This is a genomic window from Thermus brockianus, from assembly GCF_001880325.1.
Classification (GTDB): Bacteria; Deinococcota; Deinococci; order Deinococcales; family Thermaceae; genus Thermus; species Thermus brockianus.
Genome location: NZ_CP016312.1, coordinates 815,168 through 868,470, shown reverse-complemented (window position 1 = coordinate 868,470; position 53,303 = coordinate 815,168). Strand labels below are relative to the sequence as shown.

The window sequence follows — 53,303 nt, the reverse complement described above, 5'->3', positions numbered from 1 at the left end:
GCCACGGTGAAGGCCTTTTTGCCCTCCTTGCGCCAAAGCCGGGGGCGGGTGGTCCTCATGGGCTCGGTCTCGGGCCTGGTGGCCCTGCCCCTCATGGGGCCCTACGCCGCCAGCAAGTTCGCCCTCGAGGCCCTGGCGGACGCCCTCAGGGTGGAGCTTTCCCCTTTTGGCGTCCGGGTTTCCCTCATTGAGCCCGGCTCCGTGGCCACCCCCATCTGGGAGCGCTCCCTAAAGCGGGCCGAGGCCTACCTGGAACCCCCTCCCCCGGGCACCGAAGGGGTTTATGGCCGCTATCTGGAGGTAGCCCGGCGGCTAGCGGAAAGGAACGCCCAAAGGGGCCTTCCCCCCGAGCGGGTAGCGGAGGCTGTGCTTAAGGCCCTGGAAAGCGAAAACCCCAAGGCCCGCTACCTGGTGGCCCACCCGGCCCGCATCCGGGAAACCCTTCTTTTGAGGCTCCTTCCTGCCCCCTGGCGGGACCGCCTCATCGCCCGCTTCCTCTCGTAGTGTGCCCTGGGCCTTGGGCCCTTGGGGGCTTCGGGGGTATCCTTAGGGACGTGGAGTTCCGGGTGGAAGACCTCGGCCTGGTGCCTTACGGGGAGGCCTGGGCCTACCAGAAGGCGGTGCACCGGGAGGTGGTGGAGGGCAAGCGTCCCCCCACCCTCCTCCTCCTGGAGCACCCCCGGGTCATCACCTTGGGCCGCAAGGCCACGGGGGAGAACCTCCTCTTTCCCGAGGCGTGGTACCGGGAAAACGGTTTCGCCCTCTACTGGGTGGAGCGGGGCGGGGACGTGACCTACCACGGCCCTGGGCAGCTGGTGGGCTACCCCATCTTCCCCGTGGGGCGGGAGGTGCGCCGCTTCCTGCGGCAGATTGAGGAGGCTATCGTCCGGGTGGCCCGGGCCTACGGCATCGCGGCCTACCCCACCCCCGGGTACGCCGGGGTCTGGGTGGGGGAGGAGAAGCTTTGCGCCATCGGGGTGGCGGTGAAGGAGGGGGTGAGCTTCCACGGCTTCGCCCTCAACGTCTCCACGGACCTCAACGACTTTAGCGTCATCATCCCGTGCGGCCTGAAGGGCAAAGGGGTCACCTCCTTGGAAAGGCTTTTGGGCCGGAAGGTCCCCATGGAGGAGGCCAAGGCCAAGGTGGTGGAGGCCTTCGCCGAGGTGTTCGGCTTGGCGCCCAGGTGGGAGGGGAAAACACATCATGAAGCCGAAGTTTGAGGTGGTGGAGCTTTTGGCCCCCTCGGGGGAGGTGGTGGAGCTCAAGGTGGTGAAGCGGGGCCTGGCCCAGGCCCGGCCCGAGCCCGTGGACCGGAACAAGCCCGCTTGGCTTCGCGCCACCTTGCCCACGGGGGCCAAGTACCAAGCCCTGAAGCGCACGGTGGAGGAGCTGAGGCTTCACACCGTGTGCCAGGAGGCCCTATGCCCCAACGTGGGGGAGTGCTGGACCCACGGCACCCTCACGGTGATGATCCTGGGGGATATCTGCACCCGGGCCTGCAAGTTCTGCGCCGTGCACACGGGGAACCCCAGGGGCCTGGTGGACCCCGAGGAGCCCATAAGGGTGGCGGAGGCCATCGCCCGGCTCGGCATCCGCTACGTGGTCCTCACCAGCGTGGACCGGGACGACCTGCCCGATGGCGGGGCCTCCCACTTTGCCGCCACCATCCGGGCCATCAAGGAGAGGGCGCCTGGGGTCCTGGTGGAGGCCCTCACCCCCGACTTCCAAGGGGACCTGAAGGCGGTGGAAACGGTTTTGGATGCGGGCCCTGAGGTCTACGCCCAGAACCTGGAAACGGTGCGCCGCCTTACCCCCAAGGTGCGGGACCCCCGGGCGGGCTACGAGCAAACCCTGAAGGTGCTGGCCCACGCCAAGCGGTATAGGCCCGAGGTCCTCACCAAGTCCAGCCTGATGCTGGGCCTGGGGGAAAGGGAGGAGGAGATCCTGGAGGCCATGCGCGACCTCCGGGCGGCGGGGGTGGACATCCTCACCCTGGGCCAGTACCTGAGGCCCACCCCGGCCCACCTGCCCGTGGAGCGCTACGTGCCCCCGGAGGACTTTAAGAAGTACGAGGCCTGGGGGTACGAGCTGGGCTTCAAGGAGGTCTTCTCCGGGCCTTTGGTGCGGAGTTCCTACCGGGCGGACCGGGTCTTCCTGGAGGCCACCCAAAGATGAGCCGAAAGACGGCCCTTTTCCTCCTGGACCTCCTCGCCCTCCTCCTCTTCGCCGGGGTGGGCCTCCTTTCCCACGGGCTTCCCCTCTCCTTGGGAGGCCTCGCCCGGAACGTCCTCCCCGTCCTCTTCGTCTGGCTCCTCCTTGCTCCCTTCCTCGGCACCTACAGGAGGCCCACCTGGAAAAACCTCCTCCTCACCTGGCTCTTCGCCTTCCCCGCGGGGCTATGGCTGAGGCAGATGGTCTTGGGCGGGGCTTTCGGGGTGGGGTTCTTCGTCTTCTTGGGCGTGGCCATGGGGTTCAGCCTCCTTTTCCTCCTTCTCCTAAGGGGCCTCGCCAAGGGGCTTCGCCTCTGGTAAAAAAAAGCCATGGAAAAGGTGGCCTTCATCGGTCTTGGGGCCATGGGCTACCCCATGGCGGGGCACCTGGCGCGGCGTTTCCCCACCCTGGTCTGGAACCGCACCTTTGAAAAGGCCCTGAGGCACCAGGAGGAGTTCGGCTCCGAGGCCGTGCCCTTGGAGAGGGTGGCCGAGGCCCGGGTGATCTTCACCTGCCTTCCCACCACCCGGGAGGTCTACGAGGTGGCCGAGGCCCTCTACCCCTACCTCAGGGAGGGCACCTACTGGGTGGACGCCACCAGCGGCGAGCCCGAGGCAAGCCGCCTTCTGGCGGAGCGCCTTCTGGAAAAGGGGGTGACCTACCTGGACGCCCCGGTATCCGGCGGTACCCTGGGGGCCCAAAGGGGCACCCTCACGGTGATGATGGGGGGGCCGGAGGAGGCGGTGGAATGGGTCAGGCCGTATTTGGCCTACGCCGGCAAAGTGGTGCACGTGGGCCCCGTGGGGGCGGGGCATGCGGTGAAGGCTATCAACAACGCCCTCCTCGCCGTGAACCTCTGGGCGGCGGGGGAGGGGCTTTTGGCCCTGGTGAAGCAGGGGGTTTCCGCGGAGAAGGCCCTCGAGGTCATCAACGCCTCCTCGGGCCGCTCCAACGCCACGGAGAACCTCATTCCCCAAAGGGTCCTCACCCGGGCCTTCCCCAAGACCTTCGCCTTGGGGCTATTGGTGAAGGACCTGGGGATCGCCATGGGGGTTTTGGACGGGGAGAAGGCCCCAAGCCCCCTCCTCCGCCTCGCCCGGGAGGTCTACGAGATGGCCAAGCGGGAGCTGGGCCCGGATGCGGACCACGTGGAGGCCCTGAGGCTTTTGGAGCGCTGGGGCGGGGTGGAGATCCGCTGATACCACCCCATACCGGCGCAAGCCCGCACGGGGGTCCTGGGGAAAAGCCTTAGCGGAGACTTCCGGTGGTAGGCGAGCAAACGAAACAGGGGAAAAGGGTATTCGTCACGAGTCGAGGCTTTTGAGGACATGCTCCAAGAGTTTGACCCGCAGTGGGACCACGAAAGGCTGATAAGGCTCGAAGTAAACATAGGAGTAGCCTATTATGGGCTCAGAGAGGAGAAAGTCGGCCACAAAGGCAAAAGGAGCTTTAGCCCTCTTGAGGACTTTCACGTCCTCCTCGCTGGAGAGGTGCTTCACCAGAAAGTTTTCCGTCTGGGAGAGTATCTCCATGGGGATGCTGGCGGGGGACTGAGTGGAGTACAGCATTCCTATGCCGTACTTCCTCCCCTCCTTGGCCACGCGGTAGAAGATCCCTGCCTTGTCCTCCAGGAAGTTGTGGGCCTCTTCCAGGACCACGAGGAAGTTGGCCTGGCGCTTGCCGTAGAGTTCTACGGCCCTGTCGAAAAGGAGGTCCATGAGGCGCAAGGTGAAGAAGTCGGCGGCCTCGCCCAGGGAAGGAAGGTCGAGGATGACCACCTTACCTTCTCCCTCGGTTTTCTCCCCGAGGAGATCCTCTTTGATAGTTTCGAGGAAGTTCGCCTCCTTTCCAGGCGCGTGGAAAGCGCGGAGGAAAGAGAAGACCTTGGCCCGGCTGTAGAGCTCCCTCGCCCCTCCCTTATTGTCCCCTCGCTGGCTGTTGTTCTCCATGGCCTCTTGGAGGTTGCCCCAAGACTTCTCTTCGGATATGTCGTAGTTTTCGTTCTTGTACTTTATTTTGAGGCCCTTGCGAGGGGTGAGGCCCGCTTTCCGAAGCGCCCCGTAGACGTAGGCCATGCGGTCGGGGATATGCTTCCAGTCCTCGAGGTTGTAAAAGGCGTTCTCCAGGTACTGGGGAGGCTCTGCCCCCTGGAGGCGACGCCTCTGGTAGGCGAGGGCCACGGCCAGCTCGGGGAAGTGGTAGAAGTCCACTTTAAGGGGCAAGACCTCCACGTACTCCCTCCACTCCGTCCCCAGGTGTTCCTTCAACCTCCTCGCCCAGGCCTCCTCCCTGGCGGTGTAGAAGCGGATCCGGCCCCGAATCCCCAGCGCCTTGAAGGCCTGGGCGAGGCCCGGGGAGGTGGTGGCCTCCGTCTGGAGGAGGTACTCGGCGTTCTGGTCCAGGATCAACATCCCCACCCGGGGAAAGGCGTGGGCCAAAAGGGTGAGGATGACCTTGTTCTCGTTGCTCTTCCCGAAGCCCGTCTTGCCGAAGTTGGCCGTCCTTCTGCCCACGAAGAGGGCGGGGTCCACCTCCTTCACCACCTCTGGATACTCCCCGCCTTCTTCTAGGCCGTAGGCCAGGTGGCCGAAGGCGTACCTCCTCTTCCCCTCGGCCTTAACGCTCCCTGAGGTTCTGACCTCGGCGGCGAGCAACCTTTGGAGTTCCTCCTCCGTCATGCGGTAGACCCGAGCCTCCACCACGGGGGGGAGCAGGCGGGTGGAGGGGGCGAAGAGCCCTCCCTGCACGACCCTCCCTAGGAGGACGATCCGGTGGTGGTAGAAGTTGACTTCCTTTCGCGCCCAAGGGTCCTCCTTCTCCAGGTCCACCTGATTGATGTGGGCCAGAGCGAGGGTATAGGTGGGGTCGCTACGCCCCACGGGCTCGTAGTAGCCGTCTAAAACCATGCCCACGTAGTCTTTCCCGCCAGAAGAAACGCGAACGAGTTCGCCTAGGAGGAGGCGCTTGCCTTGGTCCAGCTCCTGGGGGGTGAGCACTAAGGTGAGCTCCGCCCAAGGGCCGTTCCGCCTGGAAGACACCACCACGCCGATGGGGCTTTCGGCCATCTCAGTCCTCCCTGTCTGCCAGCCTGAGCCATTCAGTGAGCTTCTTGGCGAGATCTTCGCCAAAGGCCTTTCTGAACCGAGCGAGGATCTCCTCCTCCATCCTGCGAGGGATGGACCTGGCCACGGAGGCCCTCCCGTGGGCCTCTACCACCGTTCCCACACTCCCCCCATAGAGGACGCTACGGTGTGCCCTTAGGCTTCGGGCTACCTTAACGGCATCCTCCTCCCCCAAGTAGGGGGGGAGATCAAAGATGGCCACACCCTCCTGAGGTCTAAAGGTGTCCTCAAGGAGGCGCGCCACGTAACGCCTGCCCATGACGAAGGCTCCCTCGAGGTCGGCGTTCCACTGGCGCTCGTAGCGGTAAGCCTTCTCCATGAGTTCCTGGGGGACCTGGAGCACGAAGGTTCCCCTGGCTTCGGCGAAAAGCCTCGCCATCACCAAGGAGGTGAGGCCTTCAGCGAGGAGGCGGGAGCGTTTGGTGACCCCAGCAAGAAGGAGGTGCTTCCTTGCGAAGTAGTTCTGTAGTTTAGAGCGGAAACTCTCTCTGACGCCCAATTGCGCAAGGCGCCCGTCTTTGATGAAAAGGTCTATGTACACGTCAAAACCTCCATAGGGCATAACCCCAAGGGACTTCCACGCCTTCCTCCCCCTGCACCCCAGAGGGCAAGCGCCCAAAGGGTGAGCAGGTCCAGCCCCGCCCGGAAGAGGCTCTGTCCCAGCCTCCCGTGCTTCTTGGGCCTCACCGGACGCACCCGGTGCAGCACAAGCCCCGTCCGAAACGCCCACACGAAGGCCAGGCTCAAGGGGACCAAAAGCCGCGAAAGCCTCTCCCCCCGCGTCACGTGCGTGGCCTCCAGGTCAAATCCCCGCCCCTTCAGGGCCCCAAAGAGCCGCTCTATCCCCCACCTGAGCCCGTACACCTCCAGCACCCGGTGAGGGTCCAGGTCCGTAGCCACAATCAGCCACTCCCGGACCCCAAGGCGCAACCCCACCACCCACATGCGCCGCCCGTAGACCCAGTACCGCCGCCTGGGCACCCGGCTCTCTCCCACCTTCAGGGAGGCAAAGAGCTCCCAGGCCCGAGGGCCCGAGCCCAACCGCCACATCCGGGTGTTGGCCTTGATTCGGATGCACCGGGGGATGCCCTTCTCCTCCAGGTACCGGAACCACGCCTCCCCTATGAACTCCCGATCCGCCAGGAACCCCTCCACCCGGAGGTGGGGGAAGTGGGCCCTCAGGAAAGCCAAGGCCCTCTCCATCAGGGCGATGCGTTCGGGGGTGGAGGAGTTGCCGTCGTGGGGAAGGAAGCTCCAGAACAGGGGGACGGCCAGGCCTTGGTACAGGAAGGCCAGCATCAGGAGGTTGACCTTGCTCTTCCCCAGCTCCCACTCGGTCCGGTCCATGACCAGGAGGAGCCCTTGGGGTCGGAGGAGGGCGAAGATGAAGCGGGCATAGCCCTCCCCGTCCAGCCCCGGCCAGGCCAAGAACCGCTGGAACCTTCGGTAGGCGGAGCGGGGGTCAGGGCTGGCTATGGAGCCGAGGGAAAGAGCGAGTCTGGGGCCGCTTGTGGTGCGGGCGGTGACCAGAGCCATCACCAGGGCGGCCAGGAAGGTGAGGCGCCTGAGGTCGGCCTTCCAGTATCGCTTCAAGGCGTTGATGAGTGGGGTAAGCTGTTCCATGGGGACCACCTCCTATGGGTACCTGCCCATCCACGTGGGCGCAGGTCCATCCTAAAGGGGTGGTCCCACGTTTTGACGTGTACTGAGTGAAAAGGTAGTCTTTGTAACTTTCCTGCAAGACCTTCTCCACCCCCCAAACCAGGTAGGCCCACTCCAGGACGTCCCGGAAGATCCCCATGAAGGCCCTGAGGTCCTTGGTGTAGTATTCTCCCAGATCCTCCAGGGAGATGCCTGTGGCCCGGAAGAAGGTCTTCAAAGCATCAGCGGCGGGGCTTTCTTCGGAGCGCTCGAGGAGACCTTCCAGGTAGCCCTTGGGATCCCGTAGGACTTCATACCCAGGGAGGAGGTGGGCGATGGAGGGTAGGCGGAAACCCTTCACCCCCACTGCGGCAACGCGCACGAGGCCGAAGGAGAGGAGCGGAAGCTCTTCGAAGGCGCGTCCCTCGCCTCCGTCCACGGTGAGGGTGAGGAGAGGGTAGGCCTCCCCGTCCCCGTGCAAGGGCACTTGGCGCTCCTGCTTGAGTTTTTGGTAAAGCTCGTCTAGCTCGCGCAGGAGATCCTGGTAGTGGTCTAGCCTGAGATCGTCAAGGAAGTCCTTGAGGCCAAGGGGGTTGCTTCCTTCTCCCGCATACGGCATAGGAGTTCACCTGCGTTTTCCATTGTACCTCCCGGAACGCCACAGCTTCTGAATGAGCGCCTCCTCCTCGGAAGTGAGGAACTCCATCCCGAGCTTCGCCTCCACCTCCTTCAACCTCCGGTACACCTCCCGCCTGGCCTCCAGGGTGAGCCTCCCGGGCTTGCCGTCCTTCCGCTTCTCCCGGGTCCGGGGATCCCGGGTCCACGCCCAAAGCCACTCCCGGAACTCGTAGAGGGGGAGGAGGTGGGCGTGGCCGTTCTCCAGGGCCCGCGCCATGGCCTTGTCCCGCCGCACCACGGTGCAGGTCCAGCACCCGAAGCGGGTGTCCCGGCCCCCGTAGACCGCCTCCAGGCCCTCCGTGGGGTAGCCCAGGGAGGGGGCCACGAAGTTCAGGTAGTCCCACACGAAGCACTCCCGCCAGAAGGCGATGGGGGCCACGTAGAGGGCATTCAGGCGCTTGGCCTCCTGGAAGAGCACCCCCTGGCCGCACTCCCCGCCCCGGGAGCAAGAGAGGATGAGCCTCTGGTCCCGGGCGTCCGACTCCCCGAAGCGCACCCCCGTGAGGATGGCCTTCTTCCCGGGAAGGCTCTGGACCAGGCGGTCCATGGGGGCGATCTTCAACCTGCGGGTGCACCAGCGGAAGCGGTTGTGGGGCGGGGGGTAGCCCTTGCCGATGATTTGGACCCAGAAGCTCTCCTCGGGGCGGGGGCGGGCGGTGTGAACGTGGACCCCGGGGTGGAGCCTCTTCACCGCCTCCAGGAAGGCCAGGGCCTGGGCGTGGAGGGTGGGGATCTCCAGCCCCGTGTCGGCGTAGACCACGTGGATCTCCACGGGCTTCCCCTTGCGCTTCCACCACTCCAGGGTGAGGACGGTGGTGGCGGTGGAGTCCTTGCCCCCCGAGTAGGTGAGGACGAAGGCCTCGGCCCCCTGGGCGAGGGCGGCCTCGAGGGCGCGCTCGGCCAGGTCTGTGGCCTCTTTGAGGTCGAAAGACCCAAAGGGTTCCCCTATCCCCGCGGCCAGCGCTTCAAGGGAAACCTGCATCGCCTCCTCCTTTAAGCATCCAGAACTTTGCCCATCCCGCCTTGGGCGTGTGTTCCAGCAAAGGAGTGTGCTCGGTTCGCCTCATGGCGCAATGCTAATGGTGGGGAATTGGTTCATCAATACCCTGCAAAGACGTCTCGGCCCTCGGGGAGCTATTGTGAGGGGTCTTCTGTATTTCCGGTCTTCGGATATACTGAAAACATGAAGGCGCTTACCTCCCTCTCCAAACGGGGCCAGATCACCCTCCCTGCGGAGGTACGCCGGGCCTTGGGCTTGAAGCCGGGGGACACCTTGGTGGTCCGGGTGGAAGCGGGCCGGGTTGTCTTGGAGCCTGCGGTGGTGTTGCCCGTGGAGCTCTACACGGAGGAGCGCATCCGGGAGTTCGCCGAAAACGCCCAGGCTACCCCGGAGGAGCTGGATGCCTTCCGCCGGGCCTGGGGCCTCTGAGTTGGTCTTTTTGGACGCCAACGTCCTTTTCTCGGCAAGCCTCGGGGGGGAGGTGTTTGAGGCGATCTGGCTGGGGGCCAGGAAGGGAAGGTACCGGCTGGCCACAAGCCCCTACTGCTTGCTGGAGGCCCGGGAAAACCTCGCGCGCAAACGACCCCAAGCCCTTAGAGGGCTCAAGGACCGGCTCAAGGTGGTGCGCTTGGTGCCGGAAGCCAATGGGGAAGCTTGGATGGAGGGCCTGGTGCCCGAAAAAGACCTTCCCGTCCTCGCCGCCGCCGTGGCCGCAGGGGCTTCTGTTCTCCTCACCGGGGATACCCGCCACTTCGGTCCCTTGATGGCCCGCCAGGATCTCCCCCTAAGGGTCCTCACCCCCGGCGACTTCATCCGGAGCTTCCGCCCCTCAGGTTAAATGCGCTGTACGGGGAAAAGACCCCGGGTTCTCTCCTCAGGTCCGCTGGGTCGGCCCTATACCCCGCCTTAGATTCGCCGGAAAACCAGGTTGGGGGCCCCTTCTCCCTGGGAGAAGGGGAAGGGTTGACCTTTGGGGGACGTCCCCCTAAGGTGTTCTGTATGAAGAACGATCTGTTCTACGAAGTGGGGCAAAACCTCCGCCGGTTGCGCCAGGCCAAGGGGCTGACCCTGTCTGGCTTGGCGGCCAAAGCCGGGGTGGCGAAATCGCTTCTTCACGCCTTGGAAGCGGGACGCGCCAACCCCACCTTGGCCACCCTTTGGGCCTTGGCCCAGGCCCTGGAGGTGCCCTTTGGTGAGTTGGTCCAAGCCCGCCCTGTAGGCGATGAGGGCGTTACGGTTCAACTTATTGAACGAACCCGAGGGCGGTCGGGTGAGCCGCTGGAGGTGTACCGTATGGACCTCTCCCCCTGTTCTGTGCGTTGGGCGGAGGCGCACGAGCGGGGGCTTCGTGAGCGGGTCATCGGCCTAAGGGGGAAGGCCAGGGTGGGACCGCCTCCAGGCAGGGAGGTGGGGCCGGGGGAAGAGGTGGAGTTCGCTGGGGATGAACCCCATGTGTACGCCAGCGAGGAGGGGGCGAGCCTTCTGGTTTTCCTGCACTACCCACTGCCTCCCCGGCCGCAAGGGGAGGCCGGTAGCCCGGAGAAGGCCTCCTTGGCCCTGCGGGAGGTGAGCCTAGGGGTGGGGGGTCTGGCCTTGGAAGGCCGCTGGCTTGCGCCGGGGTTCCAGGAAGGGGTTTTTGTTCGTTGGGGCGCAAACCGCACCTACCTCTTTAGCCTCCCTTTGGCCCCCTTACCCCGCCTCGAGGCCCAGGGGCTTTTGGGCGAGGCCTTGGCCCTCCTCCATGCCCCTAAAGAAGATCTGAGGTCCCATGGGCAAAGCCCCAGCCTCCTCCTACGCACCCTGGCTTGGGAGGGGTTGCTCCTTAAGGGGGAAGTGGCCGACCCGGCCCCCCTTCTCGTCCAAACCGCGCGGTCTCCTGTGGGCTCTTCAAAGGAAGAGGATTGGGAAAGTCGCATCTCGGTGGACCTCTACGCCCGGGTGGAACTCCTCCATCCCGGCTACGCCAGGCAGCCCCTTTTTCTGGCCTATGGGTTGCAGGCCGTGGGCCTGGAGAAGGAAAGGTTTTTGGACGTGGGCACGGGGCCTGGGCATCACCTTCTCCTGCTCTTGGAGCTGTTGCCCCATTTGGAGCCGGTGGCGGTGGAACCCAGTCCGGCCTCGAGGCAAGCCCTGGCCCAGTTGATCCCAGGCGTGGAGGTGTTGCCTGAGGATTTCACCCTTTTGGATTCGGAGGAAACCTTTCCCTTGATCGTCTGCGTGGGGGCCAGCCACCACATGTCCACGTGGCGCTTCTTAGAGAAGGCTTACCGGCTTCTGCGCCCTGGGGGCCTTTTGGCGGTGGCGGACGAGTTTTTGCGTCCCTTCACCACCCGAGAGGAGCGGGCCCGGAACCTGGTGCTTCACCACACGGCCTACCTGCTCCCCTTTCCCTTGGAGGAAACGGAGGCCCTTTGGGCTTTACGCCTGCTAGCCTTGCAAGGAAAGTCCCGAGGCCTTAGGGCCTTGGCCGAGGAGGCTCTGCAAGACCTTGAAACGCGTTCCGATGCCTTCGCTACCTTTGCGCGGCTGGAGCTCCAGGCCCTTCTGGCCGGGCTGGACTACGAGGTGGAGACCAAGACCTATCCCCGCCGTTTTTTGGAGCTGGCCTTTGCCGTGGGCTTTGAGCTGGAGCACCACCACCGTTTGTTTGCCACCCATGGCCGCGGTTCTTGGGACGGGGGCACCCACCTCTTCCTCCTGAGGAGGCCCAAATGAAGCGGGGGCTACGGGCAGCTTGGCCCATCGCCTTGGGGTATTTCCCCGTGGCCGTGGCCTTCGGCGCTTTGGGGGCGCAGGCGGGGCTCAGCCCCCTTTGGATCCAGCTCACCTCTCTCCTGGTCTTCGCCGGGGCCAGCCAGTTCGCCCTGGTGGGGCTTTTGGCCCAGGGGGTCCCGCCCTTGTTGGCGGCCCTTTTGGGGCTTCTCCTCAACCTGCGCCACGCCTTCTACGGCCCCGCCCTGAGGCCCTACCTGAGGGGAGGTCCCCTAGAGGCCTTCTTTCTCACCGATGAGGTCTTCGCCGTGGCTTTGAGGGCCCTCCCGGGCCTTCCCCCAGGGGAAAGGCGGGGCTACTTCCTGGGCTTGGGCCTCGGGGCCTACCTCTCCTGGAACCTGGGCACCGCCCTCGGGGTTTTGGGGGCCCAGGGGCTCTTGGCCTTTCCGGGTTTGGGGGAGGCCCTTTCCTTCGCCCTTCCCGCCCTTTTCTTCCTCCTGGCCCTGCCCAACCTGAAGAACCCCGTGGCCCTGCTGGCGGGCGGGGTGGCCCTGGGCTTCCACCTCCTGGGCCAGACGGCCTGGGGCCTCTTCCTGGCAGGGGTCACCGGGCTCCTTGGAGAGGGATTTGGCGAAAGGAGGCGTCCATGACCTTGGCCCTTCTCCTTCTGGCCCTGGGCACCTTTCTCCTCCGGTTCCTGCCCTGGCGGGCGGAAAAAGGCCTAAGGGCGGGCCAGGCGGGGCCCGCCTTGGTGGTGGCCCTCTTTCTGGTTTCCGCCTTCGGCCCGCCCCCCTCTCCCGAGTGGCTCCGCGCCCTCTTGGCCCTTCTCGGCACCTACATTGGGGCGCGCCTCACGGGAAATCTGGGCCTTGCCGTCTTCCTGGGGGCGGGGCTTTACGGGCTTCTGGGCCTTCTCTAGCGGTTCAGGATGTGGATGGCCTGCTTGTGGAAGGCCTCCGCCGCCTCCATGAGGCTTTCCGAGAGGGTGGGGTGGGGGTGGACGGTGAGGGCGAGGTCGGAAACCGTGGCCGCCATCTCCAGGGCCAAGGTGGCCTCGGCGATGAGCTCCCCCGCCTGGGGGCCCACGATGAAGACCCCGAGGAGAAGGTCGGTCTCGGCATCCCCCACCACCTTCACCATCCCCTCGGCCCCGCCTAGGGTGAGGGCCCGGCCGCTGGCGGAGAAGGGAAACTTCCCCACCTTCACCTTGTAGCCTGCCTTCCTGGCCTCTTCCTCGGTGAGGCCTACCCCGGCCCACTCGGGGGAGGTGTAGACCACGCTCGGCACCTGATAGTCAAAGGCGCTGTCCTTGCTGGCGGCGTTTTCCGCCGCCACCAGGCCCTCCTTCATGGCCTTGTGGGCGAGGAGGGGAGGGCGGGCCACGTCCCCGATGGCGTAGACCCCGGGTACGGTGGTTTCCATCCGGGCGTTCACCTTGACGAAGCCCTTGGCGTCCAGGGCCACGCCCGCCCTTTCCAGGCCCAGGCCCTCCGTGCGGGGCTTGCGCCCCACGGCCACCAGGATCTTGTCCACCACCACCTCCTCCTGCTTACCCCCTTGGGCGGGCTCCAGGAGGACGTGGAGGCCATCCTTTTTCTTCTCGTACCCCACGGCCTTGGTGCCGGTGCGCACCCTTAGGCCCTCCTTTTCCAGGGCCCGGCGGAGGAGGGCGGCCGTTTCCGGGTCGCCGGCGGGGAGGATTTCCGGCATGTACTCAATGAGGGTCACCTGGGCCCCCAGGCGGTGGTAGACCTGGCCGAGCTCCAGCCCCACCGCCCCGCCCCCGATGACGAGGAGGCGCCCAGGGATACCCTCCTCCACCCTTAGGGCCCGGGTGGAGTCCCAGACGTCTTCCCCAAAGGGAAAACCGGGGAGGCTTGCGGGCTCGCTCCCCGTGGCCAGGATGAGGCTTTGGGCGCCGTAGCGCTCGCCGTTGACCTCTATCTCCTTGGGTCCCGTGAGGCGGGCGAAGCCCCGCACCAGCTCCACCTTGTTCCCCTTGAGGAGGCTTGCCACCCCGCCGGTGAGCTTCTTCACCACGCTTTCCCGCCAGGCCCCAAGCTTCTTGAGGTCCAGCTCGGGGGCGGCCTTTAGGCCGAACCCCTCCCCTACCTTCAGGTGGTGCAGGGTTTCGGCGGCGTGGAGGAGGGCTTTGGTGGGGATGCAACCCACGTTCAGGCACACCCCCCCCACCTCGGCGGCCTCCACCGCCAAAACCTTTAGCCCTAGCTGCGCTCCCCGGATGGCGGCGTGGTAGCCCCCAGGCCCCGTGCCGATGACGATGAGGTCGTAGGTCTTCATGGCGCTATCCTACATTTCCAGAAGGAGGAGGTCGGGGTTTTCCAAAAGCCGGATCACCTCCCGGGTGAAGAGGGCCGCCTCGGCCCCGTCCACCAGGCGGTGGTCAAAGGAGAGGGAGAGGAACATGATGTCCCGCGCCTGGATGGAGCCGTCCGGCATGACCCAGGGCCGCTTGCGGATGGAGTGCACCCCCAGGATGGCGGCATCGGGCAGGTGGATGATGGGGAAGCTTAAAGTGGCCCCCACGGAGCCGATGTTGGTGATGGTAAAACATGAGCCCGTAACCTCCTCCGGGCTTAGGCGCCCTTCCCGGGCCTTGTCGGAAAGCTCGGCGATCTCCTGGGCCAGCTCCAGGACGCTCTTCCGGTCGGCGTCCCGCACCACGGGGACGATAAGCCCCCTCTCCGTGGCCACCGCCAGGCCGATGTGGTAGTAGCGCTTGTAGACGATTTCCTGCCGCTCCTCGTCCAGGCTGGCGTTGAGCATGGGGTATTTCTTCAGGGCCCGGACCACCGCCTTGACGATGAAGGGGAGGTAGGTGAGCTTGACCCCCTGGGCTTCCGCCTCGGGCTTAAGCCGTTCCCGGAGGGCCACCAGCTCCGTGAGGTCCGCCTCGTCCACGTTCAGGGTGCGCACGGTGTAGAGGTGGCTCTGCCATAGCCCCTGGGCGATGGCCCGGCGCACCCCCCTAAGGGGCACGCGCTCTTCCAGGTGCTCGTAGCCCTTGGGCGGGGTGTAGCGGGGGGGTGGGGGGAAGGGGGTGGGGGAGGGGGCTTCCCCGGGGGCCGCTTCCTGGGGGGCTGGGGCAGGGACCTTGCGCCTTTCGGCGTAGGCCCGCACGTCCTCCACCCGCACCCGGCCCAAGGGCCCCGAGCCCGGCACCTCCTCAATGGGGATGCCCAGCTCCCGGGCAAGCTTGCGGGCGGCGGGCACCGCCAGGACCCGGCCCCTTGGGCCTGGGGTGGGGGCTTCCTCCCTTTGGCTTTCAAGGAAAGGGTTTTTCACCGCCACCTGGGTGGTGTCCGGCTTGAAGAGGGAGAGGTCCTCCTTCTCCTCCTTGGGGGGAAGGCCCGGCTCCACGATGGAGCGTTCCTCCGCCGCCTGCACGGGAGGGGGTTCCTTGGCCGTCCTCTCCCCGGGCTCGGCGATGAGGGCGATGGGGGCGTGGACCTTCACCACCTCTCCCTCCTTGGCGAGCTTCTTCAGGAGGACCCCCTCGTAGGGGGAAGGGAGCTCCACGGTGACCTTGTCCGTCATCACCTCCACGAAGGGCTGGTCCTTCTTGAGGTAGTCCCCTTCCTCCACCAGCCACTTCAGGATCTCCCCTTCCACCACGCTTTCGGCCAGTTCGGGCATAAGGATTTCTTTGGGCATAGGTCTCCTCAGTAGTCTAGCGCCCGCTTGGCGGCGTTGAGGATGCGGGTGACGGTGGGCAGATAGAGCTTGTCCTGGGCGTAGGGGTAAGGGGTGTCAAACCCCGTGACCCGGATGGGAGGGGCGAGGAGCATGTCCAGGATGTCCTCGGCGATGGTGGCGGCCACCTCGCTCACGAAGCTGGCGTGCCTGGGCGCGTCGGAGACCAGGACCACCCTCCCCGTCTTGGCCACGGAGTTCATCACCGCCTCGTAGTCCCAGGGCATGAGGGCACGGAGGTCCAACACCTCGGCGGAAACCCCCGCCTTGGCGAGCTCTTCCGCCGCCTGCAGCACCTCGGGCATCACGGTGCCGTAGCCGATGAGGGTGAGGTCCTTCCCCTCGCGCCTTAGGGCCGCTTTCCCGATGGGGAGGGTGTAGTCCTCCTCGGGCACCTCCTCCTTCACCGAGCGGTAGAGCCTCTTGGGCTCCAGGAAGACCACGGGGTCCTCGTCGCGGATGGCGGCCTTGAGGAGGCCCTTGGCGTCATAGGGGGTGGAGACGGCCACCACCTTGAGCCCGGCGGTGTGGACGAAGTGGGCCTCGGGGCTTTGGGAGTGGTGGTGCCCGCCCTTCACCCCGCCCCCAGAGGGCATGCGGATCACCAGGGGAGCGGTGAACTGCCCCCCGGAGCGGTAGCGGAGCTTGGCCACCTGGCTCACCAGCTGGTCAAAGCCGGGGAAGATGTAGTCGGCGAACTGGATCTCCGCCACGGGCCTTAGGCCGTGGGCGGCCATACCCAAGGCGGCTCCCACGATGGCCGCCTCGGAAAGGGGGGTGTCCATGACCCGGTCGGGGCCGTATTTCTGCAAAAGCCCTTCCGTGACCAAAAAGACCCCGCCCCTTTTCCCCACGTCCTCCCCCAGGACCACCACCCGGGGGTCCTTGGCCATTTCCTCGTCCAGGGCCCGGTTCAGGGCCTGTACCATGGTCATGAGGGCCATGCCGCCTCCTAGAGCTCTTCCTTGAGGAGGGCTTCCTGGCGCAGGAGGTGCCAGGGCTTTTCGGCGTAGACGTCGTCAAACATCCACTCGGGGGGCACGGGGCCGGCCTCTTCCGCCTCCTTGAGGCCCCGCTCCAGCTCGGCGCGGATCTCTGCCCTCAGGTCCTCCTCCCACGCCAGGTTCCAAAGGCCTTGGGCCTCGAGGAAGCGCTGGAAGCGCAGGATGGGGTCCCGCTTCCGCCAGGCCTCCACCTCTTCCTTGGGCCGGTAGCGGCTATCGTCGTCGGCGGAGGAGTGGGGGCCATAGCGATAGACCCGAAGCTCCACAAGGCTTGGGCCTTCCCCCAGGCGGGCCCGCTCCACCGCCTCTTTCACCACGTAGTAGCTGGCGAGGACGTCCATCCCGTCCACCAGGTAGCCGGGGATGCCGAAGGCGTGGGCTTTTTCCGCCAGGGTGGGGCTATGGGTCTGGCGGGCGTAGTCCACGCTGATGGCGTAGAAGTTGTTCTCGGCGATGAAGACGGCGGGCGCCCCCTGCACGGCGGCGAAGTTGATGCCGGCGTACCAGTCCCCCTCGCTGGTGGCCCCATCCCCAAAGGTGCAGACGGCCACCTGGCCCGTCCCCAGGAGCTTCATGCTGATGGCGGCTCCCACGGCGGGGGGCACGTGGGAGGCGATGGGGCTCGCCACGGTGAAGTAGTGGAGGGCCTTGGAGCCCGGGTGCTCGGGCATCTGGCGGCCCTTGTTGGGGTCAGCCTGGGTGGCGAGCATCTGGCCGAAGAGCTCCCTTAGGGGGATGCCCAGGGCCAGGGCCAGGCCGTGGTCGCGGTAGTAGGGGAAGACCCAGTCAAAGCCGGGGCGGATGGCGTGGGCGATGGCCACCTGGGCCGCCTCGTGGCCGGCGGCGGGGGCGATGAAGCTGGTCTTGCCCGTGCGGATGAGGATGGTGTACCGCTCGTCCAGCATCCTCGCCGCCAGCATGTCCCGGTAGAGCCGGCGGAGCTTTTCCTCGCCGAGGTCTAGGGGAAACTCCCCTAGCCATTCCCCCTTCTCCCCCAAAAGCCTTATGGGCTCTTGGGTGAAGGGCTGAAACCTGCGGGTTTCCTTTACCATGGCACCCTCCTTTTGGGCGCTTGTGGCGCCGGGAAGCCCGCCCTGGGTAAGGGCTTGGGCCTCCTTTTCGGGGGTGGGCTTGGCCCCACTTTCCCTTCGCCCCAAGTATACCCCGGTAGGATGGGGGTGTGCGCTTGCGGGTGGTGGCGGTGGGCAAGCCCAGGCTCGCCTATGCCCGGCTTGGGGTGGAGGAGTACGCTAAGCGGATTGGCCGGTATGCCCCCCTCGAGGTCCTCTTCGTCAAGGGCGAGGAGGACCTTCTCGCCAAGGCGGAGGGGCACCGCAAGGTGGTTCTGGACGAGAAGGGGAAGCTCCTCACCACGGAGGGCTTCCTAAGGCTTTTGCAGGGTTGGGAAGGGGAAAGGGTGGCCTTCCTTCTGGGCGGGGCCGAGGGGCATAGCGAGGCGGTGCGCAAGGCGGGGGACCTCCTCCTATCCCTTTCCCCCCTTACCCTCCAGCACGAGCTCGCCCTTTTGGTCCTGATGGAGCAGCTTTATAGGGTCCTCACCCTGAGGGCGGGCCACCCCTACCACCGGCCATGACCTACGAGGCCTTCGTGCGGCTTGTGGAGAGGCTTTGGGAGGAGATCCCGCCCGAGTTCAAGCGGGGGCTACAGGGGGTGCACGTCCTCCCCGAGGCCAAGCCCGAATCCGGGCTTCCCGGGGTGTGGCGGCTTGGGGAGTACCTGGACCCAGGCCCCCCAAGCGCCCTGGGAGGCTTTGAGGGCCTCGGGCGGCACATTGCCCTTTACCACGGCTCCTTCCGGGCGGTGGCGGGGCCCGGGTTTGACTGGGAAGGGGAGGTGTGGGAAACCCTCCTCCACGAGCTCCGCCACCACCTGGAGTCCCTGGCGGGGCGGGACGACCTGGTCCGGGAGGACCTTAGGCGCCTGGACGCCTTTCGCCGGGGCGGGCCTCCGGAGGGGGGAGGCTAGAGGCCTTCCCCAAGGGGCGTCGCTCGGCGAAGCCCCCGGAGAGGGGATGGTAGTGGGCCACCTCCGGCTCCCCTTCTTGCCAGCAGAGGAAGACCACCTCCCCCCCTACCCGGGCAGGGAAGTCCACCAGGCCCCGGTCCAGGTCCTTGAGGAGGACCCCTAAGGAGGCCAGGTAGCGGGCATCCGCCTCCAAGGAGCCTAGGAGGAAGCGGGCCTCCTCCTCCAGGGTCCTGCGCGTGAGCCCTCGGGCCTCGGGAAGCCGGCCCTGCACCTCCTGGAGCTCCGTCCGGGCCTTGCGCATCTGGGCCAGGACCCGGCGGATCTCCGGCAGGAGGGCGTCCGCCTCTTCCTTGGTGAAGATGCGGGCGAACATACCTGCCCTCATCCTAGCACAAAGAATGAGGAAAATCTAAGCGTGGCTCACTCAAGGCCTAGGAGGGCCACCTCCCCCGCCCCTACCCGCACCCCCCCCACGAGGAGGCTCCCGTCGGGGAGGACGGCCTCCGCCACGCCTTCCACGGGGCCCTTGGGGGTTTCCACCCGCACCCGGCGGCCCAGGGTGTAGGAGGCCTGGGCGTAGCGGGGGAGGAAGGCCTCTGGGTCTTCCAAGAGGGGGAGGAGGGCCTCCAGGCGGGCTAAGAACCTCTCCAGCACCTCCCGCCGGGAAAGGGGGAGGAACTCCTCTAAGAAGGCCGCCCCTTCCGGGGCCCAGGCCACGTTCACCCCCACGCCCAAGAGGGCGTAGACCACCTCCTCCCCCTCCGCCCTGGCCTCGAGGAGCACCCCGGCCAGCTTGCGGCCATCGGGGCTCAGGAGGTCGTTGGGCCACTTAAGCCCTCCCACCCCCACCGCCTCAACGAGGGCGAGGCCCGCCAGGAGGGGGAGGAGCCCCAGGGCGGGGAGGGGGAGGTGGGGCCTTAGGAGGAGGGAGAAGGTGAGGCTTGCCCCGGGGCGGCTTTCCCACGCGCGGCCCCGGCGCCCCCTCCCCCTTTCCTGGACTTCGGCCAGGACCAGGGCCCCCTCGGGGGCCCCCGCCTCGGCCCAGGCCCGGAGGACGTCCTGGGTGCTCCCCACCCGGCCCAGGTAGCGGTAGGGCTTCCCCAGCCTCCCTGGGGGGCGGAAGAGGTGGGGGAGGGGGGTGCCGGGGAGGATGCGGTAGCCTTGGCGGGAGACCTCCACGGGGAAGCCCTCTTCCCGGAGGCGTTTGGCCTCCTTGGAGATGGCGGCCCGGCTCACCCCGAGGCGCCGGGCCAAGGCCTCGCCGCTTTGGAACTCCTCCGTGAGAAGGGAAAGGAGCGCCGGCATCTAGGCCAGTTCCACCTGGGAGAGGTCCCCGAGGATCAGGCGGTGGGCCCGGGGAAGCCCGTTGCGGCTTTGCACCCTCGCCCCCACGCCCAGGATGCTCTCCTGGAGGCGCAGGGCCACGTCCTCTAGGGCGGCGTGGTCCTCGAGGATGGAGTACTCCACCTCCGAGCGCACCACCCGTGCCCCCGGCCCCAAGGAGGTGAAGGGCCCCACGTAGGCCTCCTCCACCACCGCCCCTTCCCCGATAAAGGCGGGGCCGATGACGGTGCTCCGGACCACCCTCGCCCCCTTCTCCACCACCACCCGGCCCGTGAGCTCGCTCCCCTCCACCTCCCCCTCCACCCTCGGGGAAAGCTCCTCCAAAAGGAGGCGGTTGGCGTCCAGGAGGTCCTTGGGGCGGCCCGTGTCCTTCCACCAGCCCGAGACCTCCACCCCCACCACCTCCCTGCCCCGGTCAATGAGGCCCTGGATGGCGTCCGTGATCTCGTACTCCCCCCGGGCGGAGGGCTTGAGGTCCTGGATGACCTCGAGGACCTCGGGGGCGAAGACGTAGACCCCGGCCACCGCCAGGTCCGAGGGCGGGTTTTGGGGCTTTTCCAGTAGCCTTACGATGCGCTCTCCCTCTAGCACCGCCACGCCGAACTGCCTCGGGTCCTCCACCCGCACCAGGGCGATGACGGCGCTCACCCCATCCCGGAAGGCCGCCACAAAGGGGCGGATGCCCTTTTGGAAAAGGTTATCCCCCAGGTAGAGGACGAAAGGGCTATCCCCCAGGAACTCCCGGGCCACGGCCACGGCGTGGGCCAGGCCTTGGGGCTCCTCTTGGAGCACGTAGCGCACCCCGTAGCCCGCAAGGGCCTCGCGGATGTCCTTCTCCGTTTCCGGGGAGACCACCACCCCGATCTCCCCTATGCCCGCCTCCCTTAGGTTCTCCACGGCGTAGTGGATGATGGGCCGGCCAGCCACCCGGATCACGGGTTTCGGGCGGGTGTGGGTGAGGGGGCGGAGCCTCGTGCCCCGCCCAGCGGCCAGGATAAGCCCCTTCATGGGCCGAAGTATACCCCGTACAATAAAGGGGGACATGTCCAGCGCCCTTACCCGGGTGGCCTACGCCTACGACCGGCTCAGGGCCTACCCGCCCGAGGTGGCGGGCCGCATCGCTACCGCCATGGCCAGCGCCGTTTCCGGCCGGGGGGAGGAGCCCGTCCTGCTGGAGCTCGGGGTGGGCACGGGGCGCATCGCCCTGCCCCTCATCGCCCGGGGCTTTCCCTACATCGCTTTGGACGTGAACCCCGCCATGCTGGAGGTCTTCCGCCAGAAGGCGGCGGGGGTCATGCGCAAGGTGCGGCTCCTTCAGGCGGACGCCCGGGCCATTCCCCTGCCGGAGGAGAGCGTCCACGGGGTCATCGTGGTCCACCTTTGGCACCTCCTCCCCGACTGGCCCAAGGCCCTGGCGGAGGCCCTAAGGGTGCTGAAGCCGGGGGGAGCCCTTCTCGAGGGCTGGGACCAGGTGGAGGCGGAAGCGGAGTGCGCCCTCCAGGAGCGCTGGCGGGCCCTGGTGGCGGAAGAGGGCGTACGGGTGGAGAGGGGCCTGCACCAAAGGCGCCTTGCCGAGGTGGAGGAGGCCCTAAAGCGCCTAGGCCTGAAGCCCAAATCCCGGCAGGTGGTGGCCTGGCGGGAGGAGCGCACGCTGCGGGAGGCCTTGGAGGCCCTGGAGGAGCGGCTTTACTCCTTCACCCAGGCCGTGCCCGAGGCGGTGCATGCCCGGGTAGTCTCCAGGCTCAAGGCCTGGGCTGAGGCGGAGTGGGGCAGCCTGGACCGCACCTTCCCTGTGGAAAAGCGCTTTTTCCTGCGGGTGACCCGCCTCGGCTAGGTATCCTGGCCTTATGCGGAAGCTGAGCGTGCGCACGCCTGCGGAGGGCCTGGTGAACATCACGGGGCTGGTGGAGGCGGCCTTGGAGGGGCACACGGGCCTCGTCTACCTCTTCGTGCCCCACACCACCTGCGGCCTCCTGGTCCAGGAGGGGGCGGACCCCGATGTGGCCCGCGACCTCCTCGCCCGCTTGGACGAGCTTGCCCCCCGCTTCCACCCCAAGGACCGCCACGCCGAGGGCAACACCCACGCCCACCTGAAAAGCCTCCTCACCGGGGTCCACCTCCTCCTTTTCGCTGAGGGGGGCAGGCTCCGCCTGGGGCGCTGGCAGCAGGTCTTCCTGGCGGAGTTTGACGGGCCGAGGATGCGGGAGGTGTGGGTGGGGTTCCTTTAAGGGTTCAGGGCCGCCCCTAAAGGCGGCCCCTTAGTCCTCCAAGCTGGGCCTTAGCTAGTCGCTCGTTCCGGCATCGGGTTCAGGACCCTGATGCGGCAACTCTAGCACCCGCAGGGTTCCTGTGGACTGCACCTGGATAGCGGAGCTACTCAGAGCCGAGGAGAGCTTAAACTGTGGGTCTAGTTGGGCCGCTTGGTCTAGGTTACCGAACTTTGTAAAGTCCACGTTGGCGGCGAAGACCCTGGCCCGGTAGTTGCCGGGGGTAGGGTGATCTGGGCCGCTTGGGTGAACTGGACTTGGGTGGCGGTGGTATACCACGAAAACCTAAGTGCGGAAAGGTTGTTGTTGTTATCCAGCTGCCATAGCTCCACATAGTAAGACTGGGCTCCGCTTACGGCCTGCCAGCTGATGGTGGCGGTGTTGGTCGTGGCTTGGAGTGTGACGCCCTGCGGCTGGGGTAGGGTGGCAGTGGCGTCCACCTGCAGGGTGCGGCTGAAATTGGGGTTTCCTGGTAGGGAAGCTGCGATGCGGTACTCTCCAGAAGAGGGTATAAGAGAGCTGTTCCTCCACCACCAGAAGGCAGGCCCGACAACAGAAGAGCGATTTGGGCCAGCAGACCAGGAAAGGTTGTTCGGGCCTGTAACATTAATGACAAATCCGTCAGGATGGGTAGGTTCAGGGAGCACCGTCCAGAGCACGAGGGCAATACCTACGTTCTGGCCACCATAATTCCACGTCCCCACCGTGGCGTTGGCTGTGCGGGTACCCCCTCCTTGGCCGCCACAGGCCGCAAGGAGCAGGATCAGCAAAACTCCTACACCTAGGAAGCGCCCTTTCATAGCCCATTTCCCCCTTTTTTCTTCCCCCCTTTCGGATATTCAATGCATACCCCCTTGACAAGCCAAAGGAAAAGGGGGCGCTTGGTGAGCTGTGGAAGAACACCAGACGCCCCCTTCCATCCTACCCCTGCCCCTGGAGGAACTGGTCCCCCTGCTCCAGGCATGGCTCCAAGCCCGCTTGCCAGAAGGGGAGAGAAAACCCGGCAGGCCCAGGACCTTCTCCGACCTCAGCCTCTTTCTCTTCCACCTGGTCCGCGCCCTCCTGGGCTTCTCCAGCGAACGCATGCGCCGGGAACTGGCCCGCAACCCTAGGCTCCGCAAGCGCCTCGGTCTAGAGCGCGTTCCCTCCTCTGCCACCCTCAGCGAGCGGAGCCGGAAGCTACCCTGGCCCCTCCTGCGGGGAGGGAAGCGGGTGGGCCGGGGGAGGCGGGTGCTGGCCATGGACGCCACCCTTCTCCCCGCCCAGAGGTCGGATGGGGAGGCGGCTTGGGGCGTGGGCTCGGATGGGGGCTGGGTTTATGGGTACAAGCTCCACCTCCTCGTGGACCTGGACACGGGGGAGGTGCTGGCCCTACGGGTGACCCCGGCCTCATGGCACGACTCCCCGGTGGGGCGGGGGATGCTCTGGGGGGTGGAGAGGTTTCCTGGGGAGAAGCCCCCCGTGGTGGTGGCGGACGCGGCCTACGAGGGGGAAGCCAACTTTCGGTTGACGAGGAGGCGAGGGATGCTTCTGGTGACGGGGCATAACCGGAGACGGGGAAGGCCAAAGGGGAGGGGGCGGCTTTTGAACCTGCGGCGGCGGGGGAGAGGTGCGTACCGGAGGCTTTTGGGGCGGCGGTGGGAGCTGGAGACGGTCTTTGGTCTGCTGAAGGGGCCGATGGGGCTGGTGGGGGCGGTGGGGAGGGTACGGGGGCTGAAGGCGGTGGCCCTGCAAGTGGAAGCTTGGGTGATGGCCTGGAGCGTGGTGGCCCAGCTTCTTGGGCAGGCGGGTCTGCCCATCACCCGGGTGTTGCGGGCGGTGGCGTGAGGTGAGTACGCAGGTGAATATCCGAAAAGGGGGTTTTTTCTTCTTTTGAGGCTCAGCCTCGGTTTGGGATTGTAAGATACAACTAGAAGCATGTCAACGAGAGGGGGTATATGGATTTTCTTCACAACCACTTTGCCTCCTGCACGCTCTTCACGCCCCGGATGGCTTCCAAGAGGGTTTCCCGCTCCCCATCCTGCACGGTAAGGCGGAGCCGGATGCGGGCGATGGGGCCCAGGATGCGGGTTTCCGAGCCCAGGGCGCTTTTCCCCGCTTCCGCCACCACCTGCATCACGTCCCTCAGAAGGCCCGCCCGGTCCTGGGCCAGGACCTCGAGGGTAGCCACCTTCCCCCCCACCCCTTCCCAGTAGGCTCCGATGACCCGGTCCGCCTCCGGGCCCTGGAGGATCCGCCTTAGGTTGGGGCAGTCCGCCCGGTGCACCGTGACCCCCCGGCCCCGGGTGACGAAGCCCAGGATGGCATCCCCCTTCATGGGTTCGCAGCAAGAGGCCAGGCGGATGGGGGCCTGGAGGTCCTGCTCCAGGCGGATGCCCCACTCGTTCTTGGGAGTAGGCTTGGGCTTTTCCGGCTTGAGGAGGGCCTGGGGATAGAGCTTTTCCGCCACCTGCTTGGGGGTGAGGCGGTTTAGGGCCAGGGCCAGGTAGAGCTCCTCCGGGGAAGGGGGAGGCCCAGGCGTTTGGCCGCCTCCTCCAGCTGGCTATCCGTGGGCTTGGGAAGCCCTTTGCGCTTCAGGTAGCGCTCCAAGAGGCTTTGGCCCCGCTCCAGGGTTTCCTGGCGCTCTTGGGCGCGGAAGTACTGCCGGATCTTGCTTTTGGCGCTCCGGGTTTTGGCGAACTCCAGCCAGCCCTTGGAGGGGTGGGCGTTTTTGGCGGTGAGGATCTCCACAATCTCCCCGTTTTGCAGCTCGTAGGAAAGGGGGACGATGCGCCCGTTGACCTTGGCCCCCACCATGTGGTGCCCCACCTCGGTGTGGATGTGGTAGGCGAAGTCCACGGGGGTGGCCCCCTTGGGCAGGTTGATGATCCGCCCCTTGGGCGTGAAGACGAAGACCCGGCCTCCCAAAAGGTCCCGGGTTACCGCCTCCACGAACTCCCGGGAGCTGCTGAACTCCTGCTGCCACTCCTGGATGCTCTTGAGCCAGGAAACCCGGCGCTTGATCTCCTCGGGGTCGGTGAGGCCCTCCTTGTAGAGCCAGTGGGCGGCGATGCCGTACTCGGCGATGCGGTGCATCTCCCGGGTGCGGATCTGCACCTCCAGGGGAAGGCCTTCCAGGGCGATGACCGTGGTATGGAGGCTCTGGTAGCCGTTGGGCTTGGGCACGGCGATGTAGTCCTTGACCCGGCCCGGGATGGGTTGCCAAAGGGCGTGGACCAGGCCCAAGACGTGGTAGCAGACCTGCTTTTCCCTTAAGGTCCGCCCTTCCTCCGTGGGGCTTGGCTTGGGGTCCAGGATGACCCGCACCGCCAGGAGATCGTAGATTTGCTCCAGGGCTTTGTTTTCCCGCTCCATCTTCTTCCAGATGGAGTAGAGGTGCTTGGGCCGGCCCGTGACCTCAAAGCCCTGAAGCTGGGCCTGGAGGAGCTCGTCCCGCCTCAGGGCCTCCTCCAAGGCATCCATGGCCTTTTTGACCAGGCGCTCCCGGGCCTCCTGGGTTTCCTGGATGCGGGAGAGGAGGGCCTGGTAGGCCTCGGGGTGGAGGTAGCGGAAGGAGAGGTCCTCCAGCTCCCACTTCAGCTGCCCCATCCCCAGGCGGTGGGCCAGGGGGGCGTAGATCTCCAGGGTTTCCTGGGCGATGCGCTTCTGCTTTTCCGGGGGCATGAACTCCAGGGTGCGCAGGTTGTGCAGGCGGTCGGCCAGCTTCACGATGATGATGCGCACGTCCTCTGCCATGGCGATGAACATCTGGCGGAGGTCTTCGGCCCGCTTTTCCTCCCCCTCGAGGTTGGCCAGCTTGTACAGCTTGCTGACCTTGGTCTCTCCCTCCACGATGCGGCGCACCCCGGCTCCGAAGCGCCTTTCCAGCTCCTCCGGGGCCACGCCGCAGTCCTCCAGGGTGTCGTGGAGGAGCCCCGCCGCCACGGTGTCGGCGTCCATGCGCAAGGAGGCCAGTATCTCCGCCACCGCCACCGGGTGGGTGATGTAGGGCTCCCCGCTTCTGCGCACCTGCCCCCGGTGGGCCTCTTCGGCGAAAAGGTAAGCTTCCCTCACCTTCGCCCGGTCCTCCGGGGGAAGGTATTCTAGGTAAGGTTCCAGCTTTTCCCAAAGGGCCGGGGCGCTGACCACTATTTTTAGTCTAGCACCCCCTAGCCGGAAAGCTCCAGGAGGAAGGCGGAAAGGCTGGGCCTCTCCAGGATGGCCACCAGGGTCTTTCCGGCTTTCGGGGCGAGGACCAAGGCCTTTTCCCCGAAGAGCACGGCCACGGGTCCCCGCTTGAGCCCGAGGCTTTGGTCCATGCGGTCCAGGGCATCCATCAGGCCCAGGAGGGGTTCCTTGGGCAGGGGCAGGGGGTCTTCCAGGAAGCCTAGGACCTCCACCCCGGGCAGGCGGAGCCGGGCCAGGGGGTCCTCTCCCGGAGCCAGGGCCCCGAGGAGGGCCTCCAGGTCCTCCCGCCCAATCTCCTTGAGCACGGCCTGGGCCGCTTCCTTCTCCCGCTCCAGCTCCCTTAGGAGGCCTTCCGCCTCGTTCAGGGTCTTCTCCACCTGCAGTAGCCCCTTGGGCCCCAAGAGGGGAAGCCTCTCCTTGGCGCCTTGCAAGAAGGCGAGGAGGGGTTTGAGGCGGCGCCGGGTTTCGCTTTCAAACCCCTGGAGCTGGGCCTCCTTTTGGAAGAAGGCGGTGAGGCGGGTGAGAAGCTCCTCCCGCTTGGCCTCTAGCTTTCGCCTTAAGGCCTGCAGGGCCCGGGCGATGGGGGTGGGGTCAGGGAGGGCTTTGCGCTTTTCCTCCTCTATGGCCTTTAGGACCGCTTCACCGCCGAAGCCCCCGAAGCGCTCCGCCAGCACCTGGAGGCGAGCAAGCTCTGCCAAGGCCCTTTCCCGGGCCTCCGCCTGGGCCTGGGCCAGGCGGCTTTGCAGGTGGGGAAGGTCGGGGAGCTTGCCCTCGGCGAGAAGCCGCTCCGCCTCCGCCACCGCCTCCCCAAGCCCCAGGGCCTCAGCCTCGGGCTTGAGGGCGAGGAGGGCCCTTTGGGCCTCTTCCAGCTTGGCCTTGAGGGCCTCGCTCTCCCCCTGGGCCTTTAGCAGCTCGGCGTACCGGGTGCGGATCTCCGGCAAAGCTTCCGCCAGGCGTTCCTTGGGCAGGGTTCTCAGTTCCTCCGCCAGGGGGGCGAAGGCCTCTCCCCTTTGGGAAAGCTCCTTTAGGAGGGTTTCCCGTTCCTCTTCCAGGCGGGCTTCTTCCTCCGCCTTTCTCCGGGCCTCCTCCTCCAGGCGCCTTAGGCCCTCCTCCAGGGGCGTGAGGTCGGGGTAGCCCCCTTCCTGGAGGGTTTCCTCCGCCAGGCGCAGGGCGCTTTCCAAGGGGGCTTTGGCCGCCTCGGGAAGGGGAAGCGCCCTAAGGGCCTCCGCCAGCTGGATAAGCCGGGCCCGCTTCTCCGCCCGGAGGTTTTTTTCCGCCTCGGCCAGGGCTTCTTCCAAGGCCTTTAGCCTTTCCCCGGCGGGGGTGCCCGCCTCCAATAGGGCCTGGACCTCGGCCAACAAGGGGCTCACCGTGGTCCTTTCCAGGAGGTGGGCATGGCGGGCGAGGAGGTCTTCCAACCGGCGCCTTTCCTCTTCCACCTCCAGGGCTTGGATGCGCTGGCTTGCCTCTTCGGATAAGGGGCCTAGGTCAATGACCAGTTCCCCTTCCAGCTCGCTGGCCTCCTCCACGGTGAGGAAGACGTCTTCGGAGGCCTCAGGGGGGCTTTCTTGGGTTTCAAAGACCATCTCGGGCAGGGTGGGGGCCCGTACGGCGCTGGACTCCAGAAACTTCCGGAGCTCTAAGGCCAGCGCCCTCGCCCGCTCCACCTCCGCTTGGGCCCATACCCCTTCTGCGTGGGCTTGGCGGATGGTCTCCAGGAGGCTTTCCAGCCTCCGCACCTTGGGCCCGCCCAGGTGGCGCACCCTTTCCAGGCTTTCCTCCAGATGGGCCAGGTCTTTGGCCTGGCGTAGGAGCGCCTCTTCCTGTTTTTCCTCCAGGGCCTCCAGCAGGGCCTTGGCCTCGGCGAGGAGGGCGGGGTCGGGGCTTTGGCGGAGGCGGCCCATGAGCGCCCGAAGCCGGGCCACCTCCGGCCAGTCCACGTAAAGCCCGAAGCGCTTTAGCCCCCGCTCCAGGTCCTCGAGGGCCAGGGGGGCTTCCCGTATCCTTTCCAAGGTGTTTTCCACCACCCGCCGGGCCTCCTCCGGCCTTAGCCGGGCCTGGAGCTCGCGGAAGACGAGGCCTTTCAGGAGGAACTCCCCGTCCTTGGGGGTGAGCTCTGCAGGGCGCTTGCCCAAGCGCTTGAGGCCCTCGTCCAGCACCACCTCGGCCCTGGGGCCCAGATGGGGCTGGAGGGCTTCTAGGATCTCCTTGTAAACCTCCGGCATCCCCCTTAGCCTACACCCTCTCTAGCCGCAAGGGTTCTCCAAAGTAGAGCTTCTGGTGGGGGTAGGGAATTTCTATCCCCTCCTGGTCCAGGCGCTTTTTGATGCGGCGGCGGAACTCCCGGGCCACGGCCCACTGCTGGGCGGGCTTGGTGTTGAAGAGGACGCGGATCACGACCGAGGAGTCCCCCAGGGCCTGCACGCCCAAGACCTCGGGAGGGGAGGTGAAGCGCTCCTGCCACTCGGGGTCTTGGTGGAAGCGCTCCACCTCGTCCTGGAAGACCCTAAGGACCCGGTCAATGTCTTCCTTGTAGGCCACACCCACGTCCACCACGGCCCGGCTCCACTCCTGGGTGAGGACGGTGACCTGGCGCACCTCGGAGTTGGGGAAGAAGTGGACGCGGCCCTCGAGGTCCCTCAGGACCGTGATCCTTAGGGTGAAGCGCTCCACCTGTCCCCCCACATTGCCGATCTGGACGATATCCCCCACCCCGTACTGGTCCTCTAGGAGGATGAAAAAGCCGTTGATGAAGTCGCGGATCAGGTTCTGCGCCGCGAAGCTCACCGCAAGCCCCGCCACCCCGGCCCCCGCCAGGAGGGCGGTGACGTTGAGGCCCAGGTTGGAGAGAAAGAAGAGCCCTCCCAAGACCAGGATGCCCACCCGCAAGGCGGATTCGGCTACGGCCCTGAGGGTTTTCCGCCGGACCGCCTCCCGGGTGTGCTCCCCTGTTTCCGGCACGGGGAGCTGGCCGAGGAGGAAAGGGGTGAGGCGGTAGCCCAAATAGGTGAGGGCCAGGGCACCTAGGGCCGCCACTCCCTTGGCCCCGGCCCAGCGCACTAGGCTTTCGCCCCAGGTGCGGAAGGGCTCGTGGGGAAGCCCCAGGGCGTGGACCAGGTAAGAAGCCCCCGCCACGGCCAAAAACCCCCACCAAAGGAAGCCCAAAAGCCGGAAAAAGGCGTCGTCCCGGCTTCCGGGCACCGCTTGGGCCAAGGCGGCGGAGAGCCTTCCCCCCAGGTGGCCCAGGACCCCCACCAGCACCAAAACCACCACCAGGTGCCAGAACATGCTGCCAATATACGCCCGGGTATGGGAGCTATGACACCTTGTCCTACCCCTGTCATGCTAGGCTACGGGGTAAGGAGGTTGGGGGATGGTAGAAACGCAGGAAGCGGTTATCCGCATCACCCCGCTGGCGGCGGAAAAGGCCAAGGAGATCCTGGCCCGCTACAACAAGGAGCACGCGGCCATCCGGGTCTACATCAAGTCCGGCGGGTGCTCGGGCTTCCAGTACGGCATGGCCGTGGACGAGAGGGAGCTCGAGGGGGATACCCTCGTGGAGATGCACGGGGTGCGCCTGGTGGTGGACCCCATGTCCCTGCCCTACCTGGTGGGCTCGGAGATCGACTGGGTGGAAAGCCTCATGGGCGGTGGGTTCACCGTGCACAACCCCAACGCCGCCAGCACCTGCGGTTGCGGCCACTCCTTCCGCACCAAGGACCAGGAAGGGGAGGCCCGTACCTGCGGCCACTGAGTGTTCCTGGAAGGGGTGGGGGGCCTGGGTCAAGGCCCCCTTAACCTTTTCCCATCCCCCTTACCCTTTTCCCATTGACCTATCGGGAAGGGGCCTTATAATACCCTTGGCCACTAAGATAGTGCCGCGACCACGAAAGGAGGCCGTATGAGAAAAGTAGGCAAGCTGGCTGTACTCGGTTTAGCCGCCCTGGGCTTGGCCCTGGCGGGGCCCCAGGACAACAGCCTGGTGATCGGCTCTTCCCAGGAGCCCCGGGTGCTGGCGGGGGACTTCCTCAACGTCATTTCCAACCAGTCCATCAAGACCGAGATTGAGCAGTACCTCTTCGCTCCCCTGATCGGCTTCAACGCCGACAGCCAGAACTTCCCCGTGCTGGCCACCGAGGTGCCCACCCAGCAGAACGGGCGCCTGCGGGTCCGGGACATCGGCGGCGGCAAGAAGCGGCTGGAGATGGACCTCACCATCCGCTCCGATGCTCGCTGGTCCGACGGCAAGCCCATCACCACCGAGGATGTGGCCTTCTACTACGAGGTGGGCAAGGCCAAGGGGATGCCCGTCCTGAACCCCGACTACTGGGAGCGGGTCCAGCTCCAGGTAAAGGACGCCCGCAACTTCACCGTGGCCTTTGAGCCCGCCTACTACTACGACACCTACGGCTCCCCCATCGGCTACGCCCCCAAGCACATCATGGGGCCCGAGTGGGAGAAGGTGAAGGCGGCGGCCCGGGGCCTGGACCCCGACAAGGACGCCCAGCGCCTCAACGAGCTCTACCGCAACTTCTTCCTCAAGTTCGCCACCCCGGCGGAGCTCAACAAGGGCACCATGGTCTACTCGGGCGCCTTCAAGTTGAAGCGCTGGGTGCCGGGGAACTCCATTGAGATGGAGCGGAACCCCAACTTCCCCATCAAGCCGGAGGGTGGGGAGAGCAAGTACGTGCAGAGGGTGGTCTACCGCTTCATCCAGAACACCAACTCCCTGCTGGTGGCGGTGATCGGTGGCTCCATTGACGCCACCTCCGGCGTGGCCCTCACCTTTGACCAGGGCCGTAGCCGTCAGCTGACCTCCCGGGCCCCCGGCCGCTTTGACATCTGGTTCGTGCCCGGGGCCATTTGGGAGCACATCGACATCAACAAGTTTGAGAACTGCCAGGCGGTCCGCGATCTGGGCCTGAACGACGTCCGCACCCGCCGGGCCCTCCTCCACGCTCTGAACCGCGAAGGGTTGGTGAAGGCCTTCTTTGACGGCCTCCAGCCCGTGGCCCACACCTGGATCGCCCCCGTCAACCCCCTCTTCAACCCCAATGTGCGGAAGTACGAGTTTGACCTGAAGAAGGCGGAGGCGCTCCTGGCGGAGATGGGCTGGAGGAAGGGGCCGGACGGCATCCTGCAGCGCACCGTGGGCGGGCGTACCGTGCGCTTTGAGATTGAGTACGTGACCACCGCCGGCAACGCCATCCGCGAGCGCACGCAGCAGTTCTTCGCCGAGGACCTGAAGAAGATCGGCATCGCGGTGAAGATCAACAACGCCCCCTCCGCCGTGGTCTTCGCCGACGAGTTCATCCAGAGGGCGAGCGAGTGCAAGTGGACGGGGCTGTTTGAGTTCGCCTGGGTGTCCAACCTGCGCGAGGACGGCTCCCTCTTCCAGTACAAGAACCTGAACACCGGGGCCATCATGGTGCCCACCAAGGAGAACAACTACCAGGGCCAGAACATCGGCGGCTGGCGCAACGACGAGTTTGACCGTCTGACGAGCCAGGGTGTCCTGGAGTTTGACGAGGCCAGGCGGAAGCAGCTCTTCTGGAGGGCCCAGGAGATCTGGGCCGAGGAGCTGCCCGCCCTGCCCCTCTACTTCCGGGCCAACCCCTACGTGGTGCGGAAGGGCCTGGTCAACTACGTGGCCAGCGCTTACGCGGGCGGCTACGGTTACCCCGGCTGGAACGCCTGGGAGATCGGCTGGGAAAGCCGCGGCGCCGTGAAGAAGTGGGACCAGGCGAAGTACGCGCTTTCCATCCGCTAGCCCGGGTGGTATAGTGGGGCCCGCTGGGGTTTCCCAGCGGGCTTTTTAATGGCATAAACGGGAGGTAAAAGGGTGTTTGCCTACACGGTGCGCAGGCTTTTGCAGATGGTCCCCCTGCTCCTGGCGGCCAGCGTGGTCATCTATGCGCTTCTGGCCCTGCAGCCGGGGGATCCTTTGGACGAGCTCAGGCGGCAGAACCCCCGCATCACCGCCGAGCAGTTTGAGGCCTTGAAGCGGGCCTACGGGCTGGACCAGCCCATCCACATCCGCTACTTCAAGTGGCTTTCCCGGGCGGTCCAGGGGGACTTGGGGTATAGCCGCACCTACGGGATTTCCGCGGCGGAGTACATCTTCGTGCAGCGCCTGCCCAAGACCCTCCTCCTCTCGGGGCTGGCCCTGACCCTGGCCCTTCTGGTGGCCATCCCCGTGGGGATTTTCTCCGCGGTGCGCCAGTACTCCCTGGCAGACTATGCCATCACCTTCCTCTCCTTCGTGGGCTTCTCCATGCCGGTCTTCTTCCTGGGTATCCTGCTCCTCTACCTCTTCGCCATCTGGTTACCCGACCACATCCCGGGCTTCCCCCGCTTCCCCACGGGAGGGGTTCCTGGGGTGCTTTGGGAGGACGTGCGCTCGGGGGCGATAAGCTTTTGGTACTTCCTGGGGCAATGGGCCTGGCACCTCATCCTGCCGGTCATCGCCCTTTCCTCCTTGCAGATGGCGGAGTGGACCCGGTTCATGCGGGCTTCCCTTCTGGAGGTTCTCTCCCAGGACTATATCCGCACCGCCCGGGCCAAGGGGCTTTCCGAGCGGGTGGTGCTCTACAAACATGCCCTAAGGAACGCCCTCATCCCCATCGTCACCCTGGTGGGCTTGGCCATCCCGGGGGTTTTGGGCGGGGCCACCATCACCGAGACCATCTTCAGCTACCCGGGCATGGGACGGGCCATCTTTGACGCCTTGGTGGAGAAGGACTACAACGTGGCCATGGCCGCCTTGGCCTTCTTGGCCTTGATGACCGCCCTTTTCAACCTGTTGGCGGACCTTGCCTACGCGGTGGTGGACCCCCGCATTCGCTACAGCTAGAGGTGAACCATGGCGACCGCAACCGCATCCGCTAAGCCCAGGACCTTCTTTAGCCTCTTTTGGCGCCGCTTGCGGCGGCACAAGATGGCCATGGCGGGGCTGGTGGTCATCCTCCTCCTCATCCTTATGGCCATTTTTGCCCCCTGGCTTGCGCCCTACGACCCCACGGCCCAGCCCACGGGGGAGGACGTGGGCCAGTACTACTTCAACCCCCCTTCCCGGGAGCACCCCCTGGGCACGGACGACCTGGGGCGGGATGTGCTTTCCCGCATCATCTATGGCTCCCGCATCTCCTTGCTGGTGGGCTTTGCCGTGGCCTTCTCCAGCGTGATCCTGGGGACCATCATGGGGACGCTGGCGGGGTACTTCTCCGGGCGTCCCCTGCGCTTCTACCTGGGTCCCCTGCGCCGGGAGCGGGAGGGGTTTTACCCCTGGAGCTTTGCCCTTTGGCGGGTCTTCTCCTGGGTCCTCTACTACGGGGTGCTCTACCTGGCCCTTTCCATCGCCTGGGCCCTGGCTAAAGACGGGATCCAGGCGGGGAGCCTGGGGAGCTACCTGGGCTTTGGCCTGGCCCTGGCCCTGGGGCTCTGGGCCGCCTGGTACGGCCTCAAAGGCGAGATCCGCCTGGACCTGGACATCCTCATCAGCCGGCTCATTGACTTCATGCTCACCATCCCCACCCTGCCCCTCCTCCTGGTGCTTTCCGCCCTCCTCCGGGACCCTGGGGTCAAGGTGGGGCAGTGGGCGCAAGGGGTGTTTGGGGATGCGGCGAGCGTTTTCATCATCATCGCCATCTTGGTGCTTTTCGGTTGGCTGGGCACGGCGAGGCTGGTGCGGGGGAACATCCTCTCCTTGCGGGAGCAGGACTACGCCACCGCCGCCCAGGCCCTGGGGGCCACGGACGCCCGCATCATGTTCCGCCACCTGGTGCCCAACACCTTGGCCCCCCTCATCGTCCAGGCTACCCTGCAAGTGGGTGGGGCGATCCTTACGGAGGCGGCGCTTTCCTTCCTGGGCTTTGGCATCCAGCCCCCGGTGGCCACCTGGGGCAACATGCTGACCAACGCCCAGGAGTACATCTTCACCGCCCCGTGGTTGGCCCTGCCCCCGGGCTTCATGATCTTCATCACCGTCTTGGCCTTTAACTACCTGGGGGACGGCCTGCGGGACGCCTTGGACCCGAGGAGCCGGCTTTAGGAGCCTTAGGGCTTAGGGACCGGCTAAGCCGGTCCCTTTTACCTTGGCATCAGGCGCTCTTCCGGGTAGGCTGCCTCCACGAAGTAAAGCCCTTGGGGAGGAGCCGAGGGGCCGGCGAGGCGGCGGTCTTGGGTTTCCAGGATGGCCTTTAGGCTTTCCGGGGGGCGCTTCCCCAGGCCCACCTCCAGGAGGGTGCCCACCATCCCCCGCACCTGGCCCCTGAGGAAGCTGGTGCCCCTGAAATAGAAGTGGACCTCGAGGCCCCCCTCCCCCTCCACCACAAAGAGCCGGGCTTCCAAGAGCTCCCTAACCCCCTCCCGCACCTCCTCCTTGGCGAAGCCCAGGAAGTTGTGCCGCCCTAGGAGGAGGGGCAGGGCTTCCTCCAGGGCCTTCAGGTCCAAGGGGCGCCGAAGCCATAGGACCCGGTGGCGCAGGAGGGGGGAGGGGTGGGGCCTTACGAGGACCCGGTAGCGGTAGGCGCGCCAAAGGGCGTCCTTGCGGGCGTGGAAGTCCTGGGCCACTTCCCTGGCGGCGAGGACCTTGAGGTCCTCCGGGAGGAGGCGGTTTAGGGCCTCGGGGACCCGTTCCACGGGGATGGAGCCGAGGAGGTCGGCGTGGAAGGGCATGGCCAAGGCGTGGACCCCAGCGTCCGTGCGGCCTGCGGCCACCGCCTTGGGGAGGGCCCCGATGGCGGGAAGGACCTTCTCCAGCTCCCCCTGCACCGTGCGCAAGCCCTCCCGTTGCCGCTGGAGCCCGGCGAAGTGGGTGCCGTCGTATTCGGCGAGGAGGAGGATGCGGCGCACGCCCTAAGCTTAGTCGGTGCCCACGGGGGCCTTGGGGCTTTGGCCTTCCAAGGCCACCCCTTCCCCCACCACCTGTACCGCCACCACATCCCCCACCCGGAAGGGGCTTTCCGGCCCCTCTTGCACCAGGACCTCCCGCTCCGGGGCCAGGAGGCGCACCCGGTAGGTGAGGTCGTGCCCCTTGAACTCCCGGGCCACCACCCGACCTAAGGCCCCGCCCGCCTCCGGGGGGGCGAGCCGCAAGGCCTCGGGGCGCAGGGAAAGGAGAAGGGGTCCGTGGGCGGGCTCGGCCAAGGCCACGGGGCCAAGGCAGGTTTCGGCGTAGCGCCCCTTCCCCTCCCCGGAAAGGAGGTTGGTGCGCCCCAGGAACTGGGCCACAAAGGGGGTCTTGGGCCTAAGGTAGACCGCCTCGGGGGTGTCCACCTGCAAGAGCTTTCCGTCCCGCATCACCCCCAGGCGGTCGGCGAAGGAAAGGGCCTCCTCTTGGTCGTGGGTGACCAGGAGGGCGGTGGTGCCCGTCTCTTTGAGCACCTTGCGCACCTCTTCCCGGGTGGCGGCCCGGAGGCTTGCGTCCAGGCTGGAGAAGGGCTCGTCCAGGAGGACCAGCTTGGGGCCGGGGGCCAGGGCCCGGGCCAAGGCCACCCGCTGCTGTTGCCCGCCGGAAAGCTCCTGGGGCTTGCGGTGCTGGAAGAGGGTCATGCCCACCCGTTCCAGGGCCTTCTGCGCCCGGAGCAGGCGGTCTTTCCCCTTGAGCCCGAAGGCCACGTTGCCCAAGGCGGTGAGGTGGGGAAAGAGGGCGTAGTCCTGGAAGACGAAGCCGATGCCCCGCCTTTCTGGGGGAAGGTGGGTGATGTCTTGGCCCTCCAGAACCACCCTTCCCCCGTCGGGGCTTTCCAGGCCGGCGATGACCCTAAGGAGGGTGGTCTTGCCGCAACCCGAAGGCCCAAGCAAGGCCAAGATCTCCCCGGGGTAGACGGCGAGGTCTATCCCCTTCAGCACCTCGTGCTCCCCGAAGCGTTTGCGGATGCCCTTTAGGGCTAAAAGCGGCGCTCGGTCCAAAGCAGCACCCCCACAAAGGCCGCCGAAAGAAGGGCGATGAGGAGGGCGAAGGGGGCGGCCTCAGCGAACATGGCCTCTTGAGTGTAGCTGAAAACCCGGGTGGCCAAGGTGGCGTAGCCCATGGGGGCCAGGAGGAGGGTGATGGGGAGTTCCTTCACCGCCCCGATGAAGGCCAAGGCTCCCCCCGCCACCGCCCCCCGCCAAAGGAGGGGGAAGGTGACGCGGAAGAAGGCCCCCGTGGGGGTTTCCCCCAGGGTCCTCGCCGCTTCCTCCAGGCGCCTTGGCACCTGGAAAAGCGCTCCCCGCACCGGGCCCAGGCTCTCCGCCAGGAAGTGGAAGGCGAGGACCAGGACCAAAAGGGGCAGGGTGCCGTAGAGGAAGGGAAGGCTCCGGAGGCTGAAGAAGATCCAGGCCAGGGCGAAGGCCAAGGGGGGGATGGCGTACCCCAGGTAGGCCAGGCGCTCCAGGAAGCGGGAGGCGGGGGAGGGAAGGCGCACCGCCAGGTAGGCCAAGGGCAGGGCCATCCCCACGGCCAAGAAGGCGGCGGGGGCCGCGGCCAAGGCGGAATGCCCTAAAGCCTCCCAGAGCCCGCTAAGCCCCTCCTGGGGAAAGCGGCGGGCCAGGTGGAAGAGGGCATAGAGGGGAAGGGCCAAGGCGACAAGAGGGGGGAGGAGGGCTAGGGCGTAGCCCAAGGGGGCGAAGGGTCCCAGGCGAAGGGGCTTATGGTGCCGGCTTGCTCCCTTTCCGGTGCGGGCCAGGGTGAGGCGGCGGAGGAGAAGGCCCTCCAGCCACAAAAGCCCCCCGGTGAGAAGGAGGAGCAGCAGGGCCAGCCAGGCGGCGTACACCCGGTCAAAGGCGGCGCTGTACTGCAGGTAGATGGCGTAGGAGAAGGTTTCGTAGCGCAGGAGGCTCACCGTGCCGAAGTCTCCCAGGACGTGGAGGCCCACCACCAGGTAGCCCGAGAGCAAGGCGGGCAGAAGCTGGGGGAAAGCGGCCCGGAAGAAGGCCCGCCAAGGGCCCATCCCCAGGGTCCTCGCCGCCTCCTCCAAGGCGGGGTCCAGGCCCAAAAAGGCGGCGCGCAAGGAGAGGAAGAGGTAGGGGTAGGTGATGAAGGAAAGGACGAAAAGGGCCCCCACGTACCCCTCGAGGCGGGGCAAGGGTAGGATGCCCCCGGGCCCGGTGGCGGCCAGGAGGACATAAGCCCCCACGTACCCGGGGATGGCGAGGGGCAGGGTGAGGAGGAGGGAAAGGAGCCGCTTGCCCTTGAGGTTCGTGCGGGTGGTGAGGAAGGCGAGGGGCAGGGCGAGGAGGGTGGTGAGGGCGAGCACGCCCAGGAGGAGGGCCAGGGTGTTGAGGAGAAGCTCCAGGTTCTTGGGACGAAGGAGGATTTCCCTTAGGGCGCCGGGTTCGGCCTCCAGGGCCCGCAGGACCAAGTAGACCAAGGGCAGGGCCACCCCGCCCCCCGTGAGGAGGGCGGGCACCAGGAAGGGCAGGAGCCCGGGCAGGTGGTGGAGGCCTCGAGGGCGGACCATCTACAGGATGCCCAGATCGCGCAGGAGTCTCAGGGCCTGGTCCATGGGCAGGCGCTCAAAGTCCAGCTTGGGGCTTTTCCGCAGGGCCTGGTCCAAGGGGAGAAGGTTCGGGTCCACCACCACCCCTTTCACCAAGGGGTACTCCCCCACGTTGCCCACAAAGTACTGCTGCCCCTTGGGGGAAAGGAGGTAGGTGAGGAAGCGGTTGGCGGCCACCAGGTTCTTGGAGGTCTTGAGGATTCCCGCTCCCGTTACCAAGGCCAGGTTGCCCACGTCCCCATCCTGGAAATGGTGCATCCCCAGGTTGTACCCGGCCCGGCGGAAGCGGACCACGTAGTAGTGGTTGGTGGAGCCCAGGTCCACCTCTCCCGCCCGGATGGCGTCCAGCATGGCGGGGTTGGAGGCGTAGGCCTTGGGGTTCAGGGCCTTCATGGCGAGGAGCCACTCCCGGGTCTTGGCTTCCCCGTAAAGGGCGATCATCCCCGCCACCATGTCCTGGAAGCTGGAGTAGGTAGGGGTCCAACCCACCCGGCCCTGGAGGCCTTTCTCCTGGGCGAAGCGGGGGAGGTCTAGAAGGCTTTGCGGCAGCTCTTCCGGCTTGAACTTCTGCGGATTATAGGCCAGGACCCGCAGGCGCACGGTCACCGGTACCCAGGCCTTGGAAGCGGGCACGAAGGCCTGGGGTTGCCGGAGGAGGGTTTCCCCTAAAGGCCTAAGAAGCCCCCGCGCCGCCGCCTGGCCCAGGGCCCCAGCGGTGTTGGCCCAGAAAATGTCCGCCGGGGAGCGGCTTCCCTCCTCCTGCAAGGCGGCCAGGATCTGGGCGTCGGAACCGTAGCGCACCTGAACCCGGATCCCGGTTTCCTCCTGGAACTGCTTGACCAAGGGCTCCACCAGGCTTTGACCCCGGCCGGAGTAAAGGGTCAGGGTTTGGGCCTGGGCGAAGCTCAGGGCCGTTATGCCGATGAGGGTGAGAACAATGCTCTTTCGCATCCAGCCTCCTTTCCCCGGATGCCTCCGGGGGCGAGGGCGCCCTCCGCCTGGGTAGGCTAGCCCATCCGGGGGATAAAGTCAAGTATTCCGGTCGGATTTTCTATATTTAGAAGCGATAATCGCTTGCAACCAGGGGAGGACCTCCGCAAGGTCCTGCGGCCAGAAGGGGGCTTCCCCCGTGTAGACGAGGGGCACAGGGTTCCGGGTATGCCTGGGGTGCCAGGGTTCCTCGGCGTTGCCGTGGTCCGAGGTGAGAAGAAGCTCCCCCCCTTCCGCCAGGAAGCCTTCTAGAAAAAGGGAAAGCTCCCAGAAGCGTTCGGGAAGGGTTTCGGGCGCCCGGTGGGCCGCGAGGTCCAAGGCCCAGTACTCCAGGACCACAAGGTCAAAGGCCCGGGATAGGCTGGCCGCCCGCGCGCCCATGCCGTAAGGGTCTTCCCAGAAAGCGGGGGGAAGGGCTAGGGGGTGGCCCAGGGGGAGGAGGGAAAGGCCAGCCAGGCCTGCCGCCTGGGCGAAGGCGGAAAGGAGAAGCCTCCTCCCTTCCGTGGCCCGCCTGAGGTATTCCGGCCGGTAGGCGTTGGCGTGAAGGACGGTTAGGCCTACTTCCCTGGCCCAAGCGTAAAGGCTTCGCCGGAGGAGGGGCTTAAGCCTAGGGCTCGGAAAGGGCCCCTGGTGATGGCCGAGGAGCTGGGCGGCGTTGACCCCGGTGAGGAGGGTGGTCTGCCCCGTGCCCGACTGGGGGAGGCCCTCCACCCCCAAGGTGGCGTCCAGGGGCCTGGGGGAAAGGTCTAAAAGGCGGGGAAAGAGGTCCCCTAGCGCCTCCCCTAAGCCCAGGCCGTCCACGAAGAGGAAGAGCACAAGGCCAGTGTAAAGGTGCCCTGCCTTTCTATGGGCTTGCGATAGTTCGGTATCCTGGAACCGGAGGTAAAGCGATGCCGGTGCGCAAAGCCAATGCGGTATGGGAAGGCGGTCTCCGTCAGGGCAAGGGTATCATGCGGCTCCAGAGCCAGGCCTTTGAGGGGCCCTATTCCTTCCCCTCGCGCTTTGAGGAAGGCGAGGGCACGAACCCGGAAGAGCTCATCGCCGCGGCCCATGCGGGCTGCTTCTCCATGGCCCTCGCCGCCAGCCTGGAGCGGGAGGGGTATACCCCCAAGCGGGTGGCCACTGAGGCCCGGGTGCACCTGGAGATGGTGGAGGGGAAGCCTACCCTTGCCCGGATTGAGCTCCTGACCGAGGCGGAGGTGCCCGGGATTAGCCCGGAGAAATTCCAAGAGATTGCCCAGGCGGCCAAGGAGGGTTGCGCCGTTTCCCGGGCGCTAGCGGGGGTGAAGGAGATTACCCTTCAGGCCAAGCTGGTCTAGGCTTCCCCTTTCCAGAGGAGGCGGCCGCAGGAGGGGCAGCGGGTGAGCTGCCCCTGAATGACCTTTTGCGCCACGTGGGTGGGCAGGACCACGTTGCACCCCTCGCAGCGGAAGACCTGGCCTTGCCGGGCCATGCGCACGATGCCCATGCCCTTGCGGGCCCGGCGGATGGCCTCGTACTCCTTGAGGACGGGGGCGGGGATGCCGTGGGCCAAGGCCGCCCGCTCCTCTAGCCTGGCCCTAATCTCCGCCTGGAGGGCCTCCACCCGCACCCGGTTGGCCTCCAGGAGTTCCTCCAGCCTGGGCCTTAGCTGGGCGAGCTCCGCTTCCAGGCGGGCGATCTCCGCCTCCAGGTTCTCCATGGCCTCCATGATGGGGGTGGAGAGCTCTAAAAGTTCGCGGATCCGGTCTTTGATCTGCTGGATGCGGTTCTCGTACTGGGTCTGCTCCCGGGCGCTTTGCGCCTGGCGCTGCTCGGCCTCCGCCTGCTTTTCCTTGGCGGTGAGGTCCTCTATGTCCAGGCTGTGGCGGTTGTACTCCTTCCTTAACTCCGCCTGGCGCTCTAGGAGGTCTTCCAACTCCCTTTCTAGGGCCTCCACCTGGGACTTGACGGAAAGCAACTCCTCGGGGAGGCTCTCCGCCTCTTGCTGGAGCCGATCTATTTCCAAATCCTTCTCTTGGAGCCCGAAGAGGGCCTTGAGCGCCTCGAGTTGTCCCCTGTGGGGAGCGTCCGGCCCGTTCACGTTTCCCATTCTAACCCCGTGAGGAAGGGGTTCGTGTGGGCCTCGAGGCCCAAGGTGGTGGAGGGTCCGTGCCCCGGGTGGACCAGGGTGTCCGGGGGGAGGGCGAGGAGGCGCCTTAGGGAGGCGAAAAGGGCTTTGGGGTCAGCCCCGGGCAGGTCGTAGCGGCCGATGCTTCCCCGGAAGAGGAGGTCCCCGGAGAAGACCCTCTGGCCTATGGGGTCCCAGAAGGCCACGTGCCCGGGGCTGTGCCCGGGGAGGTGGAGGACCTTAAAGCCAAAGAGTTCCATCCCCTCCGCCAGGGGTTCCACGGGCAGGGGGGGCTTGGGGATGGCGAAGCCCCAGGCCTGGGCCGCCTCCGCCGCCCGCTCGTAAAGGGGGAGGTCCAGGGGGTGGAGGAAGACGGGTAAGCCGTAGGCGGCCACCAGGGGGGCCACGGCCCCCACGTGGTCAAAGTGGGCGTGGGTGAGGAGGATGGCCTTGGGGGCGAGGCCCGTTTGGGCGAGGAGGGCCAGGATCCGTTCGGGCTCGTCCCCCGGGTCTATAAGGACCGCCCCTTCGGGGGTCTCCACCAGGTAGCCGTTTTCCTGGAGGGGGCCTAGGACCAGACGGTGGGCCTTCATCATGGGGTTAGGGTCTGGGGCGAAAGACCCCGACCAAACTTCCGTTTGGTCGGGATGGCTTGGCCCGAAGGGCAAACACGCCCTGCGGAATAGCCCCAGGCCGCCCATAGGCGGCTAAACCCGCACACCTCCTTTCCGGGTTTAGTTAGAATGTTTCCGTGCAAGCTCTCACCCTCCGGTGCACCCTCGAGCCCCCCGAAGGAGAGGGCGCTGGAGGCCAGCGTAGGGCGCCTCGCCGAGGCGTGCAACCCCGCCCCCAGAGGCTTGGGGCCCCCTAGCGGGACCTTTGGGCAAGGGCCAAGGGCGTCCGGGGCGGGTACCCTCTCAAGAAGGAGGGAAAGCGGTGGATCCACCTCACCCTTCGCCTTGACGTTCCTCCCCGGGACATCCTGGCGGTGGAGGACCTGGCCGGGCTCGAGGGGGTGCGGGGGGTGGCCGTTAGCCCGCGGCACACCCGTCAGGTATGTCCCCGCTACGGCCCCCCAGGGCGCGCCCACCGGCAGAGCCAGGCGCTTTTCCGCTGCCAGCGGTGCGGCTTCCAGCACAACGCCGACCGCCTGGCGGCCTACAACATCGCCATGCGCGCAGGGCTGCGGGCTCTTCCGCAGGGGATCGTCGCCCGGAGAGGGGGCTCGTTGGGTGAGGGCCGTGATAAACCGGCCCGGATGCTGAGGGTATCCTCTCTGCATCCTCCTCCCTCGGAAAGCCCCAACCGGAGCGCCTTGGCGCTTGGGTGGGGCGGTTTACGGCTCGGTGGGTAGCCCCTCCTGGAGCCACTCGTGCATGGAGCCCAGGTAGTTCCGCGCCCTCACCCCGAGGCTTCGCAGGACGAAGAAGGCCACGGCGCTCCGGGCCCCGGAGTGGCAGTAGACCCCCACCTCCTGCCCAGGTTCCAGGCCGAGCCGTTCTAGGAGGCCTTCGGGGTTAAGGAAGTGCTCCAGGGGAACGTTTTGGCTTCCAGGAATGCGCCCGCCCCGGGGGCAGCAGGGGGGGTGGACCTTTCCCTGGTACTCCTCGGGGCTCCGCACGTCCAGGAGGAGGGGGTGGCGGGCGGCCTCGTCGGCGGTGAGAAGCCAGTCCCGCCTTAGGCGGGCCTCCACCGGGGTGCGCCCGGGCTTGGGTTCCTCCGTTTCCGTGGCGTAGGGCTCCCAGCCTTCTGTCCAAAGCTGTACCTCAAGCCCCCCGAGGCCCAGGAAGAAGGCGGTGCGGCAAAGCCGGCTCGTGAGCCCCTCGTCGTAGAGGACCACGGGGCTTTGGAGGCCGAGGCTTTGGAAAAGCTCGGTGAGGCCCGCCTCCAGCGCCCTAAGCTCCGCCTCCTCCCGCAGGCGGAGCTTGGGCGCGGAGAGGTCCAGGTGGCGGGCCCCCGGGAGGTGCCCGGCCTCGTAGGCGGGCCGGGGCCGGGTGTCCACGAAGAGGGCGTTTTGGGGAAGCTCCATGCCCTTGATTATAGGGGGCGCAGGGGTAGGCGCTTTGGATGAGGATACTTGACAAAGGAAGGCGCAAGTGATATAAGTGTAAGTGGAGGTGATGAGTATGGCCCTGGTGCGTAGGGACGCTCGTCCTCTGGAGATCACGCCCTTTAGGACCTGGGGTCCCCTCTCCCTCCTGGAGGAGGCCAACCGGCTCTTTGAGGAGGTCTTGGGCGACTTCGGCCGGCCCGTGGTGACCTACGTGGCCCCCGCCGATCTCTACGAGACGGACGAGGCCTTGGTCCTGGAGATGGCGGTGCCGGGCCTCGCCCCGGAGGATTTGGAGGTGAGCCTCGAGGGCAACAAGCTCACCATCCGGGGCCAGGTGAAGCCGGCTCAGGATGCCCAGGCGCGCCGCTACTACCTCCAGGAGATCCCCCACGGCTCCTTCGTCCGCACCTTCACCCTTCCCGTGGAGGTCAAGGGGGACGAGGCTAAGGCGGAGTTCCGCCACGGCATCCTCCGGCTCACCCTGCCCAAGGTGGCGGAGGCCCGGGCCAAGCGGATCCCCATCCAGGTGGTCCAGTAAGGGCCTAAAGGGCTAAGGCCCCCGGGGAAGCCCGGGGGCCTTAGGCTTTCCGCAGGGCCTCGGCGAGGCGCTTTAAGGCCTCCTCCAGGACCTCGGGGTAGGTGGCGAAGTTGAGGCGCACGTAGCGCTCGTACCCTTCCCCGAAGCTCTCCCCGGGGTTCAAGGCCACCCGGGCCTCTTTAAGGAGGTGGGCGGCGGCCTTGGGGATCCCCGTGCCCAGCCAGGCCAGGTAGGTCCCCTCCGGGGGGAAGTGGACCAGGCCCAGTTCCTTGGCCCAGGCGGCCACCCGCTCCCGGTTGGCCTTCAAGAGGGCCAGGGTTTCCCGAAGCCAGGGCCCCCCTTCCCTTAGGGCCGCCTTCCAGGCGGCCATGGCGAGGACGTTGGGGAAGGTGTGGGGGAGGTGGCGCTTCAGGGCTTCCACCAAGGGCTTGGGCCCCACCACGGCCCCCATGGGGAGCCCCGCCAGGTTGTAGGCCTTGCCCGGGCCCAAGAGGGTGAGGGTACGCTCGGGAAGGAAGCGGGCCAGGGGCACGTGGGGCCTTTCGTAGGTGAGGGGGGCGTGGAGTTCGTCGGAAACCACGATGAGGTCGTGCTTGCGGGCGATGGCGGCCAGGGCGGAAAGCTCCTCCTCGGTGAAGACCCGGCCTGTGGGGTTTTGCGGGTGGCAGAAGAGGAGGAGGCGGCTGGCGAAGGCCAGGCGTTCCAAACCGGGGAGGTCCAGGCGGTAGCCCTCCTCCGTTTCCCGCAAGGGGTTGGCCAGGAGGGTGCGCTTCTGCTCGCGGATGGCGGCGAGGAAGGGGGGGTAGATGGGAAGCTGGGTCAAGACCCCTTGCCCGGGGGCGGTGAAGGCGGCCACGGCGGCGTAAAGCCCCACCACCACCCCGGGCAGGAAGGCCACCTCTCCCTCGAGGCCCGTGCTCTCCAGGAGGAGGGCCTTGAGCTCCCAATCCCCCTCCCGGGGCGGGTAGCCCAAAAAGCCTTCCGCCCGCTCCTTCAGGGCCCGCACGATGGGCTCGGCCACGGGGAAGTCCATGTCCGCCACCCAAAGGGGCAAGACGTCCTCGGGGTAGGTGCCCCACTTCAGGGAGTCCTTGCGGGGGGGTAGCGTCATGGGTTTATCTTACCGGGGCCTAGGTGTGGTCCTGGACCACCCTAAGGCCCAAGGCTTCCAAGCGTTCCACCAAAGCCCGCACCGCCCCCTTCACCCCCTCGGTGATGAGGGGACTCCCGAAGCGGCTCACCCCGGCGTAGACCCCGTGGGCGCTTGGCCGCACCTCCAGGAGGAGGTCTTGGGTGAGGTCCTCCTCCTCCACGTGGGTGAGAACGTAAAACCCCTTCTCCCCCTTGGCGGTTTCCAAAAACACCGCCACCCCGCCCGAGAGGGGCACGGGGGTTTTCCCTAGCTCCAGGGCTTCGGGTAGGTTTCCTTCCAGTAGGGCGTGGGCCACGGCGTACCTCCTTAGGGGGGGCCAGGGGTGGGGGTCCTCCCCCACCTTGGTGAAGACGGCGTGGAAGAAGGGGCGCCCGGCCTCCCGCCACTTGAGGGCGTACTTGGTCCTCAGGTGGGCCTCCGGGGGCGGCTTCACCTCCACCCGGTAAAGCCCCGTTTTGGCCGCCTCCTCCAGGGCGAAGCGGAAGTAGCCCTCGTGGTCCGTGGTGAGGAGGAGGCTTCCTCCTTCCCTGAGCCGGGTGGAAAGTTTGCGGAAAAAGCCCTCCTGGAGAAGCCGCCTTTCCTGGTGCCGCTTCTTGGGCCAGGGGTCGGGGAAGTTCACGATGACCGCCTCGAGGCCTCCCGCCGGCACCAGGTTCCGCAGGGCAAAGGGGCCTTCCCCGTGGTAAAGGCGCACGTTTTCCACCCCGTGGCGGCGCATCTTCTTGTAGGCCCGTAGGACGCTCGCCGCCGAAACCTCGGCCCCCAGGATGAGCCAGTCGGGGTGGGCCTGGGCCAGCTCCAGGGTGAAGCGCCCGTCCCCGAAGCCGATCTCCAGCACCAGGGGGCCTTCCCGGCCAAAGAGGTCCCGGGGGGAGGGGGGCCAAGCGGGAAGGAGGGCGGGGCGCACCAGCACGAGGGGGCATTATACGGCCTTTTCAAACCCTTTTCACAGGGAGCTGCCAGGCTAAGGGTGGGAGGCGGTTATGGCCCTATTCGGAAGCCTGGATTCCCTGCCCCTGGAGGAGCTCTTGCAGATGCTTTCCCAGAAGGAGGGGGCGTTGGAGCTTTGGAACCTGAAGGAAATTCCTCCCACCACCATCCACCTGGAGCCGGGTTTCATCCGCTCCTTGGAGCAGCGGGGCGAGCCCCTGGACCCCATGGCGGCCAAGGCTGTCCTCCACGCCCTCCTCTTGGCCCGGCAGGGAAGCTTTGAGTTCCTTCCGGGGGTGAGGCCCAAGCACGGGGTGCGCCTGAACCTGCCCGTGCAGAAGGTCCTCCTGGGCCTGATGACCCTGCAGGACGAGCTGGAGCGCTACCGCCCCTACCTCCCCCACCCCGAGGCGGTCTTCCAGGCGGCGGGAAGCTCCCCCGAGGACCCTCGCTTCCGGGACTTCTTCCGCCTCGCCCTGCCCTACCTTAAGCGGGGGGCCTCGGCCAAGGAGCTGGCGGAAAAGCTCCACCTGCCCCTGGACCAGGTGCGCCTCTACCTTTACCGGCTTCAGCTTTTGGGGGCGGTGAAGCGGCTGGAGAGGAAGGCCAGGGCCCATCCCTTGGCCCGGGGCCTCCTGGCCCAGCTTAGGTGGCTATGGAGCCGCTGAAGGTGCTGGTGGCCGGGCCCGTGGGGGCGGGGAAGACCGCCTTGGCCAAAAGCCTCCTGGGGGAGGAGGCCCTGACCACGGAGGCCAAGGCCAGCGAGGACCTGGGCAAGGAAACCACCACCGTGGCCCTGGACTTCGGGACCCTGGCGGTGGGGCCTTACCGGGTCCACCTCTTCGGCGTTCCGGGGCAGGAGCGCTTTGACTTCATGTGGGACGTGTTGGCCGAGGGCGCTTTGGGCCTCCTCTTCCTCGTGGCGGGGGACCGGCCCCACCATCTCCCCGAGGCGCGCAGGATGCTGGACTATTTTCTCTCGCGGCACCCCGTTCCCTACCTGGTGGGGGTAACGCGCCTGGACCTGGGCCGGGCCTGGACCCCGGGGGAGGTGGCCCTCTACCTGCGCCTGCCGGAGGAGCGGGTGATGGGGCTGGACGCCAGGAAGCGGGAGGAGGCCTTTCGGGCGCTTGCTCGCCTTGTGGAGCTAGCCACAGGAGGGGAATGATGCTGGAAGCCATCGTCCTTGCGCACCTGCGGTATCTGGAAAACGTGGAGAAGTTCTTGGAAGGAGGGGAGGAACCGCCCCTCACTCCGCCCACGGAGTGTTCCTTGGGCCGCTGGTACCACGGGGAAGGGGAGAAGGTCTATGGCCACCTTCCCGCTTTCCGGGAGATCGGCCCTCTGCACGAAGCCTTCCACGCCCTCACCGCCCAGGCGGTGAGCCTGAAGAAGGAGGGGCGGGAAGCTGAGGCCAGGGAGAGGATGAACGAGGCTTACCGGCTTTTTGGCAGGATAGAGCACCTGCTCTTGACCCTAGGTCAGTAAAGGGAGGTACGAGGATGACCAGGCAAGAAGAGATTCAGACCCTCATTCGCAGTCTGAGGCAGGCGGTTCCCGAGGTTTCCGGCGTGATGGTGGCCTCGGCGGATGGGCTGCCCATGGTGCACGACTTTCCCGAAGGGGAAGCGGCCAGGATCGCCGCCATGGCCGCCACTTCCTTGGGGCTTGGCAAGCGCATCGCCACCACCTTGCGCCTGGGGGAGTTTCAGGAGACGGTGATCCGGGGCCAAAACGGCTACTTCGTGGTCTATGAGGCGGGGGAGAAGGGGGTGCTGGCGCTGGCGCTTCCCACGGGGGCCAACCTGGGTCTGGTTCACCTCGAGGCCCGGGAGGCCGCCCGCCACCTCAAGGACCTTCTCTGAGGGGGAGCCATGCGCCTCATGGTGGTGGACGACGACCCCTTACAGCGCCGCCTCCTCATGCGGGCCCTGGCCCCCTTGGAGGCCGAGGTGGTGGAGGCCAGGAACGGGCAAGAAGCCCTGGACCTCTTCAAGGACGGCTTTCCCCACGCGGTCCTCACCGACCTTCACATGCCCGTGATGGACGGGCTGGAGCTCACGCGGCGGGTCAAGGCCCTGGACCCCCTTCTTCCCGTCATCCTCCTCACCGCCGATGGGGAGCGGGAGGTGCGCCTGAAGGGGATTGAGGCGGGGGCGGACGACTTCCTGAACCGCCCCGTGGACCTGGCGGAGCTCCGCCTGCGGGTGAAAGGGCATCTGGAGAGGCGGCGCCTGCAGGAGCGCTTGGAGGACTTGGAACGCACCCTCCTCGCCCTCATGCGGGCGGTGGAGATGAAGGACACCTACACCGCCGGCCATGGGGAAAGGGTGGCCCGCTACGCCCTTTGGACGGCGGAGGAGCTGGGGGTCCGGGAGGAGGTGCTGAGGGACCTCTACCTGGGGGCCTTGCTGCACGATGTGGGGAAGATCGCCATCCCCGACCACATCCTGCAGGGCGGCTACACCCTCACCGAGGCGGAGTGGCGTCTTATCCGGGAGCACCCGGTGAAGGGGGATGAGATCCTTAAGCCCCTCAGGGCCCATCCCCGCCTCCGGCCTTACGTGCGCTGGCACCACGAGAAGCTGGACGGCTCCGGCTACCCCGACGGGATCACCGAGGTGCCCCCCTTGGCCCAGGCGGTGGCCGCCGCCGACATCTACGATGCCCTTACCAGCAGGCGCACCTACCGCCACCCCGCTAAACCGGAGGAGGCCTTGGAGGTCCTGAGGGAGGAGGCGGACCAGGGCCGGCTTTCCCAGGAAGTGGTGCGGGCCTTTAGGAGCGCCCTTTTGCGAAACCGCGTTCTGCGCCGCTAAAACCCGTACTCCTCCCAGCGGGCCTCCACCAGGGCCTTGACCTTGGGGTCCATGCGGATCCGCTCGGGCCAGACCCGCTGGAAGCCCTCTTCGGGGAGCTTCCGGGTGCCGTCCAGGACCAAGACGGGGCCTTCTGCCCCGGGCATCACCCGGGCGTCCCGCTCGGGGTCAATGTTGTTGAGCACGGCCCAAAGGAGCTCCGCTGGGGTCAAGGCGGTGTCGGCGTCCGCGAGGAGGAGGAGGCGGATGCCGGCGCTTTGGGGCGTCTTTAAGAGCCTTTCCGCCACCTCCCAGGCCTGGTGGGGCCGCCGCTTCTCCAAGGTGACCCCCCAAAGCCCGGGCCACTGCCGTTGGGCCAGGGCCTCCGGGTCCTCGGGGAGGGCGGTGTGGGCCTTGGGGGTGAAGGGCACTTCCCCTCCCTCTTCGGGAAGCTTGCGCGTGCCGTCTAGGAAGAGCTTCCCCCCGAAGGCGAAGGCGCGGGCGCTGTGGTCCAGGACGTCCACGGGGCCCCGGAGGAGGAGGGTGTCCCGCCCGGGGAGGGCGTGCTTGAGGGCCTCCAAGAGGGCAGCGAAGCCCGGCTTCACGGGCACCTCCCCGTCCACCGCCACGATGACCTTGGCGAACATCATCTGCCCAAGGCCCAGCATCCCGTAGGCCACCTTGTAGGCCTGGCCCGGGTACTCCTTCCTTAGGCTCACGTTCACCCAGTTGTGGGCCACCCCCTCGGGGGGCATGTGGTAGTCCACCACCTCGGGCAGGACGAGGCGCAGGGCGGGGAGGAAGAGCCTTTCCGTGGCTTCGATCAGGTAGGCGTCCTCCATGGGGGGTACCCCCACGATGGTGGCGGGGTAGATGGCCCCTTTGCGGTGGGTGAGGGCGGTGACGTGGAAGCGGGGGTAGAGGTCCACGGGGGTGTAGAAGCCCGTGTGGTCGCCAAAGGGGCCCTCTTCCACCAGGGGCTCTTCGGGGTCAATGTAGCCCTCGAGGACGAACTCCGCCTCCGCCGGCACCGGCAGGTCCACCGTGACCCCCCGGGCGAGCTCCAGAGGGGCTCCCCGGAGGAAGCCCGCCAGGTGGAACTCGCTCACCCCCGGCAAGGGGGGGAGGGGGGCGGTGGCGGCGTAGGTGAGGACGGGATCCCCCCCAAGGGCCACGGCCACCTCCAGCTTTTTCCCCAGTTTTTTGGCCTTCTCCAGGTGGCGCCGGCCCACCTTGTGGAGTTGCCAGTGCATGGCGGTGCTCCTTTGGTCCAGCACCTGCATGCGGTACATGCCGAGGTTGATTTCCCCCGTCTCCGGGTCCTTGGTGATGACGAGGGGCAGGGTGAGGAAGGGCCCGCCGTCCAGGGGCCAGCACGTGAGGATGGGGAGGCGGCTTAGGTCCACCGCCTCGCCCTTATGGACCACCTCCTGCACCGGGGCGCGGCGCACCCGCCTGGGGAAAAAGCCCTTGAGGAGGGGAAGCTTGGGGAGAAGCCCCATGAGGGCGGAAAGCCCCCCCTTGCCCGGGTTCAGGGCCAGGAGGGCCTCCACCTTTTGGGCCAGCTCGTCCAGGTCCTCCACCCCCAGGGCAAAGGCCGTGCGCTCCCGGGTGCCGAAGAGGCCGATGGCCACGGGGAAGTCCTTGCCCAAGACCCGCTCAAAGAGGAGGGCGGGGCCCCCTCCTTTCACCATCCGGTCGGCGATCTCGGTGATCTCCAGCTCGGCGCTCACCGGGACCCGGATGCGCTTGAGCTCACCCCGCGCTTCCAGGGCCTCCAGGTACGCCCGCAGGTTCCTGAACACGCCCGTAAGCTTACCCAAAGGGCAAGGGGGACAAAAGGGGTCTAGACCTCCAACACCCGGTGCTCCAGGCGGAAGCCCTTGGGGTCCCCGTGGACCAGGACCGCCTCCAGGCGCACGGGGAGGTCGTCCCGGCCCAGAAGGTAGCGGGCGCTTTGGAGGAGGCGGGAAAGCTTCCTGGGGGTGATGGCCTCGAGGGGGGTGCCGAAGCGGTCCGTGCGCCGTTGCTTCACCTCCACCACCACGTAGACCCCGTCCTTTTCCATGAGGAGGTCCACCTCCCCAAAGGGGGTGCGGCGGTTTCGCCCAAGGAGCCGGTACCCCTTTTGCAGGAGGTGGGCTAAGGCCAGCTCCTCCGCCCATTTCCCCTTCACGGCACCCACTCCTGGAAGAGCACCCCGTCCAGGTAGAGCCGGAAACGGGCCTCCCCTTGCACGGGGTAGGTACCTTCCAGCCTCAGCCCCGCTTGGCCCATCCCCTCGTAGACCACCCGTTCCCCGCTTTGGTCCAAAAGGACCAGGCGCACCTCCCGCCCCTCCGCCTCCGGCGGAAGGTCTAGGGCCAGGGAAACGCTCCTTTCCGCCCCGGGGGAGGGGCGGGGGGCAGGAGCACCTCCCCCTGGACCGCCACCCGGAGGCGCACCCCGCTCCCTTCGGGCATGGGGGTGCCGGGGGCGGGCTCCTGGGCGATCACGGTGTCCTGGGGGGCGCCGGAGGGTACCTCCTCCACCTCCACCTTGAGCCCGGCGGCGTTGAGGAGGAAGAGGGCCTCCTTGCGGGAAAGCCCCACCAGCCGGGGCAAGGGCCAGGTGGGCCCAGAGGGGGCCCCTTGGGAAAGGAGGAGCCGCACCCCGCCCCCGGGGGCCAAGGGGGTGCCCGCCGGGGGGAAGGTGGCGAGGACCGTACCCAAGGGCTCCGGGCTTGGGAGCTCCGCCACCCCCTCCACCCGGAAGCCAAGCGCCCTAAGCCTGGCCTCCGCCTCTTCCCGCCTAAGGCCCGAGAGCCCGGGCACGGGGTTTAGCCGGGCTTGGTTGAGGGTGAGGCGCACCGTCCGGCCAGCCCTTAGGCGGGTGCCGGGAGGGGGGTCTTGGGCCAGGACCACTTCCTTGGGCTTGGTGGGGTCGTTCCCCTCTTCCACCGCCAGCGTTAGCCCGGTGTCCTTCAGGAGGAGAAAGGCTTCCCGGGCGGTTTTGCCCACCAGGTCGGGCACGGTGTACTCAGGGGGGTTGAAGTAGCGGTAGAGGCCCTGGGAGAGGAGGAAAACCCCCAAGACGAGGAGGAGGACCCCGGGGGCCACCCCCAGGAGGCGGGGCCGGGACCTGGGCTTGAGGGAAGGGGCCCGCCCGCTCAGGGGCCAGGGGGCGAGGTAGGCCACCCCCTCCTCCGCCATGGCCAGGTGCTCCCGGCCGAAGCCCAAGGGGGCCAGGGCTTCCAGGGCTTTCCTGGGCGGGGCCTTGCGGGAAAGGGTCTTTTCCGGGAAGAAGGCGTAGTGGCGGCCGGGTTTGGCGGAGACGTGGGCCTCGAGGAGCCCAAGCTCCATGAGGCGTTTCAGGGCCGCCCGGTAGCGGTAAAAGCGCTCCTTGTCCTCGGGGGTCTTCACGTCAAAGAAGAAGACGAACCCGCCTTCCACCCGGTAGAGGGTGATGCCCTCCCGGCTTTCCAAGGTTTCCAGCACCGGGTAGCGGTCGTCCAAGACCATGCGCCGCCGATTATACCCCTGGCCCTTGCCCCCGCCCCGTATACTCTAAAGGGCTATGTGGGACGTGCTGGTGGTAGGCGGTGGACCTTCGGGCCTTTCTGCGGCCCTTTTCCTGGCCCGGGCGGGCCTGAAGACCTTGGTGTTGGATGGCGGGCGTTCCCAGGTCCTCCAGGTGAGCCAGGTGCCCAACTATCCTGGGCTTCTGGACGAGCCTTCGGGAGAGGAGCTCCTTGCCCGCTTAAAGGCCCACGCCGAGCGCTACGGGGCCGAGGTGCGCCGCGGGGTGGTGAAGGGCGTGAGGGACCTGGGCGGGGTGTTTGAGGTGGAAACGGAAGAGGGGGTGGTGGAGGCGGAAAGGCTCCTCCTTTGCACCCACAAGGACCCCACCCTGCCCTCCCTCCTGGGCCTTAGCCGCAAGGGCACCTTCATTGATACCGACGAGGGAGGGCGCACCAGCTACCCCCGGGTGTACGCCGCCGGCGTGGCCCGGGGCAAGGTGCCGGGCCACGCCATCGTGAGCGCCGGGGACGGGGCCTACGTGGCGGTGCATCTCATCTCCGACCTGCGGGGCGAGCCCTACAAGGACCACGCCAAGTAGGGCCTTCCCTTTCTCATCCTTCCCCCGTAGGGTGGGGAAGGTATGCTCCGCCGCCTCCTCTCCCTCACCCGCCCCCTCTACTGGTTTTACGAGCGCCGCCTCCTCAAGGAGGTGAAGGGGGGGCCCATGCCCCGGCACCTGGGCCTCATCCTGGACGGGAACCGCCGCTACGCCAAGGCCCTTGGGCTTTCCCCCACCAAGGGGCACGAGTTCGGGGTGCACAAGGCCTACGAGGTCCTGGAGTGGTGCCTGGAGATGGGCATAAAGACGGTTACCGTTTGGGTCTTCTCCACGGATAACTTCCGTCGTCCCCCTGAGGAGGTGGAGGAGCTCATGCGCCTCTTCGTGCGGGAGGCGGAAAGGATGGCGGAGGACCACCGGATCCTGGAGCACCAGGTGCAGGTGCGGGTTATCGGGCGGCGGGAGGGGTTTTCCGAGGAGGTGCTAAGGGCCCTTGAGCGCCTGGAGGAGCGCACCCGCCACCACCAGGGCATGGTGCTCAACATCGCCATGGGCTATGGGGGGCGGGAGGAGATTGTGGATGCGGTGAAAAGGCTTCTCCTCGAGGCCGAGGAAAAAGGGCTTGGCCCGGGCCAGGTGGCGGCCTCCCTCACCCCCGAGGAGATCGCCAAAAGGCTTTACACCGCCGGGCTTCCCGACCCCGACTTCATCATCCGCACCTCGGGGGAGATAAGGCTTTCGGGGTTTTTGCTCTGGCAGTCCGCCTATTCCGAGTTCTACTTCGCCGACGTGCTTTGGCCCGAATTTCGCAAGATTGACTTCCTGCGCGCCCTAAGGAGCTACCAGGCCCGGGAGCGGCGCTTCGGGCGTTGACAAAAGGCGGGGTTTCGTATACCCTTACAGGCAAGATGCTGGCCCGTGCGAAAAAACTCGGCCGCCGGGGGGTAGGATAGCCCTCTAAGGGTACCTTATCCCCCGGCCCGAGTTCGGGCCGGTTTTCTTTTTAGGGAGGGGCGCATGCGGGAATGGAAGATTATAGACTCCACGCTTCGGGAAGGTGAGCAGTTTGAGCGGGCGAACTTTTCCACGGAGGACAAGATTGAGATCGCCAAGGCCCTGGACGAGTTCGGCGTGGAATATATAGAGGTCACCACCCCCATGGCCTCCCCCCAGTCCCGCAAGGATGCGGAGGTCTTGGCCTCCTTGGGCCTAAAGGCCAAGGTGGTGACCCACATCCAAACCCGCTTGGATGCGGCCAAGGTGGCGGTGGAGACCGGGGTGCAGGGGATTGACCTCCTCTTCGGCACGAGCAAGTACCTGCGGGCGGCCCACGGCCGGGATATCCCCCGCATCATTGAGGAGGC

The 53,303-nt window shown here is 66.7% G+C and carries 55 protein-coding genes and 2 pseudogenes (2 of these 57 running past the window's edge); 30 read left to right on the top strand and 27 right to left on the bottom strand.

What is annotated here, in order from left to right:
* The 5 genes in view from A0O31_RS04540 to A0O31_RS04520 are tightly spaced (at most 50 nt apart) and all read left to right on the top strand, a layout consistent with a single transcriptional unit that may run on beyond the window.
* Window positions 1-504 carry the 3' portion of an SDR family NAD(P)-dependent oxidoreductase gene (locus A0O31_RS04540; protein WP_071676854.1) on the top strand. 318 nt of this gene lie to the left of the window's left edge, so 504 of the gene's 822 nt are visible here — the last part of the coding sequence; its start codon lies beyond the left edge, outside the window; the stop codon is at window positions 502-504.
* A gap of 50 nt (window positions 505-554) precedes the next feature.
* Entirely contained in the window at window positions 555-1,220 is a 666-nt protein-coding gene (gene lipB, locus A0O31_RS04535; RefSeq protein WP_152024396.1) for a lipoyl(octanoyl) transferase LipB, read from the top strand.
* Entirely contained in the window at window positions 1,204-2,175 is a 972-nt protein-coding gene (gene lipA / locus A0O31_RS04530) for a lipoyl synthase (protein WP_071676853.1), read from the top strand. Before lipB ends, lipA begins: the two co-directional genes overlap by 17 nt.
* Window positions 2,172-2,531: a DUF3054 domain-containing protein gene (locus A0O31_RS04525; RefSeq protein WP_028494719.1), complete on the top strand. Its 360-nt coding sequence runs from the start codon at window positions 2,172-2,174 to the stop codon at window positions 2,529-2,531. The genes lipA and A0O31_RS04525 overlap by 4 nt, the downstream gene beginning before the upstream one ends.
* Before the next feature lie 9 nt (window positions 2,532-2,540).
* The gene (locus A0O31_RS04520) at window positions 2,541-3,410 is read left to right on the top strand and encodes an NAD(P)-dependent oxidoreductase (RefSeq protein ID WP_008630530.1); all 870 of its coding nucleotides are present in this window, start codon (window positions 2,541-2,543) and stop codon (window positions 3,408-3,410) included.
* Between the two features lie 105 nt (window positions 3,411-3,515).
* Here the strand turns inward: A0O31_RS04520 and A0O31_RS04515 are convergent, their stop codons facing one another.
* The 4 genes from A0O31_RS04515 to A0O31_RS04495 form a co-directional block, all read right to left on the bottom strand.
* On the bottom strand, window positions 3,516-5,276 hold the full coding sequence (locus A0O31_RS04515) for an ATP-binding protein (protein WP_028494718.1): 1,761 nt from the start codon (window positions 5,274-5,276) through the stop codon (window positions 3,516-3,518).
* 1 nt (window position 5,277) lies between these two features.
* Window positions 5,278-5,712, bottom strand: a complete 435-nt coding sequence (locus A0O31_RS04510) for a hypothetical protein (protein WP_237259028.1) — start codon at window positions 5,710-5,712, stop codon at window positions 5,278-5,280.
* Window positions 5,713-5,864: 152 nt separating this feature from the next.
* Complete coding sequence (locus tag A0O31_RS04505) at window positions 5,865-6,956, bottom strand: IS4 family transposase (protein WP_014514485.1); 1,092 nt, start codon at window positions 6,954-6,956, stop codon at window positions 5,865-5,867.
* 643 nt (window positions 6,957-7,599) lie between these two features.
* Complete coding sequence (locus A0O31_RS04495; RefSeq protein ID WP_071676852.1) at window positions 7,600-8,634, bottom strand: phosphoadenosine phosphosulfate reductase domain-containing protein; 1,035 nt, start codon at window positions 8,632-8,634, stop codon at window positions 7,600-7,602.
* A 201-nt stretch (window positions 8,635-8,835) separates the two neighbouring features.
* Here A0O31_RS04495 and A0O31_RS04490 point away from each other — a divergent pair, with 201 nt between their 5' ends.
* The 5 genes from A0O31_RS04490 to A0O31_RS04470 all read left to right on the top strand — a co-directional run bounded on the left by A0O31_RS04490 (window position 8,836) and on the right by A0O31_RS04470 (window position 12,283).
* Window positions 8,836-9,081 carry an AbrB/MazE/SpoVT family DNA-binding domain-containing protein gene (locus A0O31_RS04490; RefSeq protein WP_008630541.1) on the top strand — a complete coding sequence of 82 codons (246 nt, stop codon included), beginning with the start codon at window positions 8,836-8,838 and terminating at the stop codon, window positions 9,079-9,081.
* The gene (locus tag A0O31_RS04485) at window positions 9,053-9,490 is read left to right on the top strand and encodes a PIN domain-containing protein (protein ID WP_014628921.1); all 438 of its coding nucleotides are present in this window, start codon (window positions 9,053-9,055) and stop codon (window positions 9,488-9,490) included. Before A0O31_RS04490 ends, A0O31_RS04485 begins: the two co-directional genes overlap by 29 nt.
* Window positions 9,491-9,651: 161 nt before the next feature.
* A complete protein-coding gene (locus A0O31_RS04480) occupies window positions 9,652-11,367 on the top strand; it encodes a helix-turn-helix domain-containing protein (RefSeq protein WP_071676851.1) in 1,716 nt (571 codons plus the stop codon).
* A complete protein-coding gene (locus A0O31_RS04475) occupies window positions 11,364-12,014 on the top strand; it encodes an AzlC family ABC transporter permease (RefSeq protein WP_071676850.1) in 651 nt (216 codons plus the stop codon). The genes A0O31_RS04480 and A0O31_RS04475 overlap by 4 nt, the downstream gene beginning before the upstream one ends.
* Window positions 12,011-12,283 carry an AzlD domain-containing protein gene (locus A0O31_RS04470; RefSeq protein ID WP_071676849.1) on the top strand — a complete coding sequence of 91 codons (273 nt, stop codon included), beginning with the start codon at window positions 12,011-12,013 and terminating at the stop codon, window positions 12,281-12,283. Before A0O31_RS04475 ends, A0O31_RS04470 begins: the two co-directional genes overlap by 4 nt.
* Here the strand turns inward: A0O31_RS04470 and lpdA are convergent.
* From lpdA to A0O31_RS04450, 4 genes are read right to left on the bottom strand one after another with little or no spacing between them, the layout of a single operon-like run.
* Window positions 12,280-13,665 carry a dihydrolipoyl dehydrogenase gene (gene lpdA, locus A0O31_RS04465; RefSeq protein WP_071676848.1) on the bottom strand — a complete coding sequence of 462 codons (1,386 nt, stop codon included), beginning with the start codon at window positions 13,663-13,665 and terminating at the stop codon, window positions 12,280-12,282. The genes A0O31_RS04470 and lpdA overlap by 4 nt on opposite strands.
* Before the next feature lie 9 nt (window positions 13,666-13,674).
* On the bottom strand, window positions 13,675-15,039 hold the full coding sequence (locus A0O31_RS04460; RefSeq protein ID WP_071676847.1) for a dihydrolipoamide acetyltransferase family protein: 1,365 nt from the start codon (window positions 15,037-15,039) through the stop codon (window positions 13,675-13,677).
* 8 nt (window positions 15,040-15,047) lie between these two features.
* A complete protein-coding gene (locus A0O31_RS04455; protein ID WP_071676846.1) occupies window positions 15,048-16,022 on the bottom strand; it encodes an alpha-ketoacid dehydrogenase subunit beta in 975 nt (324 codons plus the stop codon).
* A gap of 8 nt (window positions 16,023-16,030) precedes the next feature.
* Entirely contained in the window at window positions 16,031-17,134 is a 1,104-nt protein-coding gene (locus A0O31_RS04450) for a thiamine pyrophosphate-dependent dehydrogenase E1 component subunit alpha (RefSeq protein ID WP_071677917.1), read from the bottom strand.
* A 128-nt stretch (window positions 17,135-17,262) separates the two neighbouring features.
* On the opposite strand from A0O31_RS04450, the gene A0O31_RS04445 reads away from it, so the two are divergent.
* Together A0O31_RS04445 and A0O31_RS04440 are read left to right on the top strand one after the other, a co-directional pair.
* Window positions 17,263-17,676, top strand: coding sequence for a 23S rRNA (pseudouridine(1915)-N(3))-methyltransferase RlmH (locus A0O31_RS04445; protein ID WP_071676845.1), 414 nt, complete (start codon window positions 17,263-17,265; stop codon window positions 17,674-17,676).
* Entirely contained in the window at window positions 17,673-18,068 is a 396-nt protein-coding gene (locus A0O31_RS04440) for a metallopeptidase family protein (RefSeq protein ID WP_071676844.1), read from the top strand. Before A0O31_RS04445 ends, A0O31_RS04440 begins: the two co-directional genes overlap by 4 nt.
* Here the strand turns inward: A0O31_RS04440 and A0O31_RS04435 are convergent.
* From A0O31_RS04435 to A0O31_RS04425, 3 genes are read right to left on the bottom strand one after another with little or no spacing between them, the layout of a single operon-like run.
* Window positions 18,016-18,441, bottom strand: coding sequence for a DUF2203 domain-containing protein (locus A0O31_RS04435; RefSeq protein ID WP_071676843.1), 426 nt, complete (start codon window positions 18,439-18,441; stop codon window positions 18,016-18,018). The genes A0O31_RS04440 and A0O31_RS04435 overlap by 53 nt on opposite strands.
* 47 nt (window positions 18,442-18,488) lie before the next feature.
* The gene (locus tag A0O31_RS04430) at window positions 18,489-19,373 is read right to left on the bottom strand and encodes a biotin--[acetyl-CoA-carboxylase] ligase (protein WP_071676842.1); all 885 of its coding nucleotides are present in this window, start codon (window positions 19,371-19,373) and stop codon (window positions 18,489-18,491) included.
* A complete protein-coding gene (locus tag A0O31_RS04425; protein WP_071676841.1) occupies window positions 19,374-20,420 on the bottom strand; it encodes a glucose-1-phosphate thymidylyltransferase in 1,047 nt (348 codons plus the stop codon). It lies immediately after the preceding gene.
* A 34-nt stretch (window positions 20,421-20,454) separates the two neighbouring features.
* On the opposite strand from A0O31_RS04425, the gene A0O31_RS04420 reads away from it, so the two are divergent.
* From A0O31_RS04420 to A0O31_RS04410, 3 genes are all read left to right on the top strand, one after another.
* Window positions 20,455-21,246, top strand: a complete 792-nt coding sequence (locus A0O31_RS04420; RefSeq protein ID WP_071676840.1) for a class I SAM-dependent methyltransferase — start codon at window positions 20,455-20,457, stop codon at window positions 21,244-21,246.
* A gap of 13 nt (window positions 21,247-21,259) precedes the next feature.
* Complete coding sequence (locus A0O31_RS04415; RefSeq protein WP_071676839.1) at window positions 21,260-21,640, top strand: secondary thiamine-phosphate synthase enzyme YjbQ; 381 nt, start codon at window positions 21,260-21,262, stop codon at window positions 21,638-21,640.
* Window positions 21,641-22,570: 930 nt separating this feature from the next.
* Window positions 22,571-23,506 (top strand): transposase, encoded by a 936-nt coding sequence (locus A0O31_RS04410; protein WP_071676838.1) that lies wholly within the window; start codon window positions 22,571-22,573, stop codon window positions 23,504-23,506.
* A 121-nt stretch (window positions 23,507-23,627) separates the two neighbouring features.
* Here the strand turns inward: A0O31_RS04410 and A0O31_RS04405 are convergent.
* The 3 genes and pseudogenes from A0O31_RS04405 to A0O31_RS04395 all read right to left on the bottom strand — a co-directional run bounded on the left by A0O31_RS04405 (window position 23,628) and on the right by A0O31_RS04395 (window position 29,134).
* Window positions 23,628-25,807, bottom strand: a pseudogene (locus tag A0O31_RS04405) (RelA/SpoT family protein).
* Between the two features lie 20 nt (window positions 25,808-25,827).
* Window positions 25,828-28,071, bottom strand: a complete 2,244-nt coding sequence (locus A0O31_RS04400) for a coiled-coil domain-containing protein (RefSeq protein ID WP_071676837.1) — start codon at window positions 28,069-28,071, stop codon at window positions 25,828-25,830.
* A gap of 10 nt (window positions 28,072-28,081) precedes the next feature.
* Entirely contained in the window at window positions 28,082-29,134 is a 1,053-nt protein-coding gene (locus tag A0O31_RS04395) for a mechanosensitive ion channel family protein (protein ID WP_071676836.1), read from the bottom strand.
* 85 nt (window positions 29,135-29,219) lie between these two features.
* Between A0O31_RS04395 and erpA the strand changes: the two genes are divergently transcribed.
* From erpA to A0O31_RS04375, 4 genes are all read left to right on the top strand, one after another.
* Window positions 29,220-29,600, top strand: coding sequence for an iron-sulfur cluster insertion protein ErpA (gene erpA / locus A0O31_RS04390; protein WP_071676835.1), 381 nt, complete (start codon window positions 29,220-29,222; stop codon window positions 29,598-29,600).
* Between the two features lie 147 nt (window positions 29,601-29,747).
* Window positions 29,748-31,616 (top strand): peptide ABC transporter substrate-binding protein, encoded by a 1,869-nt coding sequence (locus A0O31_RS04385; RefSeq protein WP_071676834.1) that lies wholly within the window; start codon window positions 29,748-29,750, stop codon window positions 31,614-31,616.
* A 72-nt stretch (window positions 31,617-31,688) separates the two neighbouring features.
* The gene (locus tag A0O31_RS04380) at window positions 31,689-32,699 is read left to right on the top strand and encodes an ABC transporter permease (protein ID WP_071676833.1); all 1,011 of its coding nucleotides are present in this window, start codon (window positions 31,689-31,691) and stop codon (window positions 32,697-32,699) included.
* A gap of 9 nt (window positions 32,700-32,708) precedes the next feature.
* Window positions 32,709-33,896 (top strand): ABC transporter permease, encoded by a 1,188-nt coding sequence (locus A0O31_RS04375; RefSeq protein WP_071676832.1) that lies wholly within the window; start codon window positions 32,709-32,711, stop codon window positions 33,894-33,896.
* Window positions 33,897-33,934: 38 nt separating this feature from the next.
* Here A0O31_RS04375 and truA read toward each other — a convergent pair whose 3' ends face one another.
* The 5 genes from truA to A0O31_RS04350 form a co-directional block, all read right to left on the bottom strand.
* Complete coding sequence (gene truA / locus A0O31_RS04370) at window positions 33,935-34,699, bottom strand: tRNA pseudouridine(38-40) synthase TruA (protein ID WP_071676831.1); 765 nt, start codon at window positions 34,697-34,699, stop codon at window positions 33,935-33,937.
* 9 nt (window positions 34,700-34,708) lie between these two features.
* On the bottom strand, window positions 34,709-35,758 hold the full coding sequence (locus tag A0O31_RS04365; protein ID WP_071676830.1) for an ABC transporter ATP-binding protein: 1,050 nt from the start codon (window positions 35,756-35,758) through the stop codon (window positions 34,709-34,711).
* A complete protein-coding gene (locus tag A0O31_RS04360; protein WP_071676829.1) occupies window positions 35,737-37,290 on the bottom strand; it encodes an ABC transporter permease in 1,554 nt (517 codons plus the stop codon). Before A0O31_RS04360 ends, A0O31_RS04365 begins: the two co-directional genes overlap by 22 nt.
* Window positions 37,291-38,280 carry an iron ABC transporter substrate-binding protein gene (locus tag A0O31_RS04355; protein WP_071676828.1) on the bottom strand — a complete coding sequence of 330 codons (990 nt, stop codon included), beginning with the start codon at window positions 38,278-38,280 and terminating at the stop codon, window positions 37,291-37,293. It abuts the gene before it with no gap.
* A 78-nt stretch (window positions 38,281-38,358) separates the two neighbouring features.
* Window positions 38,359-39,135 carry a metalloenzyme gene (locus A0O31_RS04350; protein ID WP_071676827.1) on the bottom strand — a complete coding sequence of 259 codons (777 nt, stop codon included), beginning with the start codon at window positions 39,133-39,135 and terminating at the stop codon, window positions 38,359-38,361.
* A 74-nt stretch (window positions 39,136-39,209) separates the two neighbouring features.
* Between A0O31_RS04350 and A0O31_RS04345 the strand changes: the two genes are divergently transcribed.
* On the top strand, window positions 39,210-39,638 hold the full coding sequence (locus A0O31_RS04345; RefSeq protein ID WP_071676826.1) for an OsmC family protein: 429 nt from the start codon (window positions 39,210-39,212) through the stop codon (window positions 39,636-39,638).
* On the opposite strand, the gene A0O31_RS04340 is transcribed toward A0O31_RS04345, so the two are convergent.
* Together A0O31_RS04340 and A0O31_RS04335 are read right to left on the bottom strand one after the other, a co-directional pair.
* Window positions 39,635-40,390 (bottom strand): zinc ribbon domain-containing protein, encoded by a 756-nt coding sequence (locus tag A0O31_RS04340; RefSeq protein WP_071676825.1) that lies wholly within the window; start codon window positions 40,388-40,390, stop codon window positions 39,635-39,637. The two genes, A0O31_RS04345 and A0O31_RS04340, sit on opposite strands and share 4 nt — an antisense overlap.
* Window positions 40,378-41,001: an MBL fold metallo-hydrolase gene (locus A0O31_RS04335; protein ID WP_071677916.1), complete on the bottom strand. Its 624-nt coding sequence runs from the start codon at window positions 40,999-41,001 to the stop codon at window positions 40,378-40,380. The genes A0O31_RS04340 and A0O31_RS04335 overlap by 13 nt, the downstream gene beginning before the upstream one ends.
* 395 nt (window positions 41,002-41,396) lie before the next feature.
* Here A0O31_RS04335 and A0O31_RS04330 point away from each other — a divergent pair, with 395 nt between their 5' ends.
* Window positions 41,397-41,762: a zinc ribbon domain-containing protein gene (locus tag A0O31_RS04330; RefSeq protein ID WP_071676824.1), complete on the top strand. Its 366-nt coding sequence runs from the start codon at window positions 41,397-41,399 to the stop codon at window positions 41,760-41,762.
* On the opposite strand, the gene A0O31_RS04325 is transcribed toward A0O31_RS04330, so the two are convergent.
* The gene (locus A0O31_RS04325; RefSeq protein ID WP_071676823.1) at window positions 41,745-42,437 is read right to left on the bottom strand and encodes a sulfurtransferase; all 693 of its coding nucleotides are present in this window, start codon (window positions 42,435-42,437) and stop codon (window positions 41,745-41,747) included. The genes A0O31_RS04330 and A0O31_RS04325 overlap by 18 nt on opposite strands.
* 97 nt (window positions 42,438-42,534) lie before the next feature.
* Between A0O31_RS04325 and A0O31_RS04320 the strand changes: the two genes are divergently transcribed.
* Window positions 42,535-42,999 carry an Hsp20/alpha crystallin family protein gene (locus A0O31_RS04320; RefSeq protein ID WP_039455224.1) on the top strand — a complete coding sequence of 155 codons (465 nt, stop codon included), beginning with the start codon at window positions 42,535-42,537 and terminating at the stop codon, window positions 42,997-42,999.
* 40 nt (window positions 43,000-43,039) lie between these two features.
* On the opposite strand, the gene A0O31_RS04315 is transcribed toward A0O31_RS04320, so the two are convergent.
* Both A0O31_RS04315 and trmB read right to left on the bottom strand, forming a co-directional pair.
* Window positions 43,040-44,110, bottom strand: coding sequence for a cystathionine beta-lyase (locus A0O31_RS04315; protein WP_071676822.1), 1,071 nt, complete (start codon window positions 44,108-44,110; stop codon window positions 43,040-43,042).
* 19 nt (window positions 44,111-44,129) lie between these two features.
* Complete coding sequence (trmB, locus tag A0O31_RS04310) at window positions 44,130-45,065, bottom strand: tRNA (guanosine(46)-N7)-methyltransferase TrmB (RefSeq protein ID WP_071676821.1); 936 nt, start codon at window positions 45,063-45,065, stop codon at window positions 44,130-44,132.
* A 70-nt stretch (window positions 45,066-45,135) separates the two neighbouring features.
* Between trmB and A0O31_RS04305 the strand changes: the two genes are divergently transcribed.
* The 5 genes from A0O31_RS04305 to A0O31_RS04285 are packed head-to-tail and all read left to right on the top strand — an operon-like array spanning window position 45,136 to window position 47,901.
* The gene (locus tag A0O31_RS04305) at window positions 45,136-45,750 is read left to right on the top strand and encodes a DUF4388 domain-containing protein (protein ID WP_071676820.1); all 615 of its coding nucleotides are present in this window, start codon (window positions 45,136-45,138) and stop codon (window positions 45,748-45,750) included.
* Window positions 45,738-46,250 carry a GTP-binding protein gene (locus A0O31_RS04300; protein ID WP_039455230.1) on the top strand — a complete coding sequence of 171 codons (513 nt, stop codon included), beginning with the start codon at window positions 45,738-45,740 and terminating at the stop codon, window positions 46,248-46,250. The genes A0O31_RS04305 and A0O31_RS04300 overlap by 13 nt, the downstream gene beginning before the upstream one ends.
* Window positions 46,250-46,570: a CZB domain-containing protein gene (locus A0O31_RS04295; RefSeq protein WP_071676819.1), complete on the top strand. Its 321-nt coding sequence runs from the start codon at window positions 46,250-46,252 to the stop codon at window positions 46,568-46,570. Before A0O31_RS04300 ends, A0O31_RS04295 begins: the two co-directional genes overlap by 1 nt.
* Window positions 46,571-46,584: 14 nt before the next feature.
* Complete coding sequence (locus A0O31_RS04290) at window positions 46,585-46,947, top strand: roadblock/LC7 domain-containing protein (RefSeq protein ID WP_039455234.1); 363 nt, start codon at window positions 46,585-46,587, stop codon at window positions 46,945-46,947.
* A gap of 9 nt (window positions 46,948-46,956) precedes the next feature.
* The gene (locus tag A0O31_RS04285) at window positions 46,957-47,901 is read left to right on the top strand and encodes an HD-GYP domain-containing protein (protein ID WP_071676818.1); all 945 of its coding nucleotides are present in this window, start codon (window positions 46,957-46,959) and stop codon (window positions 47,899-47,901) included.
* Here A0O31_RS04285 and A0O31_RS04280 read toward each other — a convergent pair.
* The 3 genes and pseudogenes from A0O31_RS04280 to A0O31_RS04270 all read right to left on the bottom strand — a co-directional run bounded on the left by A0O31_RS04280 (window position 47,898) and on the right by A0O31_RS04270 (window position 51,380).
* On the bottom strand, window positions 47,898-49,685 hold the full coding sequence (locus tag A0O31_RS04280) for a menaquinone biosynthesis decarboxylase (protein WP_071677915.1): 1,788 nt from the start codon (window positions 49,683-49,685) through the stop codon (window positions 47,898-47,900). The genes A0O31_RS04285 and A0O31_RS04280 overlap by 4 nt on opposite strands.
* A gap of 41 nt (window positions 49,686-49,726) precedes the next feature.
* Window positions 49,727-50,065, bottom strand: a complete 339-nt coding sequence (locus A0O31_RS04275; protein ID WP_071676817.1) for a YraN family protein — start codon at window positions 50,063-50,065, stop codon at window positions 49,727-49,729.
* Window positions 50,053-51,380 (bottom strand): annotated as a pseudogene (locus A0O31_RS04270) (PASTA domain-containing protein). Before A0O31_RS04270 ends, A0O31_RS04275 begins: the two are co-directional and overlap by 13 nt.
* A gap of 55 nt (window positions 51,381-51,435) precedes the next feature.
* Between A0O31_RS04270 and A0O31_RS04265 the strand changes: the two are divergent.
* The 3 genes from A0O31_RS04265 to lysS all read left to right on the top strand — a co-directional run.
* The gene (locus tag A0O31_RS04265; RefSeq protein ID WP_071676816.1) at window positions 51,436-51,978 is read left to right on the top strand and encodes an NAD(P)/FAD-dependent oxidoreductase; all 543 of its coding nucleotides are present in this window, start codon (window positions 51,436-51,438) and stop codon (window positions 51,976-51,978) included.
* 42 nt (window positions 51,979-52,020) lie between these two features.
* Window positions 52,021-52,812 (top strand): isoprenyl transferase, encoded by a 792-nt coding sequence (locus A0O31_RS04260; RefSeq protein ID WP_071676815.1) that lies wholly within the window; start codon window positions 52,021-52,023, stop codon window positions 52,810-52,812.
* 144 nt (window positions 52,813-52,956) lie between these two features.
* Window positions 52,957-53,303 carry the 5' end (the start) of a homocitrate synthase gene (gene lysS / locus A0O31_RS04255; protein ID WP_071676814.1) on the top strand. The gene runs 784 nt beyond the window's last position, so only the first 347 of its 1,131 coding nucleotides appear in the window; the start codon lies at window positions 52,957-52,959; the stop codon falls past the right edge of the window.

Coding starts and splice junctions, on each gene's coding strand:
- A0O31_RS04430 (WP_071676842.1), bottom strand. CDS start 19,373: ATGCCGGCGCTCCTTTCCCTTCTCACGGAGGAGTTCCAAAGCGGCGAG.
- A0O31_RS04325 (WP_071676823.1), bottom strand. CDS start 42,437: ATGGAGCTTCCCCAAAACGCCCTCTTCGTGGACACCCGGCCCCGGCCC.
- A0O31_RS04260 (WP_071676815.1), top strand. CDS start 52,021: ATGCTCCGCCGCCTCCTCTCCCTCACCCGCCCCCTCTACTGGTTTTAC.
- A0O31_RS04300 (WP_039455230.1), top strand. CDS start 45,738: ATGGAGCCGCTGAAGGTGCTGGTGGCCGGGCCCGTGGGGGCGGGGAAG.
- A0O31_RS04375 (WP_071676832.1), top strand. CDS start 32,709: ATGGCGACCGCAACCGCATCCGCTAAGCCCAGGACCTTCTTTAGCCTC.
- A0O31_RS04510 (WP_237259028.1), bottom strand. CDS start 5,712: ATGGCGAGGCTTTTCGCCGAAGCCAGGGGAACCTTCGTGCTCCAGGTC.
- A0O31_RS04520 (WP_008630530.1), top strand. CDS start 2,541: ATGGAAAAGGTGGCCTTCATCGGTCTTGGGGCCATGGGCTACCCCATG.
- lpdA (WP_071676848.1), bottom strand. CDS start 13,665: ATGAAGACCTACGACCTCATCGTCATCGGCACGGGGCCTGGGGGCTAC.
- A0O31_RS04385 (WP_071676834.1), top strand. CDS start 29,748: ATGAGAAAAGTAGGCAAGCTGGCTGTACTCGGTTTAGCCGCCCTGGGC.
- A0O31_RS04345 (WP_071676826.1), top strand. CDS start 39,210: ATGCCGGTGCGCAAAGCCAATGCGGTATGGGAAGGCGGTCTCCGTCAG.
- A0O31_RS04490 (WP_008630541.1), top strand. CDS start 8,836: ATGAAGGCGCTTACCTCCCTCTCCAAACGGGGCCAGATCACCCTCCCT.
- A0O31_RS04515 (WP_028494718.1), bottom strand. CDS start 5,276: ATGGCCGAAAGCCCCATCGGCGTGGTGGTGTCTTCCAGGCGGAACGGC.
- A0O31_RS04480 (WP_071676851.1), top strand. CDS start 9,652: ATGAAGAACGATCTGTTCTACGAAGTGGGGCAAAACCTCCGCCGGTTG.
- A0O31_RS04460 (WP_071676847.1), bottom strand. CDS start 15,039: ATGCCCAAAGAAATCCTTATGCCCGAACTGGCCGAAAGCGTGGTGGAA.
- A0O31_RS04420 (WP_071676840.1), top strand. CDS start 20,455: ATGTCCAGCGCCCTTACCCGGGTGGCCTACGCCTACGACCGGCTCAGG.
- A0O31_RS04355 (WP_071676828.1), bottom strand. CDS start 38,280: ATGCGAAAGAGCATTGTTCTCACCCTCATCGGCATAACGGCCCTGAGC.
- A0O31_RS04395 (WP_071676836.1), bottom strand. CDS start 29,134: ATGTTCTGGCACCTGGTGGTGGTTTTGGTGCTGGTGGGGGTCCTGGGC.
- A0O31_RS04485 (WP_014628921.1), top strand. CDS start 9,053: ATGCCTTCCGCCGGGCCTGGGGCCTCTGAGTTGGTCTTTTTGGACGCC.
- A0O31_RS04450 (WP_071677917.1), bottom strand. CDS start 17,134: ATGGTAAAGGAAACCCGCAGGTTTCAGCCCTTCACCCAAGAGCCCATA.
- erpA (WP_071676835.1), top strand. CDS start 29,220: ATGGTAGAAACGCAGGAAGCGGTTATCCGCATCACCCCGCTGGCGGCG.
- A0O31_RS04435 (WP_071676843.1), bottom strand. CDS start 18,441: ATGTTCGCCCGCATCTTCACCAAGGAAGAGGCGGACGCCCTCCTGCCG.
- A0O31_RS04425 (WP_071676841.1), bottom strand. CDS start 20,420: ATGAAGGGGCTTATCCTGGCCGCTGGGCGGGGCACGAGGCTCCGCCCC.
- A0O31_RS04285 (WP_071676818.1), top strand. CDS start 46,957: ATGCGCCTCATGGTGGTGGACGACGACCCCTTACAGCGCCGCCTCCTC.
- A0O31_RS04495 (WP_071676852.1), bottom strand. CDS start 8,634: ATGCAGGTTTCCCTTGAAGCGCTGGCCGCGGGGATAGGGGAACCCTTT.
- A0O31_RS04305 (WP_071676820.1), top strand. CDS start 45,136: ATGGCCCTATTCGGAAGCCTGGATTCCCTGCCCCTGGAGGAGCTCTTG.
- A0O31_RS04340 (WP_071676825.1), bottom strand. CDS start 40,390: ATGGGAAACGTGAACGGGCCGGACGCTCCCCACAGGGGACAACTCGAG.
- A0O31_RS04265 (WP_071676816.1), top strand. CDS start 51,436: ATGTGGGACGTGCTGGTGGTAGGCGGTGGACCTTCGGGCCTTTCTGCG.
- A0O31_RS04455 (WP_071676846.1), bottom strand. CDS start 16,022: ATGGCCCTCATGACCATGGTACAGGCCCTGAACCGGGCCCTGGACGAG.
- A0O31_RS04315 (WP_071676822.1), bottom strand. CDS start 44,110: ATGACGCTACCCCCCCGCAAGGACTCCCTGAAGTGGGGCACCTACCCC.
- A0O31_RS04525 (WP_028494719.1), top strand. CDS start 2,172: ATGAGCCGAAAGACGGCCCTTTTCCTCCTGGACCTCCTCGCCCTCCTC.
- A0O31_RS04475 (WP_071676850.1), top strand. CDS start 11,364: ATGAAGCGGGGGCTACGGGCAGCTTGGCCCATCGCCTTGGGGTATTTC.
- A0O31_RS04290 (WP_039455234.1), top strand. CDS start 46,585: ATGACCAGGCAAGAAGAGATTCAGACCCTCATTCGCAGTCTGAGGCAG.
- A0O31_RS04470 (WP_071676849.1), top strand. CDS start 12,011: ATGACCTTGGCCCTTCTCCTTCTGGCCCTGGGCACCTTTCTCCTCCGG.
- A0O31_RS04400 (WP_071676837.1), bottom strand. CDS start 28,071: ATGCCGGAGGTTTACAAGGAGATCCTAGAAGCCCTCCAGCCCCATCTG.
- A0O31_RS04335 (WP_071677916.1), bottom strand. CDS start 41,001: ATGAAGGCCCACCGTCTGGTCCTAGGCCCCCTCCAGGAAAACGGCTAC.
- A0O31_RS04505 (WP_014514485.1), bottom strand. CDS start 6,956: ATGGAACAGCTTACCCCACTCATCAACGCCTTGAAGCGATACTGGAAG.
- A0O31_RS04320 (WP_039455224.1), top strand. CDS start 42,535: ATGGCCCTGGTGCGTAGGGACGCTCGTCCTCTGGAGATCACGCCCTTT.
- A0O31_RS04295 (WP_071676819.1), top strand. CDS start 46,250: ATGCTGGAAGCCATCGTCCTTGCGCACCTGCGGTATCTGGAAAACGTG.
- A0O31_RS04360 (WP_071676829.1), bottom strand. CDS start 37,290: ATGGTCCGCCCTCGAGGCCTCCACCACCTGCCCGGGCTCCTGCCCTTC.
- A0O31_RS04415 (WP_071676839.1), top strand. CDS start 21,260: ATGCGGAAGCTGAGCGTGCGCACGCCTGCGGAGGGCCTGGTGAACATC.
- lipA (WP_071676853.1), top strand. CDS start 1,204: ATGAAGCCGAAGTTTGAGGTGGTGGAGCTTTTGGCCCCCTCGGGGGAG.
- A0O31_RS04440 (WP_071676844.1), top strand. CDS start 17,673: ATGACCTACGAGGCCTTCGTGCGGCTTGTGGAGAGGCTTTGGGAGGAG.